The 57,485-nt window shown below is 68.5% G+C and carries 48 protein-coding genes and 1 pseudogene; 34 read left to right on the forward strand and 15 right to left on the reverse strand.

Going from position 1 to position 57,485, the window contains the following annotated elements:
- Nucleotides 1-195: 195 nt before the first annotated feature.
- Nucleotides 196-1,209 (reverse strand): YdcF family protein, encoded by a 1,014-nt coding sequence (locus ACZ6DT_RS19440; protein WP_465596740.1) that lies wholly within the window; start codon nucleotides 1,207-1,209, stop codon nucleotides 196-198.
- A gap of 102 nt (nucleotides 1,210-1,311) precedes the next feature.
- Entirely contained in the window at nucleotides 1,312-2,931 is a 1,620-nt protein-coding gene (locus tag ACZ6DT_RS19445; protein ID WP_465596743.1) for an ABC-F family ATP-binding cassette domain-containing protein, read from the reverse strand.
- Between ACZ6DT_RS19445 and ACZ6DT_RS19450 the strand changes: the two genes are divergently transcribed.
- The 3 genes from ACZ6DT_RS19450 (at nucleotide 2,908) to ACZ6DT_RS19460 (ending at nucleotide 4,833) form a co-directional block, all read left to right on the forward strand.
- Nucleotides 2,908-3,351 (forward strand): DUF6412 domain-containing protein, encoded by a 444-nt coding sequence (locus ACZ6DT_RS19450; RefSeq protein WP_465596746.1) that lies wholly within the window; start codon nucleotides 2,908-2,910, stop codon nucleotides 3,349-3,351. The two genes, ACZ6DT_RS19445 and ACZ6DT_RS19450, sit on opposite strands and share 24 nt — an antisense overlap.
- Nucleotides 3,352-3,420: 69 nt before the next feature.
- Nucleotides 3,421-4,221, forward strand: coding sequence for a membrane protein insertase YidC (gene yidC / locus ACZ6DT_RS19455; RefSeq protein WP_465596749.1), 801 nt, complete (start codon nucleotides 3,421-3,423; stop codon nucleotides 4,219-4,221).
- Between the two features lie 42 nt (nucleotides 4,222-4,263).
- The gene (locus ACZ6DT_RS19460; protein WP_465596752.1) at nucleotides 4,264-4,833 is read left to right on the forward strand and encodes a hypothetical protein; all 570 of its coding nucleotides are present in this window, start codon (nucleotides 4,264-4,266) and stop codon (nucleotides 4,831-4,833) included.
- 63 nt (nucleotides 4,834-4,896) lie between these two features.
- Here the strand turns inward: ACZ6DT_RS19460 and ACZ6DT_RS19465 are convergent, their stop codons facing one another.
- The gene (locus tag ACZ6DT_RS19465) at nucleotides 4,897-7,245 is read right to left on the reverse strand and encodes an excinuclease ABC subunit UvrA (protein ID WP_465596755.1); all 2,349 of its coding nucleotides are present in this window, start codon (nucleotides 7,243-7,245) and stop codon (nucleotides 4,897-4,899) included.
- 57 nt (nucleotides 7,246-7,302) lie between these two features.
- Between ACZ6DT_RS19465 and ACZ6DT_RS19470 the strand changes: the two genes are divergently transcribed.
- On the forward strand, nucleotides 7,303-8,286 hold the full coding sequence (locus ACZ6DT_RS19470; RefSeq protein WP_465596758.1) for a helix-turn-helix transcriptional regulator: 984 nt from the start codon (nucleotides 7,303-7,305) through the stop codon (nucleotides 8,284-8,286).
- A 232-nt stretch (nucleotides 8,287-8,518) separates the two neighbouring features.
- Here the strand turns inward: ACZ6DT_RS19470 and ACZ6DT_RS19475 are convergent, their stop codons facing one another.
- A complete protein-coding gene (locus ACZ6DT_RS19475; protein WP_465596761.1) occupies nucleotides 8,519-8,989 on the reverse strand; it encodes an Lrp/AsnC family transcriptional regulator in 471 nt (156 codons plus the stop codon).
- Between the two features lie 162 nt (nucleotides 8,990-9,151).
- Between ACZ6DT_RS19475 and ACZ6DT_RS19480 the strand changes: the two genes are divergently transcribed.
- From ACZ6DT_RS19480 to ACZ6DT_RS19500, 5 genes are all read left to right on the forward strand, one after another.
- Nucleotides 9,152-12,601, forward strand: coding sequence for an indolepyruvate ferredoxin oxidoreductase family protein (locus tag ACZ6DT_RS19480; RefSeq protein ID WP_465596764.1), 3,450 nt, complete (start codon nucleotides 9,152-9,154; stop codon nucleotides 12,599-12,601).
- A gap of 405 nt (nucleotides 12,602-13,006) precedes the next feature.
- Nucleotides 13,007-13,900, forward strand: a complete 894-nt coding sequence (locus ACZ6DT_RS19485) for an aminoglycoside phosphotransferase family protein (RefSeq protein WP_465597200.1) — start codon at nucleotides 13,007-13,009, stop codon at nucleotides 13,898-13,900.
- Between the two features lie 439 nt (nucleotides 13,901-14,339).
- Complete coding sequence (locus ACZ6DT_RS19490; RefSeq protein WP_465596767.1) at nucleotides 14,340-17,654, forward strand: fibronectin type III domain-containing protein; 3,315 nt, start codon at nucleotides 14,340-14,342, stop codon at nucleotides 17,652-17,654.
- Nucleotides 17,655-17,865: 211 nt separating this feature from the next.
- Entirely contained in the window at nucleotides 17,866-19,089 is a 1,224-nt protein-coding gene (locus ACZ6DT_RS19495; protein WP_465596770.1) for a hypothetical protein, read from the forward strand.
- Nucleotides 19,090-19,103: 14 nt separating this feature from the next.
- Complete coding sequence (locus ACZ6DT_RS19500) at nucleotides 19,104-19,520, forward strand: hypothetical protein (RefSeq protein ID WP_465596773.1); 417 nt, start codon at nucleotides 19,104-19,106, stop codon at nucleotides 19,518-19,520.
- 398 nt (nucleotides 19,521-19,918) lie between these two features.
- On the opposite strand, the gene ACZ6DT_RS19505 is transcribed toward ACZ6DT_RS19500, so the two are convergent.
- Nucleotides 19,919-20,890, reverse strand: coding sequence for an anti-sigma factor RsbA family regulatory protein (locus ACZ6DT_RS19505; protein WP_465596776.1), 972 nt, complete (start codon nucleotides 20,888-20,890; stop codon nucleotides 19,919-19,921).
- Nucleotides 20,891-21,226: 336 nt separating this feature from the next.
- Here ACZ6DT_RS19505 and ACZ6DT_RS19510 point away from each other — a divergent pair, with 336 nt between their 5' ends.
- The 5 genes from ACZ6DT_RS19510 to ACZ6DT_RS19530 all read left to right on the forward strand — a co-directional run bounded on the left by ACZ6DT_RS19510 (nucleotide 21,227) and on the right by ACZ6DT_RS19530 (nucleotide 29,724).
- Nucleotides 21,227-23,998, forward strand: coding sequence for a LuxR C-terminal-related transcriptional regulator (locus ACZ6DT_RS19510; RefSeq protein WP_465596779.1), 2,772 nt, complete (start codon nucleotides 21,227-21,229; stop codon nucleotides 23,996-23,998).
- A 217-nt stretch (nucleotides 23,999-24,215) separates the two neighbouring features.
- On the forward strand, nucleotides 24,216-25,772 hold the full coding sequence (locus tag ACZ6DT_RS19515; protein ID WP_465596782.1) for a S8 family peptidase: 1,557 nt from the start codon (nucleotides 24,216-24,218) through the stop codon (nucleotides 25,770-25,772).
- Between the two features lie 26 nt (nucleotides 25,773-25,798).
- Nucleotides 25,799-27,259 carry a trypsin-like serine protease gene (locus tag ACZ6DT_RS19520; protein WP_465596785.1) on the forward strand — a complete coding sequence of 487 codons (1,461 nt, stop codon included), beginning with the start codon at nucleotides 25,799-25,801 and terminating at the stop codon, nucleotides 27,257-27,259.
- A gap of 27 nt (nucleotides 27,260-27,286) precedes the next feature.
- A complete protein-coding gene (locus tag ACZ6DT_RS19525) occupies nucleotides 27,287-28,816 on the forward strand; it encodes a S8 family peptidase (RefSeq protein ID WP_465596787.1) in 1,530 nt (509 codons plus the stop codon).
- A 725-nt stretch (nucleotides 28,817-29,541) separates the two neighbouring features.
- Nucleotides 29,542-29,724: a CDGSH iron-sulfur domain-containing protein gene (locus tag ACZ6DT_RS19530; RefSeq protein ID WP_465596790.1), complete on the forward strand. Its 183-nt coding sequence runs from the start codon at nucleotides 29,542-29,544 to the stop codon at nucleotides 29,722-29,724.
- A 37-nt stretch (nucleotides 29,725-29,761) separates the two neighbouring features.
- On the opposite strand, the gene ACZ6DT_RS19535 is transcribed toward ACZ6DT_RS19530, so the two are convergent.
- The gene (locus ACZ6DT_RS19535) at nucleotides 29,762-30,043 is read right to left on the reverse strand and encodes a metal-sensitive transcriptional regulator (RefSeq protein ID WP_465596793.1); all 282 of its coding nucleotides are present in this window, start codon (nucleotides 30,041-30,043) and stop codon (nucleotides 29,762-29,764) included.
- Nucleotides 30,044-30,219: 176 nt separating this feature from the next.
- On the opposite strand from ACZ6DT_RS19535, the gene ACZ6DT_RS19540 reads away from it, so the two are divergent.
- Genes ACZ6DT_RS19540 through ACZ6DT_RS19555 form a run of 4 tightly spaced genes read left to right on the forward strand, consistent with a single transcriptional unit; the run spans nucleotide 30,220 to nucleotide 34,035 of the window.
- Complete coding sequence (locus ACZ6DT_RS19540; protein ID WP_465596796.1) at nucleotides 30,220-30,501, forward strand: metal-sensitive transcriptional regulator; 282 nt, start codon at nucleotides 30,220-30,222, stop codon at nucleotides 30,499-30,501.
- 31 nt (nucleotides 30,502-30,532) lie between these two features.
- Entirely contained in the window at nucleotides 30,533-30,739 is a 207-nt protein-coding gene (locus tag ACZ6DT_RS19545) for a heavy-metal-associated domain-containing protein (RefSeq protein WP_465596799.1), read from the forward strand.
- A gap of 51 nt (nucleotides 30,740-30,790) precedes the next feature.
- Complete coding sequence (locus ACZ6DT_RS19550; RefSeq protein ID WP_465596802.1) at nucleotides 30,791-31,753, forward strand: hypothetical protein; 963 nt, start codon at nucleotides 30,791-30,793, stop codon at nucleotides 31,751-31,753.
- 26 nt (nucleotides 31,754-31,779) lie between these two features.
- Nucleotides 31,780-34,035, forward strand: coding sequence for a heavy metal translocating P-type ATPase (locus ACZ6DT_RS19555; RefSeq protein WP_465596805.1), 2,256 nt, complete (start codon nucleotides 31,780-31,782; stop codon nucleotides 34,033-34,035).
- 120 nt (nucleotides 34,036-34,155) lie between these two features.
- Here ACZ6DT_RS19555 and ACZ6DT_RS19560 read toward each other — a convergent pair whose 3' ends face one another.
- From ACZ6DT_RS19560 to ACZ6DT_RS19580, 5 genes are all read right to left on the reverse strand, one after another.
- On the reverse strand, nucleotides 34,156-34,650 hold the full coding sequence (locus tag ACZ6DT_RS19560) for a DUF4396 domain-containing protein (RefSeq protein WP_465596808.1): 495 nt from the start codon (nucleotides 34,648-34,650) through the stop codon (nucleotides 34,156-34,158).
- Entirely contained in the window at nucleotides 34,640-35,197 is a 558-nt protein-coding gene (locus ACZ6DT_RS19565; protein WP_465596811.1) for a carboxymuconolactone decarboxylase family protein, read from the reverse strand. The genes ACZ6DT_RS19560 and ACZ6DT_RS19565 overlap by 11 nt, the downstream gene beginning before the upstream one ends.
- An 864-nt stretch (nucleotides 35,198-36,061) precedes the next feature.
- Entirely contained in the window at nucleotides 36,062-36,322 is a 261-nt protein-coding gene (locus ACZ6DT_RS19570) for a hypothetical protein (RefSeq protein WP_465596814.1), read from the reverse strand.
- A 134-nt stretch (nucleotides 36,323-36,456) separates the two neighbouring features.
- Nucleotides 36,457-37,179: a dienelactone hydrolase family protein gene (locus tag ACZ6DT_RS19575; RefSeq protein WP_465596817.1), complete on the reverse strand. Its 723-nt coding sequence runs from the start codon at nucleotides 37,177-37,179 to the stop codon at nucleotides 36,457-36,459.
- Nucleotides 37,180-37,189: 10 nt separating this feature from the next.
- A complete protein-coding gene (locus tag ACZ6DT_RS19580; RefSeq protein ID WP_465596820.1) occupies nucleotides 37,190-38,542 on the reverse strand; it encodes an MFS transporter in 1,353 nt (450 codons plus the stop codon).
- Between the two features lie 289 nt (nucleotides 38,543-38,831).
- Between ACZ6DT_RS19580 and ACZ6DT_RS19585 the strand changes: the two genes are divergently transcribed.
- The 9 genes from ACZ6DT_RS19585 (at nucleotide 38,832) to ACZ6DT_RS19625 (ending at nucleotide 46,738) form a co-directional block, all read left to right on the forward strand.
- Entirely contained in the window at nucleotides 38,832-39,752 is a 921-nt protein-coding gene (locus ACZ6DT_RS19585; RefSeq protein ID WP_465596823.1) for a phosphotransferase, read from the forward strand.
- Between the two features lie 82 nt (nucleotides 39,753-39,834).
- Entirely contained in the window at nucleotides 39,835-41,304 is a 1,470-nt protein-coding gene (locus ACZ6DT_RS19590; RefSeq protein ID WP_465596826.1) for a 2-hydroxymuconic semialdehyde dehydrogenase, read from the forward strand.
- On the forward strand, nucleotides 41,301-42,092 hold the full coding sequence (locus tag ACZ6DT_RS19595; protein WP_465596829.1) for a 2-keto-4-pentenoate hydratase: 792 nt from the start codon (nucleotides 41,301-41,303) through the stop codon (nucleotides 42,090-42,092). The genes ACZ6DT_RS19590 and ACZ6DT_RS19595 overlap by 4 nt, the downstream gene beginning before the upstream one ends.
- Nucleotides 42,089-43,021 carry an acetaldehyde dehydrogenase (acetylating) gene (locus ACZ6DT_RS19600; RefSeq protein WP_465596832.1) on the forward strand — a complete coding sequence of 311 codons (933 nt, stop codon included), beginning with the start codon at nucleotides 42,089-42,091 and terminating at the stop codon, nucleotides 43,019-43,021. Before ACZ6DT_RS19595 ends, ACZ6DT_RS19600 begins: the two co-directional genes overlap by 4 nt.
- Entirely contained in the window at nucleotides 43,018-44,025 is a 1,008-nt protein-coding gene (dmpG, locus tag ACZ6DT_RS19605) for a 4-hydroxy-2-oxovalerate aldolase (RefSeq protein ID WP_465596835.1), read from the forward strand. The genes ACZ6DT_RS19600 and dmpG overlap by 4 nt, the downstream gene beginning before the upstream one ends.
- On the forward strand, nucleotides 44,022-44,798 hold the full coding sequence (locus tag ACZ6DT_RS19610) for a 2-keto-4-pentenoate hydratase (RefSeq protein WP_465596838.1): 777 nt from the start codon (nucleotides 44,022-44,024) through the stop codon (nucleotides 44,796-44,798). Before dmpG ends, ACZ6DT_RS19610 begins: the two co-directional genes overlap by 4 nt.
- Nucleotides 44,795-45,223, forward strand: coding sequence for a RidA family protein (locus tag ACZ6DT_RS19615; RefSeq protein WP_465596841.1), 429 nt, complete (start codon nucleotides 44,795-44,797; stop codon nucleotides 45,221-45,223). Before ACZ6DT_RS19610 ends, ACZ6DT_RS19615 begins: the two co-directional genes overlap by 4 nt.
- Nucleotides 45,220-45,741, forward strand: a complete 522-nt coding sequence (locus ACZ6DT_RS19620) for a 3-hydroxyanthranilate 3,4-dioxygenase (RefSeq protein ID WP_465596844.1) — start codon at nucleotides 45,220-45,222, stop codon at nucleotides 45,739-45,741. The genes ACZ6DT_RS19615 and ACZ6DT_RS19620 overlap by 4 nt, the downstream gene beginning before the upstream one ends.
- 1 nt (nucleotide 45,742) lies before the next feature.
- Nucleotides 45,743-46,738, forward strand: coding sequence for an amidohydrolase family protein (locus ACZ6DT_RS19625; protein WP_465596847.1), 996 nt, complete (start codon nucleotides 45,743-45,745; stop codon nucleotides 46,736-46,738).
- Nucleotides 46,739-46,748: 10 nt separating this feature from the next.
- On the opposite strand, the gene ACZ6DT_RS19630 is transcribed toward ACZ6DT_RS19625, so the two are convergent.
- Nucleotides 46,749-47,672, reverse strand: coding sequence for a LysR substrate-binding domain-containing protein (locus ACZ6DT_RS19630; RefSeq protein WP_465596850.1), 924 nt, complete (start codon nucleotides 47,670-47,672; stop codon nucleotides 46,749-46,751).
- 26 nt (nucleotides 47,673-47,698) lie between these two features.
- Here ACZ6DT_RS19630 and ACZ6DT_RS19635 point away from each other — a divergent pair, with 26 nt between their 5' ends.
- On the forward strand, nucleotides 47,699-48,874 hold the full coding sequence (locus ACZ6DT_RS19635; protein WP_465596853.1) for a carboxylesterase family protein: 1,176 nt from the start codon (nucleotides 47,699-47,701) through the stop codon (nucleotides 48,872-48,874).
- A gap of 121 nt (nucleotides 48,875-48,995) precedes the next feature.
- Nucleotides 48,996-49,343 (forward strand): MerR family transcriptional regulator, encoded by a 348-nt coding sequence (locus ACZ6DT_RS19640; protein ID WP_465596856.1) that lies wholly within the window; start codon nucleotides 48,996-48,998, stop codon nucleotides 49,341-49,343.
- Nucleotides 49,344-49,404: 61 nt separating this feature from the next.
- Here ACZ6DT_RS19640 and ACZ6DT_RS19645 read toward each other — a convergent pair whose 3' ends face one another.
- The gene (locus ACZ6DT_RS19645) at nucleotides 49,405-51,018 is read right to left on the reverse strand and encodes a peptide chain release factor 3 (protein WP_465596859.1); all 1,614 of its coding nucleotides are present in this window, start codon (nucleotides 51,016-51,018) and stop codon (nucleotides 49,405-49,407) included.
- Nucleotides 51,019-51,209: 191 nt separating this feature from the next.
- Between ACZ6DT_RS19645 and ACZ6DT_RS19650 the strand changes: the two genes are divergently transcribed.
- Nucleotides 51,210-52,790 (forward strand): SulP family inorganic anion transporter, encoded by a 1,581-nt coding sequence (locus tag ACZ6DT_RS19650; protein ID WP_465596862.1) that lies wholly within the window; start codon nucleotides 51,210-51,212, stop codon nucleotides 52,788-52,790.
- Between the two features lie 33 nt (nucleotides 52,791-52,823).
- Here ACZ6DT_RS19650 and ACZ6DT_RS19655 read toward each other — a convergent pair whose 3' ends face one another.
- Nucleotides 52,824-53,234, reverse strand: a complete 411-nt coding sequence (locus ACZ6DT_RS19655; protein ID WP_465596864.1) for an ArsR/SmtB family transcription factor — start codon at nucleotides 53,232-53,234, stop codon at nucleotides 52,824-52,826.
- A 129-nt stretch (nucleotides 53,235-53,363) separates the two neighbouring features.
- Between ACZ6DT_RS19655 and ACZ6DT_RS19660 the strand changes: the two genes are divergently transcribed.
- From ACZ6DT_RS19660 to ACZ6DT_RS19670, 3 genes and pseudogenes are all read left to right on the forward strand, one after another.
- Nucleotides 53,364-53,768 carry an arsenate-mycothiol transferase ArsC gene (locus tag ACZ6DT_RS19660; RefSeq protein ID WP_465596867.1) on the forward strand — a complete coding sequence of 135 codons (405 nt, stop codon included), beginning with the start codon at nucleotides 53,364-53,366 and terminating at the stop codon, nucleotides 53,766-53,768.
- Between the two features lie 31 nt (nucleotides 53,769-53,799).
- The gene (gene arsB, locus ACZ6DT_RS19665; RefSeq protein ID WP_465596870.1) at nucleotides 53,800-54,867 is read left to right on the forward strand and encodes an ACR3 family arsenite efflux transporter; all 1,068 of its coding nucleotides are present in this window, start codon (nucleotides 53,800-53,802) and stop codon (nucleotides 54,865-54,867) included.
- Nucleotides 54,864-55,046, forward strand: a pseudogene (locus ACZ6DT_RS19670) (FAD-dependent oxidoreductase); the annotation flags it as partial. The gene arsB and the pseudogene ACZ6DT_RS19670, both read left to right, overlap by 4 nt.
- A 90-nt stretch (nucleotides 55,047-55,136) precedes the next feature.
- On the opposite strand, the gene ACZ6DT_RS19675 reads toward ACZ6DT_RS19670, so the two are convergent.
- Complete coding sequence (locus ACZ6DT_RS19675) at nucleotides 55,137-56,480, reverse strand: FAD-dependent oxidoreductase (RefSeq protein ID WP_465596873.1); 1,344 nt, start codon at nucleotides 56,478-56,480, stop codon at nucleotides 55,137-55,139.
- Between the two features lie 103 nt (nucleotides 56,481-56,583).
- On the opposite strand from ACZ6DT_RS19675, the gene ACZ6DT_RS19680 reads away from it, so the two are divergent.
- Nucleotides 56,584-57,429: a helix-turn-helix domain-containing GNAT family N-acetyltransferase gene (locus ACZ6DT_RS19680; RefSeq protein WP_465596876.1), complete on the forward strand. Its 846-nt coding sequence runs from the start codon at nucleotides 56,584-56,586 to the stop codon at nucleotides 57,427-57,429.
- The last annotated feature ends 56 nt before the right edge of the window (nucleotides 57,430-57,485 follow it).

Genomic DNA, 57,485 nt, shown 5'->3' on the forward strand with positions numbered 1-57,485 from the left:
GGGGGGGAGAGGGGGGGCGGGCGTGGGAGAGGGCACCCGCGCAAAGGGTTTCCCCCCCCGACACCGTCACCCCCCCCGGCCGCGAGTAAAACCCCACGACCCGACACCTTTCCGTCCCGCCGCCAGAACCCGACTCGCCCGCCAACCAGCGGCTATGCGACTTCGCCGGGAACCCTGGGCTTCACGTGCTCAACCTCAGAAGAAGGCGCGCGACACCTGTGAAAGAACGATGATCCCGCAGACGACCAGGTTCTTGTACTTGTGATCGATCAGGATGGCCACGAATTCGCGGATCGTGGCGCTCGGCCAGAAGTACCACGCCGTCGGTGACCCGATGACCTGGCCGTTCACCTTCGCGCGGCGGGCGAAGAGGGCGGCGCGGAGCACGTGGAAGTTGTTCGTGACCACCGTGCACCGGTAGTCCGGCTTGTGCTGCTTCATGATCTCGGCGCTGAAGGCGAGGTTCTCGAAGGTCGTCCGCGACCGGTCCTCCAGGAGGATCCGGTCCCTCGCCAGCCCGTTCTCGACCAGATGGTCGGCCATGGCGTGAGACTCGGGCAGGTCCTCGTCAGGCCCTTGCCCGCCCGAGGTGACCACCATCGGCTGCCTGCCGCGGCGGGCTTCCGCGGCGACGACGCGTTTCGCCCGGTTCAGGCGGCCGGCCAGCAGCGGCGGCACCTGGCGGCCGCCCAGCAGTCCCGAGCCCAGCACCACGACGAAGTCCACCCCTTTTTCGGTGCGGATGCGGCCGTAGACGATCGAATACAGGAGAAAACAGACGAAGAGGAACGAAACGTAGATGACGATTCCGTTGAGGCAGCCGCGAAGAATGTCGAGGGGCTCCCAGGCCAGTTGCGTGACCGTCACGTTGAACACGATCAGCGCGCAGATGCCGACCCCGGTCAACAGCGACAGCACGTTGGCCAGCCTGCGTCCCTCGCGGCGGAGCATGGTGATCCCGTTGCAGATCAGGAAGACCGTGAGCGCGAGGACCGTCGGGATGATCAGCAGGATCGCGCCGACCGCGACGAAGCCCGCCGCCTCCGGCGACACCGAGGCGAGCAGCGCGATGAAGGTCACCCCGAAGAACAGAAGTGCGAAGAAGAGGTAGAAGCCGTTCCGCAGCCGTCGTCGGTCGCGAAGGAAGCTCACCAGGAAAGCCGCGCAGCACAAGGCCGCGATGGCGAAGGGAATTGCGGCGGCCCTCAAGAGATCTCCAGCCTTCGGACGATGCGGCGGCATTGAACCATACGACGGGGACACCTGTGGCGCCGTCGGTGGGTGTGTCGCCTTTCCTTGCCCGACAGGGTATTACCGTGCCCGCTGCACCGGCCGCTCATCCCACACCGGTTCCGGCGTTTCCCGCACCTGCCCGTCCGAGCCGAATACGAGGAACCGATCGAAGGAACGCGCGAACCACCGGTCGTGCGTCACCGCGACAGTGGTGCCATCGTAGGCTTCCAGCGCCTGTTGCAGTGCTTCCGCCGAGGCGAGGTCGAGGTTGTCGGTCGGCTCGTCCAGCAGCAGGATGGTGGCACCGCCGATCTCCAGCAGCAGGATCTGGAACCGCGCCTGCTGCCCGCCGGACAGCTTCTCGAACCGCTGGTCGCCCTGGCCGTCGAGTTCGTAGCGGCGCAGGATGTTCATCGCGGGTCCGCGGCTTCGCGCGTAGCCGGTCCAGAGGATGTCGACGAGCGTGTGCCCGAGCAGTTCGGGATGGGCGTGTGTCTGTGCGAAATGGCCGGGGACGACGCGGGCGCCGAGCTTCCACAGTCCGTCGTGCGCGACGTCCTCGCCCGCCAGCAGCCGCAGGAAATGCGATTTGCCGGAGCCGTTCGAGCCGAGCACCGCGACCCGTTCGCCGTAGAAGACCTCCAGGTCGAAGGGTTTCATCAGGCCGCGGAGTTCGAGCCCCTCGCAGGTGACGGCGCGGACACCGGTCCGGCCGCCGCGCAGGCGCATGGTGATCTTCTGTTCACGCGGGGGAGCGGCCGGCGCTCCGGCCTCCTCGAACTTGCGCAACCGTGTCTGTGCGGCCTGGTAGCGCGAAGCCATTTCGTCGCTGCGCGCGGCGTACTGGCGCATGTCGGCGACGAGTTTCTTGAGCTGGGCGTGCTTTTCGTCCCACCGGCGGCGGAGTTCCTCAAAGCGTTCGAAGCGTTCCGCGCGTGCCTGGTGGTAGGTGTCGAACCCGCCGCCGTGCACCCAGACGTCGCCGCCGGCGGGCCCGGGTTCGACGCTGATGATCTTCTTCGCCGCCCGCGCGAGGAGTTCCCGGTCGTGCGAAATGAACAGCACGGTCTTCTGGGTCTCACGCAGGCGCTCTTCCAGCCACTGTTTGCCGGGGACGTCGAGGTAGTTGTCGGGTTCGTCGAGCAGGAGAACTCCGGAACCGCCGAGCAGCAACGCCTCCAGCACCAGCTGCTTCTGTTCGCCGCCGGACAGGGTGCGCACCTCGCGCCAGCGTGCCTTCTCGTACGGCAGGTTGAGCGCCGCCGTCGTGCACTTGTCCCACACGACTTCGGCTTCGTAGCCGCGAGCGTCGCCCCAGTCGCCGAGCGCCTGGGCGTACGCCATCTGGTTCGCTTCGTCGTCGCGTTCCATCAAGGCGAGTTCTGTCTCATCGACGGCGCGGGCGGCGGCGCGAAGGGCTTCCGGCGACACGGACACGAGCAGGTCCCGTACGGTCCGTTCGTCGCGCACCGATCCGACGAACTGCGGCATCACGCCGAGCCCGCCGCTGATGGTCACCGAGCCGGCGTCGGGGGAGAGTTCGCCCGAGATCAACCGCAGCAAGGTCGTCTTGCCCGCGCCGTTGGCACCCACGAGGGCGCAGACACTGCCTTCCCCGACCCGGAACGAGACGTCGTCGAGAAGCAGCCGCCCGTCGGGTAAGTGGTACTCGACGTGCGCGACTTCGACGTGACCCATCGCGACAGACTGCCCGCGACCGCGGGAATCACGCAACGCAATATCTCCGGTAAGGTCGGTGACGTGGAGCGAAGCTACTTCGGCGTGCGGCTCAAGCTGATGCTTGCGCTGTTCATACCCGAGTTGTTCGTCATGCTCCCGGTCGTCGGCGGGGTCAACCCGCTGAGCCTGGCCACCGCGCTGACGGCGTCGGTGGCGCTCGCCAACCCGCTCGGGCTGGCCGCAGCCCTGACCGCGTCCCTCGCCGTCGTCCTGCTGGCGCTCGCCGCGCACTTCCGCCTGGAACCGGCGGCCGCCGCGATGAAGGTGCGCGCCATCAGCCTGCGCGAACGCGCGCAGCTGTACCTGAGCCTGCGCGATCCCGACGCGCCTGGCCGCGTCCGGCCCCGGGCTCCGTCACCGGGCATCGTGGCTGCCTGATCTCTCCTCGTTCGAAGGTGAGGCAGTCACTTCTGCCCACGCACCTTCAACCGACGGAGTGATCCGGTCATGTTCGATGTTTTTCTGTACCCCGTTTCCGCCATTCTCTGGTTCTGGCACAAGGTTTTCGGCGCCGTTTCGAGTCCGGACTCTGGCGTGGCCTGGGTGCTGTCCATCGTGTTCCTCGTCTTCACCCTGCGCCTCCTGCTGGTCAAACCCGCTCTCAGCGCGCTGCGGGCGGGCCGCCGCATGCAGGCGCTCGCTCCGCAGATGCGGCAGCTCAAGGAGAAATACGGCAAGGATCGCCAGCGGATGGCGAAGGAGATCCAGAAACTGCACGCCGAAAGCGGTGTGAGCCCACTGGGTGGCTGTCTCCCGGCACTGATCCAGCTGCCGGTGTTCCTGTCCCTGTACTGGGTCCTGCGCGATTTCACGCCGGGAGCCGCGTCGAACCACGTCTTCGACCGGGCCGGGGTGGCGTCGTTCTTGAACGCCGACCTGTTCGGCGCGAAGCTCGGCAACTGGCTTTCGCAACCGGCGGCGGAGCTGGCCGCGTTCGGCACGGACCACGCCCACATGATCGCGGTCGGGGTGCCGCTGATGCTGATCGCGAGCCTGGCCACGTTCTTCTCGCTGCGCTCGGGACTCACCCGGCAGACCGCGACCGCCCCGGAGGCGGTGGGGATCACCAAGCTGATGATGTACCTGGCGCCGGTCGGCATGCTGGTCTCGGGAGCGTTCTTCCCGGTGCCGATCGGCGTGCTGCTGTACTTCCTGGCCACCAACGTGTGGACGCTGGGGCAGCAGCATTTCCTCACCAAGGTCGTCGACAGGGAAGAGGAGACCGGACGGCGGGCCGCGATCGAGTAGCGGTGGGGACCGGTCCCGCGGGACCGGTTTACCCTCGGCCGGATGAAGCTCCAGACGGCGACGCCCGTTCGAGTGGCCGTGGCGCTCGCCGCCGGCTGCCTGCTCGCGGGGTGCGGTGCGAACCCGCCGGAACAGGCGCCCGCACCGTCGACGGCGGCACCGTCCCCGACCGGTCCGGATCCCGCGCTCGTCTCCTGGGCGGGAGGGTACTGCGGCGCGGTCAAGGACATGCGATTGATCGTCTACAGCCTGGCCAAAGGGTACGAAATCAAGACCCGGGCGGATCTGCCGAAGGCGGCGGCTTCGCTGACCAAGCTGGACACCACGCTGGCGGCGGCGATCGGCGGGCTGGAGAAGCTGCCACCGGCCGCCCCGCCGGCGCAGGAGGCCAACACGCTTTCCGCCGGAGAGCTGGCCTTCTACCGGAAGCTGCGGACACAGGTCACCGAGTCGCTGGCTCTGCTTCCGAAGGGCGACGTCGAGTACGCCCAAGCGTCCCTCCACGTGATCGGGATCGACTTGGTGTCGCACAGGTCCGTCGTCGAGACCGGTGCGATTCCCGGCCTCGACGCGGCGATGAAGGCCGACAAAGCGTGCGAGCTTGTCGGCTAGGTCACGAAGAATCGGGCGAAGAACTGTTCGGTACCGGCGTGTCGGGCAAAGCCGGATCGGGAATCATCGCGCTCGCCCGGGAACTGTTCCCGGGCGGGTGGGTGTTCCCGGCGCCGTCCGGCGCCGGGAACGCGTTCGCAGATGACGGCCGGTGAGCGACGTGGAGTCCTCGGCCAGAGCCGACGGCGTGCCCTCGAACACGACCGTCCCGCCGTCGGCGCCCGCGCCCGGCCCGATGTCGATGACGTGGTCGGCGTGCGCGATCACCCGTTGGTCGTGTTCGACCAGGACGAACGTCGCGCCGCCGTCGACGAGCTCGTCGCAGAGGGTCAGCAGCCGGTCGACGTCGCTGCCGTGCAGTCCGGCGGTGGGTTCGTCGAGGATCAGGCGCAGTTCGTCCGCGGCGCCCGCGTCGGCGAGGTGACGGGCGAGCAGCAGCCGCTGCCGTTCGCCGCCCGACAAGGTGTCGAGGCCCTGCCCGATCGTCAGGTAGCCGAGCCCGACCCGCTCCAGCCAGCGCGACCGTCGCGCGATGGGGGACTCCTCGCCGAACAGGGCGGCGGCGTCCGCGGGGGTCATCGCCAGGACGTCGGCGATGGTCCGGCCGTTCAGGCGCGCGTCGAGCGCGGCCGGGTTGAACCGGGTGCCGCCGCAGGCGTCGCAAGCGGTCTGAACGTCTTCGAGGAACGCCAGATCGGTGATGATGACGCCCTTCCCCTTGCAGACCGGACAGGCTCCCTTGCCGTTGGCGCTGAACCACGACGGATGTTTCCCCGTCGCCTTGCCGAAGGCTTCGCGGACGGGTTCTGCGACACCGAGCACCGTGGCGGGGGTGGAGCGGATGCCACCACGCAGCGGAGCCTGTTCGACGACGAGGAAATCGGGATGCCGCCGGGGAAGTTCACCCGTGATCAGGGTGCTCTTTCCGGAGCCGGCGACACCCGAGACGACGGTCAGGACGCCGAGCGGAATGTCGACGGTGACGTCACGCAGGTTGTGGCTGCGGGCGCCGGAGATCGTCACGGCCCCTCGGGCGGTGCGGGGCCAATCGCGGAAGTGCAGTGGGGCAGCGAGAATCCGCCCGGTTTCGGTGCCGGCCGAGCTGAGTTCGCGGGGGGTGCCTTCGAACTGGACGCGTCCGCCGCCGTCGCCGCCGGACGGTCCGAGGTCGATGACGTGGTCGGCCGCCGCGATGACCGCGGGATGGTGTTCGACCACGAGGATCGTGTTGTGCGCGTCGCGGAGTTTGGCCAGCAGTGCGAGCAGCCGGTGCACGTCGTGCGGATGCAGGCCGGTGCTGGGCTCGTCGAACACGTAGCAGACGTCGCTGAGCGCGCTGCCGAGGTGGCGGACGATCTTGACGCGCTGGGCTTCGCCGCCGGAAAGCGTCCTCGATTCCCTGGAGAGGCTGAGATAGCCGAGGCCGACGGAGTCCAGCGCGTCGAGGCGTTCCCGGATCGCCTGCACCAGCGGCGCCACCGACGGATCGCGCACCGCCGCGACGACCTCACGCAGATCGCCGACCGGCATCGCGGACCAGTCCGCGATGGACTGCTCGTCGATCAGGCTGCCGCGCGCGGCTTCGGAGAGGCGGGTTCCCTCGCAATCCGGGCAGACGCCGCGGGTGACGACCCCGGCGAGTCCCTCCTGTTCCTCGGCGGTGAGGCGTGACGGCGTCTTGCGCAGATACGAGTCCCGCAGCCGCGGGACGATGCCGTCGAAGACGCCGTGCTCGGGATAGCCGGGGCCGGGATCGTCGAGGCGCAGTCCTTCGGCGTGCAGCAGGGTTTCGACCTTCGCCGCCGGTAGCCGTCCCACCGGGACATCAGGGTCGACGAGTCCGGAGTGGACGAGACGTTTCCACCGGTAGGTCCCGGGAGCGAAGGTCGGGAAGCGCACGGCACCCTCGCGCAGGCTCAGCGAACGGTCGAGCAGCCGGTCGAGGTCGATGTCGTCGACCACGCCGAGCCCTTCACAGCGCGGGCACATCCCGGCGGGATCGTTGAACGAGTAGGCGGGCGAGAACCCGGCGCTAGGCTTGCCGAGCCGGGAGAACAGCAGGCGCAGCAGTGGAGCGATGTCGCTCGCCGTGCCCACCGTGGACCGCGCGTTCCCGGTGAACCGCCGTTGATCGACGATCGTGGTGAAGACCAGCCCGTCGATCCGGTCGACGTCGGCGGGCGGATGCTGAGGGAGCCGGTTTCGGACGAAGGCGGGGTAGGTTCCGGTGACCAGGCGCTCGGCCTCGGCCGCGATCGTGTCGAACGCCAGCGACGATTTCCCGGATCCCGACACGCCGGTGAACACCGTCAGCCGGTGTTTCGGCACCCGCACCGACACGTCGCGGAGGTTGTTCGTCCGGGCTCCTTCCACCGTGATCCACCGGCCACGCTCATCTTGAACTTTCGCCATGAACCGAGGCTACGATGAGATGTGGCCGGTTTACGGCCACAATTATCGGGAGGCGTGATGACGGCACCAAGGGAACGGATGTTGCGGCTGTTGTCGCTCCTGCAGTCCGGCCGCCAGTGGCCCGCCGCCGAGCTCGCGACGGCCATGGAAGTCCCGCCCCGCACGCTTCGCCGCGACATCGACCACCTCCGCGGGCTGGGCTATCCCGTGGAGAGCAGCCGCGGCCCCGGCGGCAACTACCGTCTCGTCGCGGGCACCGCGCTGCCGCCGCTCATGCTCGAACACGACGAGGCCATCGCCACCGTGCTCGGGCTGCGGCTCGCCGCGGCCGGCGGAACCGGCGTCGACCTGACCGCCGAATCGGCGGACCGCGCCGCCGCGAAACTCCGGCGTGTCCTGCCCGCGGCGCTGCGAAAACGGACCGACGAAATGCTTGCCGCGGTCGAGTTCGGGACCGGTGAACCACCGCGGGTCACTCCGGCCGTTCTGAACGTCCTCGCCGCGGCGATCGCGGCTCGCCGGTGCCTCGAGTTCGCGTACACGGCGAAGGATGGCCCGTCGTCACGGACGGTCGAACCGATGCGCCTCGTCCAGCTCGGCAGGCGGTGGTACCTCTACGCGTGGGACCTCGGCAGACGGGACTGGCGGAGCTTCCGCCTCGACCGGATCACCGCCCCGAAGACGACCGAGGTGGCTTTCGAGCCCCGTGCCCTGCCCGTCGACGACGTCGCGGCGCATCTTCAAGAACGCTTCCACAGCCCGAAATCGCTCCGGATCACGCTGACCCTGGACGTCGGCGCGGAGGAGGCCGCGGCCCGTCTCCACCGGATCGACGGGAGTTTCGAAGCCCTCGGCGACCACAGCTGCCGCTATGTCGCGTACGTCGATTCCTTCGAGTGGCTGGCCGTCGTCCTCACGCTCACCGACATCGAGTTCACGGTGGAGGAACCCGCTGAGTTCGGCGAGTACCTCGCGCGGACCGGGGAGCGGCTGTTTCGGGGGGCAAGAGACCGGACTCACGGGCCTGAGCGCACGGCGTGACTCGCGTGTCCAGACGACGATCAAGCGTGATTGAAGGCGGAACTCACGTGATTGAAGGCGGAACTCACGTGATTGGAGGGCGAACACGCCGGGCCGGGTCCGCACCGTGAGATCCGGCCTCAGGCACGTGAGATCCGGCTTCAGGCACGCGAGATCCGGTGCCAGGCACGTGAGATCCGGTGCCAGGCACGCGAGATCCGGCGGGGGACACGTCACGGCGGGGCAGCACGGCTCAGGTGTCGCCAGGGTGAGGCCACTGCTGCCCGCGTGCCCAGGAGTCCAGGACCATCAAGGTCTTCGTGCCCGTCACCTGGTGATGCCGCCGGATCTCGTCGATGGTGTGCTGCAGGTGGCCCATGTCCCGCACCCGCAGCCAGACGAGCGCGTCGGGGTCGCCCGCGATGGTGAACACCGCCTGGGCTTCCGGCATCCGGGTGGTGGTGCGGACGATCTCACCGACCTTGGTGGTCCCGGTGAAGCGCAGTTCGGTGAACGCCTCGATAGCCCAGCCGAGTTTGGCGTGGTCGATCTGGACGGTGTAGCCGACGATGACGCCGGCCTCCTGCATGCGGTCGATGCGGCGTTTGACCGCCGCGGTCGAGAGCGTGACGCGGGCGCCGATGTCGCCGAGGGTGCGCCGGGCGTCCTCCCGCAGCAGTTCGAGGATTTCGCGATCGGTCTCGTCGATGAGCTGGTCCGCCATGAGCCAGGATGGTACGCAGACGCAACGGATATCGGCCACCGGTGGAGATGGGCCGGATTTTTTGCGTGCTGGGGGTCAATAGACTGCCGCTTGTTGCGACGGTCCGCGCGGTCGGGTCTCCTGTCGTGACGTCGCACGGGGGTGCCGAAGGAGGCAGGTCTGGTGGAGCAGTTCACGTTGGAGGACCGGTATCTGCGGGAGGACGGCACCGTTTATCTCAGCGGGGTCCAGGCCCTGGTCCGGATGCTGTTCGACCGGGTGCGCCACGACCGCGCCGCCGGGGCGTCCCCCGCGGTGTTCGTCTCCGGCTACGAGGGTTCCCCGCTGGCCGGATACGACCTCGAGCTCGGCCGCCGTTCCGTTCTGCTCGAGAAGCACGACGTCGTGCATCGCCCCGGCCTGAACGAGGAACTCGCCGCGACGGCGGTGATGGGCAGCCAGCTCACCGCTTCGGTCGGCTCGTCGCGCGGCGGGGTCACCGGGTTCTGGTACGGCAAGGCGCCCGGCCTCGACCGGGCGACCGACGCCCTGCGGCACGCCAATCTCGCGGGAACCGATCCGGCGGGCGGCGCGGTGGCACTGGTCGGCGACGACCCGAACGCCAAGTCCTCTTCGGTGCCCTGCGCCTCGGAGCTCGCGCTCGCCGACCTGGCCATGCCGGTGTTCTTCCCCGCCGACTCGCAGGACGTACTGGACTTCGGCCTGCACGCCGTCGAGCTGTCCAGGGCGAGCGGGCTGTGGTCGTCGATGAAACTCGTGGCGAACGTGGCCGACGCCGCGAGCACCGCGCACGTCCGGCCGCGGTGGACGGTGCCGGAGCTGGCTCTGCCCGCGTATCGGCACAAGCCCAGCTCCCGGCTGCTCGGCACCACGTTGATGGCGCTCGAACGCAGCCTGTACACCGAACGCCTGCCGCTGGCCGTCGAGTACGTACGCGCGAGCGGGGTCAACCGGATCGTCCACGAAGGACCAGCGGACCGCGTCGGCATCGTCACCGCCGGAAAGTCCTATTTGGACCTGATGCAGGCATTGCGGTTGCTCGGCCTGGACGCCGACGCGTTGTCCCGGCACGGGATCCGGATCCTCAAACTCGGCGTCATCCACCCGCTCGAACCGTCGATCGTCCGCCGGTTCGCCGACGGCCTGAGCGAGATCGTCGTGGTGGAGGAGAAGCGTTCCTTCGTCGAGTCGGCGATCAAGGAGGTGCTGTACGGCACCGCCGGAGCGCCCGCCGTATACGGCAAGACCGGCCCGGACGGCCGCACCCTGTGCACCGAACTCGGCGAACTCGACCCGGACGCCATCGCCAGGGTGCTGGCCGCGCGGCTGAGCGAGCACCACGAGATCCCGTCGGTGAACGCGTGGCGGCAGCTACGACGCCGCGAGCGCATCTCGGTGCCGTTGCTGACCAGGACGCCGTACTTCTGTTCCGGCTGCCCGCACAACTCCTCGACCAAGGTGCCCGAGGGCACGGTGGTGGGTGGCGGCATCGGGTGTCACGCCATGGCGTTGTTCATGGAGCCGGAACAGGTCGGAGACGTGGTCGGCCTGACCCAGATGGGCGGCGAAGGCGCGCAGTGGCTCGGGATGGAGCCGTTCGTCGACGCCTCGCATTTCGTGCAGAACATCGGCGACGGCACGTTCACCCATTCCGGCAGCCTCGCGGTGCGGGCCGCGGTGGCCGCCGGGGTGAACATCACCTACAAGATCCTCTACAACGCGACCGTCGCGATGACCGGCGGACAGGACGCCGTCGGCGGGCTGCCGGTGGAACGGCTCGCGTCGCTGCTCCTGGTCGAAGGTGTCGCCAAGGTGGTCATCACCAGTGACGAGCCGAAGCGGTTCCGCGGCGTCCGGCTGCCCGACGGCGTCGAGGTCCGGCACCGCGACGAACTGCTGAGCACCCAGGAGGAACTGGCCCGTGTCCCCGGCGTGACCGTGCTCATCCACGACCAGGAATGCGCCGCGGAAAAGCGCCGCAAACGCCGTCGCGGCAAGCTGGAGACCCCGGCCGCCAAGGTCGTGATCAACGAGCGCGTGTGCGAGGGGTGCGGCGACTGCGGCGAGAAGTCGAACTGCCTTTCCGTGCAACCGGTCAGCACCGAGTTCGGCCGCAAGACCGCGATCCACCAATCTTCGTGCAATGTGGACTATTCGTGCCTGGCGGGGGACTGCCCGTCGTTCATGACGGTGCTGCCCACCGGGCGCAAACACCGGGCGCGGCTCGCGGAGATCACCGCGGCCGAACTGCCGGCGCCCGAGACCACCGGTACCGACTTCACCGTGCGGATCACCGGCGTCGGCGGGACCGGCGTGGTCACCGTCGCGCAGATCCTCGCCACGGCCGCCGTGATCGAGGGCAGGCAGGTCCGGACCCTGGACCAGACGGGGCTCGCGCAGAAGGGCGGCGCCGTCGTCTCGGATCTGAAGATCACCGCCGAGCCGACGCCGCAGGCCCCGAAACTCGCGGCCGGGGAATGCGATCTCTACCTGTCCTGTGACGTCCTCGTCGGCGCGGACCCCGCGAATCTGACGGTGGCGGACCCCGGCCGGACCACCGCCGTGGTCTCCACGACCGAGGTGCCGACCGGCCGGATGGTCGTCGACACCACCGTGTCCTTCCCCGACGCGGCGGCCGTACGGGGCGCGATCTCGGAAGGCGCGGCGCGCACGGTGGCGCTCGACGCGCGGGCGCTGGCGGAAACCCTCTTCGACGACGACCAGTTCGCCAACATCCTCCAGCTCGGCGCGGCGCACCAGACCGGTGCCATCCCGCTGGACGCGGCGAGCCTGGAACGCGCGATCGAACTCAACGGTGTCGCCGTCGCGGGCAACCTCCAGGCGTTCCGCCGCGGCAGGCAGCTCGTCGCCGATCCCGACGGACTGCACGCCGCTGTCGCCCCTCCCGCCGTCGCCGCGACCCCGGCCCCGTCGGCGGCCGCCCTGCGTGCCCGCGCGCTCGTGCACGCGGCGCCGGGTTCGGAACTGGCGCGCCTGCTGGACATCCGCGTGCCCGAACTCGTCCGGTACCAGGACGCTCGCTACGCGCGCGAGTACGCCGAGTTCGTCGAGCGCGTCCGGGTGCTGGAAGGGGACTCGACCGTCGTCACCGAAGCGGTGGCGCGCAACCTGCACAAACTGATGGCCTACAAGGACGAGTACGAGGTCGCGCGGCTCTCGCTCGATCCCGCCGTGCTCGCCGGGATCGAGGCGGAGTTCGGGGTGGGCAGCCGCTACGCCTACCGTCTGCATCCGCCCGTGCTCCGCGCGCTGGGGATGAAGCGAAAGATCGCGCTGGGCCCGAAGTTCCGCCCGGTGTTCGTCGCGCTGCGTGCCGCGCGGAAACTGCGCGGCACGCGCTGGGACCCGTTCGGCAAGGCACACGTCCGGAAGGTGGAGCGGGAGCTCGTCGCGCAGTACCGGGAAACGATCCTCGCCGCGTTCGGCACCGAGGACGCCGATCGCGGCGGGCTGCTGGCGCTGGCCGAGCTGCCCGATCTCGTCCGCGGTTACGAGGACGTCAAACTGGCGAACGTCGAGGCCTACCGCCGGGAACAGTCCGCGCTCCTCGCCGAACTCGCGCCGGGGGACCGGCTCGGCGTGAGCGGGTGACGATTCAGGGAGGGCGATGTCCGCGCGTTCGGAGTCTTTGAGGGCGTAACGCAAGGTGTCGGGTCGCGGGGTTTCGCTCCCGGTCGTGGGTTGACGGTGTCGCGAAAGCCATTTTCGGGACGTCAGGCGTCGCGAAAGTGGCTTTCGCGACGCATCTCGACCCTGGGTTCAGCGGGGGCTACGGCATCGGCGTAGCGGGGGCCCTCTCTTCGCTACCCTTCCCAACCTGCCACCTGTGCCTTACCCCTCACTATCTCAACCCGCCTCGCCGCCCGGCTGTGATCTGGGATCCCGTCGGCGAGGTCGCCGTCCTGGCCGACGTACACTCGACTAACGTCTCGGCGACCGGTCAGGATCTCGTCGAGCAAGGATGTCGTGGTGAGCACTACGCCGGATCTCGGCCCGATGCCGCAGCGAGTCGCCGTCGACGTGGCGCAGGTGCGCGGATTGATCGCCGAGCAGTTCCCGCGGTGGGCCGGGCTTCCGGTCCGGGCCGTGGCCGAATCCGGTTGGGACAACGTCACTTTCCGGCTCGGCGAAGAACTGGTGGCGCGTCTGCCGAGCGCGGCCGAGTACGCACTGGCGGTGGACAAGGAACAGCACTGGCTTCCGGCGCTCGCGCCCCGGCTGCCGTTGCCCGTCCCGGTGCCGCTGGCGAAGGGACGGCCCGGCGCGGGCTATCCCTTTCCGTGGTCGGTCTACCGGTGGCTCGACGGCGAACCCGCCAGCGCGGACCGTGTTTCCGACCCTAAGCGGTTCGCGCTCGACCTGGCCGGTTTCCTGGCGGCGTTGCGGAAGATCGATGTCGCGGACGGCCCTCGGCCGGGTAAGCACAACTGGTTCCGGGGCGCCACCCTGCGTACCTATGACGCGCTCACCGAGCGCTCTCTCGCCGCGCTGGACGGCGACATCGACGTCGGCTTGGCCCGCGAGATCTGGCAGGCGGCTCTGGACGCTCGGTGGGACGGAGTGGACTTCTGGTTCCACGGCGACATCGCACCGGGGAACCTTCTGCTCGACGGCGGGGAGCTGGCGGCCGTCATCGACTTCGGGACCTGCGGTGTCGGCGATCCGTCCTGCGATACGGCCATCGCCTGGACGTTGCTGACCGCCGACGGCAGGCAGTCGTTCCGCGACCGGCTCTCGGTCGACGACGCGACGTGGGCGCGAGGGCGGGGCTGGGCCCTGTGGAAGACGCTGGTCACTTGCGCGCGGACAAGGGGCCGCGCCGACGAGGAAGCCGCGAACGCGCGGCGCGCTCTGAGCGAGATCTTCTCGGAGTACTCGACCGGCCGTTGAGGGACCGGGTCACTTCAGAAAGTGTCCTTTGTGGACAAAGATCAGGGGTCCGGGCGTGAGGTTCGATGCTGGACTCGACGCGTCGGCACCCTTCGGCTAGATCGCACTCCTGTTGGTGAGTAACCACCTTCGGTGACGGGATGGCGGACGTTCTGGTGGTGCGGTTGACAGATTCGTGGAGGATGAATCGATCGCGTGTGACAAAGACGTCGAATGGTCTCACGGTCTCCGTGATTTTGCTTGCCTGGCGTACCCGACGGGTGTGTTAATTCCCTGTGGCATAACCGTAAACGTGCATACGCGCCGCTGAAGAAGAACCCGCGGAAGCGGGTGTCATTCGTTTTCGGTGTTTTCCGGCGAGCGTGGTCTATGTGTTGGAGAGGGACCTGTGAAACACAGAAGACAGAGTCGAAGACTGGCCACTGGGGGCATCGCCGTCGTGAGTACGGCGGCCTTGGTGGCGTTGGGTCTCGCGATAGGCTCGGGCACCAGTGTCGCGGCTCCGGGTGAGCTCACCCAGAATTATTCGTGCCCATTCCCGTTGATCGGTGATCAGAAAGTTTCGGTCACCATCAAAACCACCCAGCCTTCGACGATCGAGACCGGGAAACTGACGCCCGCCATCGAGATCACCGCCGTGTCCAACGCGGGCAAGACGGCGACCGAGGGCCTTCGTCTCGTCGGCGCCGAAACCATCAAGGGCACCGCGAAGGCGACCTCGACCGTGACGATGCCCGGCAGTCAGGGCACGATGACGGTGAAGGTCGACTCCGACGTGCCGAACCAGCCCATTCCGCCGGTGGGCAACGACCTCGTCGTCAACGCCACGGGCAGTGCTCCCGCGCTGAGGTTCGACCAGCCGGGTACCGCGTCGCTCGCCGTGAACGGCCTCCAGCTGGTGATGACCCCGCTCAAGGCCGACGGAACCCCCACGGGTCTCGGCACCTTCACCTCGGACTGCGTCCTCGCCTCGGGGCAGCAGACCGTCTTGCAGACCTACACGGTGACGGGTTCGCCGGTCGCCCCGGAAGCCGTTGTCGGCACGGGTAATCGCCCGCCGCTACGGCAGATCTACAGCTGCCCGTTCCCGTTGATCGGCAACCAGGACGTCACGGTCGACATCAACGCCACGCTGCCCGACACGATCCCGGTGGGTCAGTTCACCCCGAAGATCGACATCACGGCCGTGTCCAACGCGGGCAAGACCGCGACCGAAGGGCTGCGGCTAGTCGGCGCCGAAACCCTCAAGGGCTCCGCGCTGGCCACATCGCTGGTCTCCAGTCCTCAGGGACATCTCGCGGTCGGCGTGCCGACGGCCATCCCGCGGCAGCCCATTCCGCCGGTGGGCAACGACCTGATCGTCAGCGCGAGCGGTTCCGCGCCGTCGTTGCGGTTCGACCAACCGGGAACGGCGACGCTTTCGGTGCACGATCTGGTGCTGACCATGACGCCGTTGACGGCGTCCGGTGGGGAGACCGGTCTCGGCACGTTCGTCGCGGACTGCACCCCCGCGAACGGTCAGGCCAACGTCCTGCACACCTTCACCGTCACTCCGGTCGGCGACACGACCCCGCCTTCGGCTCCCGGCGCGGTGACGGTCGGTGAAGTGACCCAGAACAGCGTCGCCTTGTCCTGGGGCGCCGCCACCGACGGCGTCGGCGTGACCGGTTACGACGTCTACGCGGGCGCCGATCTCGTCAAGTCCGTGACCGGCACTTCGGCCACGGTCGACGGCCTGACCCCGGACACGGAGTACGCCTTCACCGTCAAGGCCAAGGACGCCGCGGGCAACGTCTCACCCGCGACCGCGCCTGCCACCGCCAGGACCGCGAAGGCTCCTGACACGCAGGCACCGACGACACCCGCGAACGTGCACTCGACCGGAACGACTCAAACCAGCGTGACGCTGGCCTGGGACGCTTCGAGCGACAACGTCGGTGTCACCGGCTACGACGTGCTGAAGGGTGCCGAGGTCGTCAAGTCGGTCACGGAACCTCAGGCCACGATCGACGGTTTGACGGCCGATACCGAGTACAGCTTCACCGTGGTCGCGAAGGACGCCGCGGGCAACGCGTCGGCTTCCAGTGCGGCGGTCACGGCGAAAACGCAGGCCGCGCCCGACACGCAGGCACCCGGTGTGCCGGGCAACCTGCACGCGACCGGTACCTCGGCCACCAGCGTCGGCCTGGCGTGGGACGCGTCGAGTGACAACGTCGGCGTCGTCGGTTACGACGTCTACAACGGCACCACGTTGGTGAAGTCGGTGACGGAACCCAATGCCACGGTCGACGGTCTCACCGCCGACACCGAGTACAGCTTCACCGTCGTCGCCAAGGACGCGGCCGGTAACAGGTCGGAGCCCAGCGCGCCGGTGACCGCTCGGACCGCCACGGTCCCGGACACCGAAGCACCCGGTGTCCCGGCCGGTCTCGCCGCGGCCGACGTCACCCAGTCCAGCGTCGCGCTGTCCTGGAACGCGTCGAGCGACAACGTGGGTGTCGTCGGTTACGACGTCTACAACGGCACCACCTTGGTGAAGACGGTGACCGGGACTTCCGCGACCGTGGACGGTCTGGCGCCGGACACGGAGTATTCCTTCACCGTGGTCGCGAAGGACGCCGCGGGCAACGCGTCGGCTCCCAGTGCCGCGGTCACGGCGAAGACGCAGGCCGCGCCCGACACTCAGGCTCCTGTCGCGCCGGGCAACCCCCGGTCCACCGGGACCACGCAGACCAGCGTGAGCCTCGAGTGGAACGCGTCGAGCGACAACGTGGGCGTCGTCGGTTACGACGTCTACAACGGCGGCACCTTGGTGAAGTCCGTGACCGGGACGTCCGTGGCGGTGGACGGTCTCACCGTGGATACGGAGTATTCGTTCACCGTGGTCGCGAAGGACGCGGCAGGCAACATGTCGACCCCTAGCGCCGCCATCACCGTCCGGACGCAGACCGCGCCCGATACGGAGGCGCCCGGTGTTCCGGCCAACCCGCGTTCCACCGGGACCACGCAGACCAGCGTGAGTCTCGCGTGGGATGCCGCGACCGACAATGTCGGTGTCACCGGTTACGACGTCTACAACGGCAGCGCCTTGGTGAAGACGGTGACCACGACGTCCGCGACCGTGGACGGTCTCACCGCCGACACGGAGCACACCTTCACCGTGGTCGCGAAGGACGCCGCCGGGAACAAGTCGGCCGCGTCTTCGCCGGTCACGGCGAAGACCAAGCCGAACACGTCCCCGATCGTCAAATACAGCTACGACCTGACCGGCAAAACACAGCTGAAGAAGCTCGCCGGCCCGATCGACCTGCGTGGCGGTATCAACGCCGCGATCACGCTGGCGAACGGGACCTTCGACGCCGACCTCACGCTGAACCCGACGAGCGCGAAACTCACGCTCTGGGGCTTCGTCCCGGTCAACGCGAAGATCGAATTCGCATCGGCGGGCAAGACCACCGGCACGCTGGCGGCCGGGGTGCTCAAGTCGACCTCGGCGGTAACGGTCAAACTGCCGCGGATCAGTGTCTTCGGCTTCCCGGTCTCGGCGAGCCCGAATTGCCAGACGAAGACGCCCGCCCAGATCCCGCTCCAGTCGAAGGCCGGGTTCGACCCGCTGGCCGGTGGCAAGCTCACCGGTTCCTACACCCTGCCGCCGCTGCAGGGTTGCGGATTCCTCAACGGCATCGTCAGCGGTGTCGCCGCCGGCCCCGGCAACACGGTGGAGGTGAACCTCAAGCCGCGTCCGGTCGGTTGATCCCGCGGAAACCCTGATCCGGCCCCGTCGCACCTCGCGCGGGGCCGGATCCATGACCGGCTACCTCGTGCTTGGTCAGAGTCGCTCGAGGAAGGCTTGTCAGCCGTTGATCGCCGCTCCGCGTACTCCATTCCAGTGATGTGACATTTCGCGGCAACCTGTCTAACTTCGGCGACGTCGAAGGGGTACTTCCGGAGCAACAGGGGGACGAATGGGGCAGGGGTTCTCTGTCGAGCCGGCCGCGGTGCGCGCTCTCGGCGACCTGGTCCTGCGGGCGGGCGCGGGCGTCGACACCTATCGCCAGTGGTTCGACCGCTTGGTCGGTGCCAGAGCCGGGATCGACACCGAACGCGGCGAGGGTTTCTTCGCCGCCGCCTGGCCGAAACTGGACGAGTGGCAGCGCACGGCGCTGAGTCAGACACGGTTCGCGGCCGATCTCGCCGCGGGCGGCGGACACGAACTGCGCTGCGTGGCGCACTGGTACGGCGTGGTGGACGCGCGGGCGGCGGAATTGCTGGACCGGCTCAATCCGGAACCGGACGCCGCCCGGGTCCCGGTGGACGAGGTGCGTGACCCGGCCGGTGCCGCGTCGTTCCGCGACGCCGTCCCGGTGGGTTACGGCGGGCCTGATCCGGCGGCCATCACCGACCCGGCCTGGTGGCCGGTGAAGGCCGAGGCGGAGCGCGAGAAGCTGCTCGATCTCGGCGGATCCCTCGGCGACGTCGCCGAGGTGATCAAGATGCTCACCGGTTCCGACAAGGACTTCATCACCATGATCGCCGACCTGCTCGTCGGTGACTGGACCGTGCTGCAGCGGCAGGCGGTGCTCTACAACGACGCCGCGCTGGGCCTGGAGAACACCGCGGTCAACATCGACCAGGGCCGGTTCGGGATCCAGGGGGCGTGGGAGGGGGAGGGCGCCGATCGGGCGAAGAACTGGTTGGTCACCTATCGTGCCAGTCTGCTGCAGCTGGCCAGGTACTTCCGTGGCGCGAGCCTGGCGATCCAGGCGCTGGCGAAACTCGCCTACCACCTGATGCAGGAGATCCGGCACGGCTACAGCTCGGCGATCGACATCGCGTTGCTGATCCTCACCAAAGGCAAGAAACTCGGGCTGGAAAAAGGGATGCGGGTCGCGGAGGTGATCAGCGAGGCGCTGTCGGGGCTCGGCCGTCGCGGCAAGCTCATCGACATCGTGAAGGAAGGCGAGATGCTGGACATCATCCACCTCGTGCTGTCCTTCAACGAGATCGTCGGGATCATCCAGACGCTGATCAGCGCCGCGCTCGGACTGGCCCATATGTTCGCGGGGGAAAAGGCCCTCGACGAGGTGCTGGAAACGACGATCGCGATGGGTGATCCGCCGCAGTGGCCGGAAGGCTACGAGCACCGGGACGCCGAGTGCCCGGCCAAGCGCAAGCGGGTGCTGCTGTGACGGGAGAACACACGATGCACGATCCGTTCGACTCCGCTCAAGGGGAGCGGGCACGGCAGACGGTCATGCGGTTGCTGGCGGCGACCGGCGGCGCCGCCGGGGATTTCGCGGGCGAGGTGGTCGCCGGACGACGGCAACCGTACGAACTGCTGGCGCACGGCCCGGTCCTGGACGAGTTCGTCCAGGAGGCGCGAGGCTGGTGGCAGGTCATCGACGCGCTGCCCGCCGAGGATCGGCGACGGCTGGCCGCGGAAGCCTGGTCGTCCTTGGAACGGCAGGTCGGCGAACTGGCGACGATGGACGTCGATGCCGCCGTCGCCGAACTGGAGGAGCTTTCCGCGGTGGCACAGGATCCGCCCGCGCCGAGCCGGCCGCCTCGCGACGACGAGGACGACGATTGGTCCGACAGGTCTTATCTGGAGCCACTCTGAAGCGACCCGCTTGAACTCAAGGGTTCTATTGCGAGGTAGGGCAAACGTGGCTGGGTCGGTACCGGGGGCGTGAGTGGCGATTCGTGCTCTGGTGGACTTGTATCCGCCTACCCACGGGAATCTGGCCTTGTCTCGCTGCCGCTTGGGTTCGTGCTGGGTGGCGTGAGCCGAGACCGGAACGCCCTCTTGACGATGGAGGAATCGGGACACTGAACGTCCCGATTCCTCCATCGTCGACACCCGGCATGCGCCGTGCGCGCGAGACCGGCCTGGTCAGGCGTAGGTAAGCGAATACCGGTCCGTTCTAACCCGAATCGCCACTCACGAACCTTGTCCCCTCGGACAGCCGACGACGTCCAGTTCGAGTCACGCCCGAGCCGCGGCGGGCCCTGTCGGGGTCAGTGACGCTTGGTGGTGAAGCAGACGCGGATCGTGGTGCCTTGCGGGTCGGTGTGGACGCGCACGAGGTCGGCCAGGTGGTTGACCAGCAGGAGCCCCCGGCCGCGTAGCTGACCGGGGGAGGCGGGCCGACGGCCGGCCAGCGGGTCGGTCAGGCGGCCGGTGTCGCGGACCTCGCAGACCAGCCCGCCTGCCTCGGACCAGATGCTGAGCCGTCCTTGCCCGCCGCCGTGGTCCACGCTGTTGGCCAGGAGTTCGGCGGCCACGAGCTGGACGTCCGCCACCTGGTCGTCGGTGAGGCCGGCCCGCCGCGCCTGGTCACGGGCCACGGCGCGGGCCTGGGCCAGGGAAGCCGCCTCGCCGGTGACGGCGTCGAGGATGCTGTACGCGGCCGGTTCGGTCGGGGACGGTTCGGGCAGCGGGGTGTTGTAACCGGTGATGATGCGGTCGGGGTCGTAGCCGGTGCTGGCGCGCTCTCCGGTGGAGTCGATCAGGATCGGGTGGGTGACTTCGGCGTCGGACAGGGCGCGGGCGTCCAGGCGGGTCACGTCGTAGGGGCAGAGAATGGTGACCTCGCGGCCGGTGAACGCGTGGTTGATCAGTGCCTCGTGCTGGGCACACGCCGGGTATTCCAGCTCGGACCGTTCGGCCCAGATGGGTTCACCGATGATGCGGACCCGCCCGGTGGTGTGGTCGTCGGCGAAGGCCCGGAGGACACCGGGGATGATCCGGCCGGGGTTGCGGCCTTCCTCGTTCATGTTCAGCAGCAGTACCCGCTCCGCGTCCGGGCCCAAGGCGGTCCGCAGCAGTTCCAGGTTGGGGCCGGGCACCGAGACCGCGACCGGTTCACCGCTCTCCAGGCCCCGCAGGATGAACGGAACAGTGCCCGCCAGGTAGTCGTCCGGTCCCCGGTAGAACAGCGCCGGGTGGACGAACGGGTCGGTACCCGCCGCTGTCGTGGTCGCCTTCACCGTGACCGGGTACCCCCGTTCGGGAGGTTGTACCCCGGGGTTCGGAAGGGGCTCGGCGCGCTCATCCCGTCACCGGCCTCACCAGTATGTCCAAACCCTGCTCCCCTAGTGACCGGGTCGATCTCCCGTGTCCCGGCCGTACCGCCGACTTGTCCGTACCCCAGTCTAGTGGTAGCGGCGCCGGGGCACGTCCGCCCTCGGTCCGCATTCACTACGTGCCCTGACTTATTGCGCACAGGCTGGTCACCGCTGTGGTCCGGGGTGATGCTGTAGCAGCCGAGGTGCTGTCGGACGCTCCTGCCGAGCCGGGTCGTTCACGCTGAAGTAAGGGGCGCCGTGGTGGAGCTGTCCTGGGTGGAACGGGAGATCGCCAAGCCGTTCGCCTTCGTCGTGATCGAAGGCGAACCCGGTTCCGGGAAAACGGACCTCCTCCGCCGGGTGGCGCGTTCCGCGGGCCGGGAGCGGACCGTGATCGAGCTCCGCTGCGTGCGAGAGCCCGATCCGGCGCCGCTCGCACCGCTGCTCGACGCGCTGGGAGCCGCCGCGGACAGGTTGGCGGGGTTGGCCGGTCGGCTGTCGCCGCTCGCCGGGGTGCTGCACCCCTTGCTCCCCGAATTCAGCACCGTACTGCCGGCGCCGCTCGGCTCCGATCGTCACCTGGTCCACCGTGCGCTCCGTGAGCTGCTCACCTTGCCGGAGCGTACGGTCCTGATCGTCGACGACGCCGACGAGGCCGACGGAGAAACCCAGGACTTCCTCCGCCTGCTGGCGGCCCGTCCGTCCGAACGGCTGGCCGTCGTGACCAGTTCCGCGCTCCGGCTGCAGCAACGGACCCTTCGCGATGCCTGGTGGCCTCCCCGTTCCGGGGTGACGGCGCGATGCACCCTGAAGCCGCTTCAGATCGCGGACGTCGTGGCGAAGACCGGTTCGCGCGAGCTCGCCGAGCGGGTCCATCGGCGAACCGGCGGGGTGGCCGCCGCGGTCACCGCGGTCGTGGAAGCGATCTCCGGGCTCGACGCGCGGGCCGCCATGAAACTCTCGGAGAAGGTCGTCCCCGCTGCTTGGGCGGCAGAACTCGCCGCGAGGTTCGCGGTGCTGGAGCAGGGCGCCACGGCGGTCGTCTCGGCCGCGGTGACCTTCGGCAGGCCGGCGGGCGGAAAGGCGCTCGCCGCCGTGGCAGGCTCGGACAGCGCCGGAATCGTCGATGACCTGCTTCAGGCGATGGCCGCGGGATTCCTGCGGGATCTGGGGAATGATCGTTACGCGGTACGCAGTCCGCTGGTCGCCGACGCGGTCCGCGCCGCCATCCCGGGGCCGCGGCGGTCTCAATTGCACTCCGGCGCCGCGCGGCTGCTCGCCGGTTCGGACGAGCCGGAACCGAGGAGGGTCGCGTACCACCACCGGGAGGCCGGTGAGCTCGACGAGTGGGCGCGGTACGTCTCGGAATCCGTGGACCAGGCGGCGGCCGAGGGCCAGCCGGACGAAGCCGTGCGGCTGCTCGAGGCCGCGCTCGGGGACTCCGCGCTCCCGCGGGCGCGCAGGGAGGACTTCGCCGTCCGCCTCAGCAGGCAGACCGCGTACGGACTGATCGGCGAATCCACGCTGCGGCTGCTGCGCACGGCGGCGCATGAATGGCCGTTGAGCAAGGCCGCTCGCGGCGAGATCCGGATCAACCTCGGTCGGGTCCTGATCAACCAGGTCGGGCAGGTCGACGCGGGCCGTTCCGAGATCGAGCTGGCCATCGCGGATCTCGACGGTCGGCGTGCGCTCCTTGCCCGTGGACTGATCACCTTGGCGCTCCCGCACGTCGGGCCGGTACCGGTCGAGGAGAACCTGCGCTGGCTGGACCAGGCCGAACGGGCCAGCAAGGGCACCCGCGACGTCGAACTGATCGCCGCGGTGACCGCGAACCGGATGTCCGGACGGATGCAGGTGGCCGATCCGGGGGTTTGGCAGGACGTCGGCACGCTCCCGGCCTCACCCCGGTCCGCCGAGGTTCGCAGGCAGGTCAGCCGGACCTACGTCAATCTCGCCGACGCGGCCGCGTGGAACGGCTACTACCCGGTGGCTAGGACGTATCTCGCCACCGCACGGCGGCTGGTCCACGATGAGGAACAGCCCTACCTGGAGGCGCTCGCGGCCGGGACGGATCTCCGGCTCGACGTGGCGATGGGCATCTGGCCCGAGGTGGAGAGCGAAGTCCTCGGACTGGTGGGCCGCGTCGGCCAGGACAGTTCACTCGCCGCGGAACCCTTGCTCGCGCTGGCGTGGTACCAGCTGGGCAACGGACGTCGTAAAGAGGCGTCACGGAACTTCGACACCGCCTTCGCGCTCGCGGCCGGGAACGTGCCACAGCGGGCGTCGGCGTTCGCGGGGCGGGTGGCCGTCCTCCTCGCGGCCAAGGAACTTTCCACCGCCGCGCGGCTCGTGGAGAGCGGACTCGAGAGTGTGCGCCGGAAGAACAACTGGGTCTGGGCGGCCGAACTCCTTCCGCCCGCCGTCCGGGTTCTCGTCGCCAGAAGGGAGACCGACGCGGCCGAACGGCTGGTGGCCGAGTACCAGGAGGGGATAGCCGGACGAGACGCACCGCTCGCCCATGCGGCGGCTCTCTTCTGCCGGGGTCTGCTCGCCCGGGCCCGGCCCGCCGACGCGGTCGAATCGTTCAGCCAGGCGGCCTTGTCCTATCAGGCGTTGCCGAGGCCTTACGCCGCCGCCGGTGCGAGCGAACTCGCCGGTGAATGTTACGCCGAACTCGGCGACCACCGGAGACTGCTTGGCGCATTGACCTCGGCCGAAACCATTTACCGTTCCCTGAAATCAATCGCCGACGCGCAGCGATGTCGTCGGATCCTGGCGCGCCACGATCCCACCACTCCGTCGCGTGGTCGCCGCGGTTACGGCCAGGCCTTGTCGCCGCGCGAACTCGAAGTGGCACGCTTGGCCGCCCAGAATCTCAGCAACCGCGAGATCGCGGAACGGCTTTTTTTGTCCGCACGAACGGTCGAGGTCCATATCAGCCGAGCGTTGAACAAGCTCGATCTGCCTTCGCGCGCGGTGCTCGGCGAATATTTGTCGGGCGAGCTCGACGTCGCGCCGCGCAAGACTTAGCGCTCCCGACCTGACGAACTGGAGCCGATTCGCATCGTCACGCTTTAGTTCTTTGATGAGGTCACTTATTCAATGGGCTCACGGCACTGATTATTGAGACGCGGGCATTTAATTGAGTAGTCCGCCGAGCGTGATACTTATTGTTCTTGTCTCCCTCAGAACTCACTGTTGTCACAACGTCTCCCGGTGTTGTTTCCCCACTTTCAGGAGTGACTCGATGCGTGAAAGTCTCCGCCGAGGAAGGGCTGTGGTCGTTGCCGGCCTGGCACTCGCCCTCGGCTTGCCGGCACTACCCGCCATTGCCTCGCCTGCCGGGCCTCTTGTCCAGGCGTGGATGCCAAACGCGATTCCAGGTTCCTACCTCGTCACGTTGAAGGCCGGGCCGTCGCCCGCCGCGGAGGCTCGGTCGCTGGCGGCGGAATACGGTGGTCAGGTCACGCGCACCTATGATTCGGTGCTGCGTGGCTTCGCCGGCCGGATGACCGAAGCTCAGGCTCGGCGGCTGGCCGCGGATCCGGCCGTCGCCTCGGTCGAACCGGACAGTCTCGCGCACGCGACCGACACCCAGAACGATCCCACCTGGGGCCTGGACCGGGTCGATCAGAAGGATCTGCCGCTCGACAAGAAGTACAACTACGCCAACAAAGGCGACGGTGCCACGGTCTACGTGCTCGACACCGGGACGGACCACCGGCAGAGCGAGTTCGGCGGGCGCGCGAGCAGCGGCTACGACTTCGTCGACAACGACAGCGACGCCGCGGACTGCCACGGCCACGGCACACATGTCGCCGGCACCGTCGGCAGCACGACCTACGGTGTCGCGAAAGGCGTGAAGATCGTCACCGTCCGCGTGCTCGGCTGCAATTCCAGCGCGCCGTGGTCGACGATCGTGTCCGGTATCGACTGGGTCACCAAGAACGCCGTGAAGCCCGCGGTGCTCACGATGAGCATCGGCGGCGGTGCGACGTCCACTGTGGACCAGGCGGTGCGGGGCGCGGTCCAGGCCGGGATCACCGTCACGGTCGCGGCGGGCAACGAGGGACAGGACGCCTGCAACGTCTCGCCCGCCAGGACGCCGGAGGCGATCACGGTCGCCGCGAGCGATATCCAGGACAAGCGGTCGATCTTCAATTCCTCGCAGTCGTCGAACTACGGGACCTGCACCGATCTGTTCGGACCGGGCAGCAACATCACCTCGACCCGCAACGGTGGCGGCACGCAGCAGATGAGTGGCACCTCGATGGCCACCCCGCACGTCGCCGGCGTGGCCGCGCTCTACCTGACCGCGAACCCGTCGGCCACGCCGGAGCAGGTCACCAAGGCGCTGCTCGACAATGCCACCCCCGGCAAGATCACCGACGCCAAGGGATCGCCGAACAAGCTGCTGTACACCGGTTTCCTCGGTGAAGGCACGCCGAACCCGCCGTCCTGCGCGGGCGGCACCAGCACCGACGACGTCGCCGTCCCGGACGCCGGTGAAGCCGTGGTCAGCACCGTGACCATCGGTTCCTGCGACGCGAAGGGAACCTCCGGCACGTCGGTGGCCGTTGCGATCAAGCACCCGTACACGGGCGATCTCAAGATCGACCTCGTCACGCCGAGCGGAAAGGTCGTGAACCTCGAGCAAGCGGGCGGTGAGAGCACCGTCGACCTCTCCAAGGCCTACACCGTCGACACCTCGGGCGAGAACCGTTCCGGCGACTGGAAGCTGCGAGTCCAGGACGTCTACCGCTTCGACACCGGCGTGCTCGACAGCTTCGGCCTGACCTTCTGATTTCCTCCCTGCTGAAAGGAAATACCGTGAAAAGGAAAAGAGTCCTCGGCCTGCTGGCACTGGGTGTGGCGGCACTGTCGATCCCCGTGGCGGGCGGAACCGCCGGGGCGGCACCTCAGCCGACCGCGTCGGCGATCGCTCCCACCGGTGACGTCCGGGTCCCCGAGGGCGCCCATGCTCAGGGCATCGGCGGCGTGCCCGCTTCGGTGAAGGACCACCCCTTCGCCATCGCGGCCTTGCGTGAGGGCGGCTCGCGGCCCAAGGGGCAGAGCTGCAGCGGTTCCGTCGTGGCGCCCCGCAAGGTGATGGTCGCGGCACACTGCAAGGAACTGGCCGGGGAGAAGTCCGTCCTTTATGGACTGGATGATCTGGTGAGCACCGGCGGCACTCAGCTGAAGGCAGTCGACTACCAGCTGCACCCGAAGTTCACCCAACCCTGGAACGGCTACGACGTCGCGATCATCACCACCGACGCCGACATCCCCGTCCCCGCCGGTGGTTACGCGAAGGTCGCCACCTCCGCCGATACCGGCCTCGAGACACCGGGCAAGGACGGTTTCAGTCTGGGCTACGGCAAGAAGAGCTACAACGACAGCCCCGTGGACGTCACTTTGCAGAAGCTGACGCTGCCGATCGTCAACCCGAACCAGTGCACGGGGGTGGAGAACGGCGTCGACCCGGCGACGATGATCTGCGCCGGGTACTCCGACGGCCGCAAGACCGTCCTTCCCGGTGACAGCGGTGGCCCGTTCGTCGTCAACGGTGTCGTCGTCGGCATCACGTCGTGGAGCCGGAGCGACTTCAAGTGGTACAGCGTCTACAGCCGCCTGAACAACGAGATGGGCGACTGGGTCAAACAGCAGATCGGCGAGGTGCCCAGCACCGACAAGTTCACCCTCGCGGCCTCCCCTGGTTCCGTGAAGGTCGACCCCGGCAAGTACGTTTCGGCGTCGATCACGAGCAAGGCCGGAAAGAACGGCAGCGAAAACGTCGCGTTGACCGCGTCCGGGCTGCCCGACGGCGCCAAGGCGACCTTCCAGCCGTCGTCCATCATGTCCGGTGACACCGCGAAGCTCACGATCGAGACCGCGGCGGGCACGCCCGAGCGGGACTACCCGATCACCGTATCCGGCAAGGGAACGACCGACACCGCGACCACCACGCTGACGCTGACCGTCGGCAAGGGCGGCACCGAACCGGGCGATCTCAAGGTGACGATTACCCCCGCCTCGGGCACCGCGCGCGCCGGTTCGATGGTCAGCGCGACGGTCTCCGCGACCGGCGGCAGTGGCTCCATCACCCTGTCGGCCTCCGGTTCGGGCCTGCCGATCGCTCCGTTCTTCAACCCGCAGAGCATCTCCAGCGGGGGCAGCTCGACGATGCAGATCTTCGCGCCGTTCCAGGCGGGGACCTATCCGATCACCGTGACGGCGAAGGACGGCTCCGGCAAGACCTCGACCGCCACGTACACGCTCACCGTCCAGTGACCGTACTCATCTCCGAGGTGACGATCCATGCGTAAATTACTGTTGACCCTAGGCGCGTTGACCCCCTTATTGGCGCTGGGCATCGGAAACGCCGTCGCGGCCGAAGCCGAAGGCGTCGTGGTTCAAGCGAAACAGCACTACGGCGATCAGTACATCGTGGTGCTGAAGGACGGCGTCGCGACCGCGCAGGCGTCGGCGTCGTCGCTGACCGGACGCTTCGGCGGCGAGGTGCGGTCCACCTGGTCCGCGGCGCTGAACGGCTTCTCGGTCAAGAAGATGACCGAGAAGCAGGCTCGGCGGCTCGCGGCGGACCCGTCGGTCAAGGCCGTCTACGAGGACGGCACCGCCCGCGGCGCCGACACGCAAACGAACCCGACGTGGGGTCTGGACCGCGTCGACCAGAAGGCCTTGCCGCTGGACAAGAAGTACACCTACAACAACAGCGGTGAGGGCGTCACGGCGTACGACCTCGACAGCGGTATCAACCCTGACAACCCGGAGTACGAAGGCCGGGCCAGTCTCGGCAAGGACTTCATGGGCGGTGACGGCAAGGACTGCAACGGCCACGGCAGTCACACGGCCGGTACCATCGCCAGCAAGACCTACGGTGTCGCCAAGAAGGTCAAGATCGTCGGGCTGAAGGTGCTGGGCTGCAACAACTCCGGCCCCGATTCGGGCATCATCGACGCCGTCGACTGGGTGACGGCCAACGCGAAGAAGCCGGCCGTGGCGAATATGAGCCTCACCATGGACGCTCCCGGTGTGGGTGATGACGCGCTCAAGAAGTCGATCGCGTCGGGCGTCGTCTACGGCGTCGCGTCCGGCAACGCGTCGACCGACGCCTGCAGCACCAGTCCCGCCAGGGTTCCGGAAGCCATCACGGTGAACGCCACGGACTCCATCGACAATCGGTCGTCGTTCTCGAACTACGGTTCGTGCACGGACATCTTCGCGCCGGGCTCCAACATCACCTCGCTGAGCCCGAGCAACGGCGGGACGGCGGTCATGAACGGCACCTCCATGGCGACGCCGCACGTCGTCGGCGCGGCCGCGCTCTACCTGGCGGCCAACCCGTCCGCGACGCCGAAGCAGGTGCGTGACGCCTTGGTCGACAACGCGTCCGACGGCGTCGTCAAGAATCCCGGCAGTGGTTCGCTGAACAAACTGCTGAACGTGTCGTTCATCGGTGGCGGCGGCCCGACACCGACGTGCGGCGTGAAGTCGAACACCACCCCGGTGGCGATTCCGGACGCCGGTGCCGCGGTGACGAGCTCGATCACAGAGGGAGGGTGTGACGGGAGGGCGTCCTCGACGCTGCCGGTCAAGGTGGACATCAGCCACACTTACTCTGCCGATCTGGCACTGGACCTGATCGGTCCCAGCGGCAAGGCCTACCGCCTCAAGAACTCAGGCGGCACTGGCAGCGCTTCGGGAGTGCACGAGACCTACACGGTCGACGCCTCCGGCGAGAACGCCAACGGGACCTGGAAGCTGAGCGCCCAGGACGTCTACAAGTTCGACACCGGTTCGATCGACGGCTTCACCGTCACGTTCTGACCAGGTGGGGTCGGTCTTATGGCCGGCCCCACCTCGTCGCGTGCACCTGCCGCGGATTTTGCTGAGGGGCTTCTACGGCTGTGGCCGCATTGAGGACACTGGTGCGCTGGCCGGGACGCCGATCGCCTCAGGGGTGGGATAAGCCTTTCGCAACGTAATCGACTGGTCGGCCGTGAGTGGTGATTCGGGCTGAGCCCTGCACCTCGCGCGTCCGGAACTGCCAGGCTCACCAAGATCCACATCGGAGGGTAGTGAAGGCCTCGTCCGCTACCCTGAGGGTCAGGGTTCCGGCAAAGTCGCATAGCCGCTGATCGATGGCGCTTTCGGTGATTCGAACTGGACTTCCGACGGGGGCGGATGACAGGGTGTCTTGAGCGTCAAATATCCACAAAGGACACCATTGGACCGCTGAATGTCCATTTGATGCGTTTATGTACGTTTTCGACTGGGGTCGTGAGTGAGGGTTAGAACCCTCTTTTTCACTCACGACCCGGTCGAAAGACGCCCAAAAATCGGGCACTATCGACCCGGCTGCGTCCGATGTGGACAGTCGAGAAAGATGTCAGGCGACTGTGACGAGCCCGCCTCTGTCACCGCAACACCCCCTTGACCAGCGGCTACGCGACTTTGCCGGGCCCTGACCCTCAGGGTAGGCAAGGAAGCCTTCATAGACCCCTCCAGCGCATGACCCCCGGGGGTAACGCTCAGGTGTCGTCATCAAGGTCGTGAACAACGGGCCGTATCAGGTGAAAGGGCCCGTCCGGCTGGTCGACCACGACAACAACGAATACGAGATCAACGGGCGTACTCGACTACTGTGCCGTTGCGGACATTCGGCGAAGAAGCCGTTCTGCGACGGCGCGCGCGCCCGGATCGGGTTCGAGCGCGATCAGCGAGCGGGCGGGTGACAGGAACGTCACCCGCCCGCTCGCTGCGTCGGCCAAGTCAAGAGCGAACCAGGCGCGCGATCGCTTCGGAGGCTTCCCGGATCTTCCTGTCCGCCTCGGCGCCGCCCTTCGCCGCGGCGTCGACAACGCAGCTTGCCATGTGCTGCTCGAGGAGTTCGAGGGAGAACGACTTCAGTGCCCGGGTCGCCGCGGAGACCTGGGTGAGGACATCGATGCAGTACTTGTCCTCTTCGACCATCTTCTGCAGTCCGCGGATCTGCCCCTCGATGCGCCGAAGGCGCTTGAGCTGGCTTTCCGTGCCGGCGCCGTGACCAACCACGCTCACTCCTCGAGTCCGGAATCCGTCGACGCCTCAATCATGCCCGCTGAGGGGTGGCCCGCGCTGCCGGGTGAGCGGGTGAGGGCGTCCGAAGAAGGTTATGACATACGCCACGGGGGTATGCCTGTTGCCCTACCCCCCTAGGGTATGTAGAGTCGGTCCAAGGAGGACGAGAGATGCACGGATACGCGCAAGGCAAAGACGAATACCTGACCCGGCTGCGGCGAATCGAAGGACAGATCCGGGGCCTGCAGCGGATGGTCGAAGAGGACAAGTACTGCATCGACATCCTCACGCAGGTGTCCGCGGCCAGCAAGGCGTTGCAGTCGGTGTCGCTGGGGCTGATGGACGAACACCTCAAGCACTGCGTGTCCGATGCCATCGCCAAGGGCGGCGCCGAAGCCGACGAGAAGATCCAGGAGGCGAGCGACGTCATCGCCCGCCTCGTCCGTTCCTGAAGCAACGGGACGAATCCGGAGGAGAACCACGATGAGCGAGACCACCTACACCGTCACCGGCATGACCTGCGGCCACTGCGTCGGCTCGGTCACCGAGGAGGTCGGGAAGATCAGCGGCGTCACGGATGTCCGTGTCGACCTGCCGACCGGCGCGGTGACCGTCGTCAGCGCGGAGGAACCCGCGGTCGCGGATGTACGCGCGGCCGTCGAAGAAGCCGGATACGAGCTGACCGCCTGATTCGCGGGACGGCTCCTTGACCGCGGGCACGGCCCGCACAAGGGACTCGAAATGAACACAGTTGCGAAGCTCTCCGCCTACGGTGTGGCGCTTGCCCTGGTCGCCGGTGGCGCCTGGGCCGCAGGCACCGCTGTCGGTCCTTTCGCCGGCGCTGCCGGCCTGTCCGGCGGCGAGGACGCCGGGCAGGGGGACGCTCACAGCGGCACCGTCGCGGAGGCGGCGCCGACCGACGAGCCCGGCGGGCTCGCGTCGTCCAGGGGCGGCTACACCCTCACGCCCACCACCACGACGCTCACCGCGGGCACGACTCAACCCTTCTCCTTTAAGGTTCTCGGACCCGACGGCGCGCCGGTCACCGGCTACGACGTCGAGCACGAAAAGCGGATGCATCTCATCGTCGTCCGCCGCGACACGGCCGGTTTCCAGCACATCCACCCCGAACTGGGGCCGGACGGCCTCTGGACGGTGCCGCTCGCGCTGCCGCAGGCGGGCTCGTACCGCGTCTTCGCGGACTTCAAGCCGACCGGCGGAAGCGCCACGACCTTGGGTGTCGACGTCGCCGCGGCGGGGGAGTTCAAGCCCGTCGAGCACCGGCTGTCGCGCGTCGCGAACGTCGACGGTTACCAGGTCCGCCTGGACGGGGACCTGACGCCGGGCCGGTCGTCGAAAGTCACCCTGACGGTGACCAAGGACGGCCGCGAGGTGACCGATCTGGAGCCGTACCTCGGCGCTTACGGACACCTGGTGGCGCTGCGCGGCGGCGACCTCGCGTACCTGCACGTCCATCCGGACGGCGAACCCGGTGACGGCCGCACGAAACCCGGCCCCGCGGTGACCTTCTTCGCCGAAGTCCCGTCGAACGGCACTTACCGCCTGTTCCTGGACTTCCAGCACCAGGGCGAGGTCCGCACGGCCGAGTTCACCGTCGCCACGGCGGGTGCCCCCGCACCTTCGGGCACCCAGAACCGAACCCCATCCCCGGCGGCCGATGACGGTCACGGCGGACACGGCTGACCGCGAGCCGGAAAGGAGTGACCACGATGACTTCCGATCTGGACCAGGCCACCACAGCCGAGGTCGAACTCGCGATCACCGGGATGACCTGCGCGTCGTGCGCGATGCGCATCGAGAAGAAGCTGAACAAGCTCGACGGCGTCACCGCCACGGTCAATTACGCCACGGAGAAGGCCAAGGTCACCTACAGCGGGGACGTCGAACCCCAGCGGTTGATCGAGCAGGTGGAGGCGGCCGGATACGCGGCCGCCGTGCCCGCACCGGAGAAGACGACCGGCCCGGATGAGCCTGGTGAGGAGGCCGATCCGATCGCGCCGTTGCGGCAGCGGTTGATCGGTTCCGCGGTGCTGTCGGTGCCGGTGATCCTGCTGGCGATGGTGCCCGCGTTCCAGTTCACCTATTGGCAGTGGATCTCACTGACGCTCGCGGCCCCGGTGCTGGTGTGGGCGGCGTGGCCGTTCCACAAAGCGGCGTGGGCGAATCTTCGCCACGGCGCGGCGACCATGGACACGCTGATCTCGATGGGCACGCTGGCGGCGTTCCTGTGGTCGTTGTACGCACTGCTGTTCGGCACTGCGGGAACGCCGGGGATGAGGCACGCCTTCGAGCTGACCGTGGAGCGGATGGCCGGTGACGGCAACATCTATCTCGAGGTGGCCGCCGGGGTGACGACGTTCATCCTCGCCGGGCGGTACTTCGAGGCGCGGTCCAAGCGCCGGGCCGGTGCCGCGCTGCGGGCGTTGCTGGAGCTGGGAGCGAAGGACGTCGCCGTCCTCCGGAACGGCAAGGAGGAGCGAATCCCGGTCGACCGGCTGGCCGTCGGCGATCTGTTCGTCGTACGGCCGGGGGAGAAGATCGCCACCGACGGCGTGATCACCGAAGGCAGTTCCGCGGTGGACGCGAGCATGCTGACCGGGGAAAGCGTGCCGGTGGAAGTCGCGCCGGGTGACGCGGTGGTCGGCGCGACGGTCAACGCGGGCGGCAGACTCGTCGTGCGGGCGACCCGTGTCGGCGCCGACACGCAACTGGCGCAGATGGCCAAACTGGTGGAGGACGCGCAGACCGGAAAGGCGCAGGTCCAACGGCTGGCGGACCGCGTGTCGGCGGTCTTCGTGCCGATCGTGATCGTGCTCGCCGCCGGCACGCTGGCCTTCTGGCTCGGGGCCGGTGGTTCGGTCGCGGCGGCGTTCACCGCGGCGGTGGCCGTGCTGATCATCGCCTGCCCATGCGCCCTCGGCCTGGCCACTCCGACCGCGTTGCTGGTCGGCACCGGGCGGGGCGCGCAGCTCGGGATCCTGATCAAGGGCCCGGAAGTGCTCGAGTCCACGCGATCGGTCGACACGGTCGTCCTCGACAAGACCGGCACTGTGACCACCGGGCAGATGTCGCTGGTGGCGGTTCACGTCGCCGAAGGTGTCGACGAAGAGACGACGCTCCGCCTGGCCGGGGCGCTGGAGAACGCGTCGGAGCACCCGATCGCACAGGCCATCGCCCGCGCGGCACGCGATCGGGTAGGCGAGCTGCCCGCCGTCGAGGACTTCACGAACGTCGAAGGCCTCGGTGTGCAAGGGATCGTCGACGGCAAGGCGGTGCTGGCCGGGCGCAGTTCGCTGCTGGAGGATTGGGCGCATCACCTGCCGGCGGATCTCGCCGAGGCGAAGGCCGCCGAAGAGAAGGCGGGCCGGACCGCGATCGTCGTCGGTTGGGACGGCGCGGCCCGCGCGGTCCTGGTGGTGGCGGACACCGTGAAGCCGACTTCCGCCGAAGCCATCACGCAGCTGCGGGCGCTCGGGCTGACCCCGGTCCTGCTCACCGGCGACAACGAGGCCGTGGCCCGTGCGGTGGCGGCGGAGGTCGGGATCACCGAGGTGATCGCGGAGGTCTTGCCCAAGGACAAGGTCGACGTGGTCAAGCGGCTCCAGGCCGAGGGCAAGGTGGTCGCGATGGCGGGCGACGGGGTCAACGACGCGGCCGCGCTGGCGCAGGCCGACCTGGGGCTGGCCATGGGCACCGGCACGGACGTCGCCATCGAGGCGTCGGATCTCACCCTCGTCCGCGGTGACCTGCGGGCGGCGGTGGACGCGATCCGGCTCTCCCGGCGGACCCTGCGCACCATCAAGGGCAACCTGTTCTGGGCTTTCGCTTACAACGTCGCGGCGCTGCCACTGGCCGCGGCGGGGTTGCTCAACCCGATGATCGCCGGCGCCGCGATGGCATTCAGCTCGGTCTTCGTGGTCACGAACAGCCTGCGGCTCAAGGGATTCCGCAGCACAGCCGGCTGACGTCCGGTTCGAGGCGCTCGTGCGGCACTTTCGGTGCCGCGCGAGCGCCGCAGTGCTGTGCCGGGGTTGACGACAGAGACCGCGTAGGGCTCGTGGTACCGATGGTCTCCATCGGGCCTTTTAGTGGTGGTAGGCGTGGACCACCGCGTGCCCGGAACCGCGGCCGATGAGCCACTTGTTGACCGGCGTGGTGAGCACGAACGCCACGGCGAGCGCGAACGCGAGGGCGCCCCAGAACAGCCAGCTCGCGAGTCCGGCTTCCATCGCGCCGGGGACGACGACCATCACCGCGTTGTCGATGATCTCCATGACGAGGATCGACACGGTGTCCGCCGCGAGCGCGACCTTGAGGGCCTGCTTGAATCCGACACCCGCGCGGAGCACGCCGCGCATCGTCAGGGCGTAACCGAAGACGAATGCCAGCGCGACGGCGAGCACGATCGTCGCGACGTTGCCCCAGCCCAGCGCGGTGCCGATCACCATGCCGAGCACCTCACCGATGGCGCAGCCGGTGAGGCAGTGCAGGGTGGCCGACGCCGCCATTCCCCACGACGCCTTGGCCGCGTGGTGCTGCTCGTGGTGTTCGTGGCCGTGGTGTTCGTGCTCAGTGGACATGAGCGGTTTCCTCCTTTGTGGACTGCTCGGCAGGCGCGGGTTCGAGTCCTGCGACGAGATTGAACGAACCGGTCAGCAGGTTGAGTGCCACCAGTCCCACCGTGTCGGCGATGATCCGATCGCTCCAGCCGTGCTCGCGCAACTCGGCGACGTCCTCGTCGCGGATCGAAACCGGTTCGGCGAGCACGCGGACGGCGTACGCCATCAACGCGGCCTCACGCTGATCGGTCGACGTGCCTTGCCGGGCCAAAGCGACGTCGGTCTCGCTGAGCCCGGCTTCCAGTGCGGCCTTGGTGTGCGCGTCGAGGCACAGCGCGCAACCGATCCACTCCTGCAAGGTGAGCGAAACCTTTTCGCTCAGCACCCGGGCGAGCTTGACCCGCTTCATGGCCCTCGAGAAATCGAGGTATCCCTGAAGGAGTGCGGGGGAGTGGGCCATCGCGGTCACCATCGGGCCTGCCGAACCGCGCCGTCCGATGATTTCGTCGAGCAACTCGGCCGACTTGGCAGGCGCGTCCGCCGGCTCGAGCGAGTGAAGACGCTGCACGGCTCCTCCTGATGCTGTCGATCGCTAGAAACAGTATACGGGTAGGGGGTACTAATCGAGAAGTGATGGTCCCGGTGCGAATTTTTCGCGATGACTCGTTGTCGTGCAACGGATTGTGGCGAGGTGTCACTGTGGTGAGCCCGACACGGGTACCGCCTAGGGGGACCGGGGATCTGGCCGGATCTACTGCTCGCCGAGGTAGGTGGGGCGCCCGACGGCAGGCTCCGAGCGCGGCACTCCCGCTAACCGGGCCGGTAGGAAGGGTGAGAGTGCGTTCTGCGCGGTGTCGGTGACGATCGCCGCCGCAGTCAGCCGGGCGAGGATCGGAGTGAGGGTGATTCCGCTGTGGGTCACGAGGAAGTAGATCCGTGAGCTCTCCGGTCGGTATCCGGCGATGTGTGCCCATCGGCGGGCATGGAGCGGACCGCCCCCTCCGCAAGTCGATATCCGGGGCCTGGCGACCGGCCAGGACCATGAACCGCGCGGCCACGGCGGCGCTGATATCAGCGCCGACTTCGCGTTCGCAGGGTCGACGGAGGGACCGCATCGGCGGGTAGTGAAGGCCTCCTTCACTGCCTTCAGGGTAGGGCTCCGGCAAAGTCGCATAGCCGCGGTCGGTGGCGCTTTTAGTGATTCGAACTGGGCTTCCGAAGGGGCGGATGTCAGGGTGTCTTGAGCGTGGAGTGTCCACAAAGGACAATACTCGGTCGCTGGATGTCCATTTGATGCGTTTATGTACGTTTTCTCGACTGGGGTCGTGAGTGGAAAAGGGCTAGAACCCTCCTTCACTCACGACCCGGCCGGAAAACGCCCAAATCGGGCGCTGTGGCCCTGGAGCATCCTTTGTAGACAGACGAGAAGGTGTCAGGCGACTTCGGCACAGGCGGCCGAGCCATGAAACAGGGACGTGCCGCTCGTCACGATCACCTCGTCCTTGATGCTGGTGCCGTTGACGTGGGAGTACGGCCCGATCAATATCGCGTCGCCGAATACTGCGGAATGCCGGGCTCGGCCGCGGACCGGCGCGTGCTCCATGATCACGACGTCCGACCCGGTGCGTATCTCCCCGTGTTCCGCGGTGAGCACGGCACCGTGCAGCACTCGGGCCCGCTCGCCGAGCACCACCGGGCGACCTCAAGAGTCTCGTCCCCGTGATCCGGATGAGCGAGACACCACCGCACTGGGCATCGGCCACCCCTCGGCTCTGCAGTTCCCCCGCGGAATGGCTCGAGATAAGGAAAAAGACACCGGTTCGACGATCACTCGGTCACGGGCAGGCATTCGGCGAGCAGGTCGACGACGTCGTGCCAGGCTCGCTGTGCGTGACGCGCGTGGTAGCCGACGCCGGGGCGCACGGTGTGGTCGACGGTGGGGTGGTGGAAGGCGTGCAGGGCGCCGCCGTAGACCACGAGCCGCCAGTCGACGCCCGCCTCCTGCATTTCGGCGGTGAACGCTTCTCGTTGCGCGGGCGGCATGATCGGGTCTTCCGATCCGACCCCGGCCCAGACCGGGCAGCGGATACGCGCCGCTTCGCCCGGCCGGCCCGTGGTCAGTGCGTTCACCGTTCCGATCGCACGCAGGTCGACGCCGTCCCGCCCGAGTTCCAGCGCGATCGCGCCTCCGGTGCCGTAGCCGATCGCGGCGATCCGGTCCGGGTCCGTCCGCGGCTCGGCGCGCAGCACGTCGAGGGCCGCGTGGCCGATCTCCCGCATCCGGCCGGGATCGGCGAGCAGGGGCATCACGTGCGCCAGCATCTCGTCGGGGTCGGCGAACCAGCGCCCGCCGTTGATGTCGAAGGCCAGCGCCACGTACCCCAACTCGGCCAGAGCGTCGGCCCGGCGGCGCTGGAAGTCGTTCAGCCCCGGCCCCTCGGGCCCGATCAGGACCGCGGGCCGTCGGTCGGCACCGGGCGGGAGCGCGAGGTGCCCGATCATCGTCAGTCCGTCGGCGGGGTACTCGACCGTGCGTGTGGTGACCGGCATGAAGCGGACTCTAATGATCGTCGAGCCCGGCCGGGCGGGTGTTCACGGACAGCGGAACCGCGTCGTGGCCGCGAGGTTCGTCCATTGTGGATTCCGCGGCACGGGACGGGACCAGGCGGAACAGGAACATCGCGCTGATCATGCTGACGCCGCAGATCGCCGCCAGGTACCAGGTGATGCCGATGGTCGAGCCGGTGGCGTTGAGCACCGCGGTGGCGATCATCGGAGCGAGCCCGCCGCCGAGGATCGCGCCGCCCTGCAGCAGCAGCGACATGCCGGAGAACCGGACGTTGACCGGGAAGGTGTCCGCGATGATCGCGCCCTGCACGCAGTGGGTGATCGGGACGACCAGACCCATCCCCGCCAGCGCGAGCATCGCGAGCCCGGTGTCGCCGGTGTTCAGCAACGGGAAGAACGCGAGGCACCACAACAGGAGCGCGGCCGACCCGGCGACGAACATGGTGCGCCTGCCGTGGCGGTCGGCGATCCGCGTCCAGATCGGGATGGTGGCGAACCACAGCACGGCCGATCCGGTCACCGACAGGATCAGGAACTGCCGGTCGTAGTGCAGGTTCTGGGTCCCATAGGAGAGGGTGAAGACCATGAACACGTAGGCGACCGCCGAGTTCGCCACGCCGACCAGCAGTGTCAGCGCGAGCCTGCCGAAGCCGACCTTGAGCGCCGCGCCGAGCGGGAACCGGACCACCTTGTCGTCCTGAGCGGCCCGGGTGAACGACGGTGATTCGGTGATCCGCAGCCGGATCATCAGGCCGATCGCGACCAGCACGAAGCTCAGGAGGAACGGGATCCGCCAGCCCCACGTGGCGAACGCGCTCGCGGGCATCACCGCACTGCTGCCGAGGAACAGCAGATTCGCCAGCAGCAGTCCGGCCGGGGTGCCCATCTGCGGGAATCCGGCGTACCGGTTCCGTTGATCGGCGGGCGCGTGTTCCATCGACATCAGGGTCGCTCCCGCGCCTTCGCCGCCGAGCCCGATGCCCTGCACGATCCGCATCGCGACCAGCAGGATCGGCGCCCAGATGCCGATCGCCTCGTAGTTCGGGATCAACCCGATCAACGTGGAGCCGATGCCCATCAGCATCAGGGAGACCACCAGCGTGGACTTGCGGCCGATCCGGTCGCCGAAGTGGCCGAACACCAGACCGCCGAGCGGGCGGGCGATGAAGCCGACGGCGAAGGTGCTGAACGCGGCAAGGGTGCCGACCGTGGGGCTCAGCGAGGGGAAGAACTGCTTGTTGAAGATCAGCGCGGACGCGGTGCCGTAGAGGAAGAAGTCGTACCACTCCAGGGTGGTTCCGGCGAGCGTGGCGGCGGCGATCTTGCGGGGCGCGGGTGTGTTCATCTGCGAAAACCCAATCGACTCGGGCGACAGCCGATCGCGGCTGCGGGCGATTGGGCAGAAGCCTGACACCGTGAGGCATAGGCCACAAATGCCGAATTGCCGGTCTGCTATACCCAAACGGGTATGTCTCTGGAGGTAGTGAAGCCGACGCCGCGAGGTCGACCTTGTGCCGAATTGGCGGTTTCGCGTGACTGGATGGACGGCACCTGTGATCCGATGGACGACACACGTGACTGGACGGACAGCACGCGCGCGCCGGCGGGTTTGACGCGGCTGGGACAGTTTCCTTGTGACGTTGGAGGGTCTGCCGGGCTGGCTGCCGGTCTGGTGTGCGGAGCACTTGGGAGCCGAGCCGGTCGGCGTCCGGTTCGAGTTGCGGTCGATGTCGATGGTGTTCGGTCTGCGGCTGGCAGGCGGGCGGGACGTCGTGGTGAAGGCGCGCGAGGACGACTGCCGGGCCGCGTCGTGTCTCGCCGCGCAGACCTGGTTGGCGGATAAAGGGTTTCCTTGTCCGCGGCCGCTCACGCCCGCGGTCGGCGTCGGTGTGCTGACCGTCCACGCCGAGGAGTTCCGGCCCGGCGGTGAGCCGCTGCCGGGTGACTCGCCGGACGTCGCCGTGCGCTACGCGGCGGTGTTCGCCCGGCTGACGGGCGGACTGGCCGACCTGGTCGTCCCGCCGCCGCTGCCGAATCCGCGCTGGTCGCGTTGGGATCACCAGGATCCCGGGGTGTGGCCGTCGATCGGGTTCCTCGACGAACTGGATCAGAGTGCCGTACCCGCGTGTGTCGTCGACACGGCGGGCCGGGTGCGCGAGCGGCTGCTGGCCGCCGACCTGCCATGCGTACTGGGCCACGCCGACTTCGAGGCGCAGAACCTCCGCTGGCACGGCACGGAGGTGTGGTCGGTGCACGACTGGGACAGTCTGGGATGGCAACCGGAGGCGGCGCTGGTGGGGGCGGCGAGTGGCGTGTTCCCCAAGACCGGGCCGGCCAGGCTGCCGCCGATCGAAAGTTCCGCCGCGTTCCTGGCGGCCTACCAGGATGTCCGTGGGCGCCGGTTCACCGAGGAGGAGCAGGAGGTCGCGTGGGCGGGCAGCCTGTGGACGGCGATGCACGACCTCCGCTGGGAAGCCCTGCATGGCAAGGCTCCGAAAGCCGGTGACGCTGTCCTCGCGCAGGCGGCCGAACGTCTTCGCCTGGCGAACGCCTAATTCCCCGGTATGTGAGTTCAGGTATAGCTAACGCGAAGAAACGCATTTGTTCCGCATGGCGCGGCCGGTCAGAGTGAACGGCATGACGCAGTCAGTGCGGTGGATCCGCAACTTCGTGGACGGTGAGTTCGCCGAACCGGACGGGCCGGGGTTCCCGGCGGTCGATCCGGCGACCGGCGCGGAGTTCGCCCGGGTGCACGAGGCCGACCGGGAGCTGGTGCACCGCGCGGTCACCGGTGCGCGCGCGGCGTTGCACAACGGCTGGGCGGACACTCCGGTGCGGGAGCGGACCGCGTTGCTGCGCCGGGCGGCCGACCGGATCGAGGCCCGGTTCGAGGAGTTCGTCGCGGCCGAGGTCGCGGACACCGGAAAACCGGTCACCCGGGCCCGCGAGCTGGACGTGGCCCGCGCGGTGGCGAACTTCCGCACGTTCGCCGACGTGATCGCGGCCGCCGGTCAGGAATCGTTCGTCACCGACCTGCCCGGTGGGGCGCAGGCGCTGAACTACGCGGTGCGCAAGCCGCTCGGCGTGGTCGCGGTGATCGTGCCGTGGAACCTGCCGCTGCTGTTGCTGACCTGGAAGGTCGCGCCAGCGCTCGGCTGCGGCAACGCGGTCGTGGTCAAGCCGAGCGACCAGACCCCGTCCACCGCGACCCTGTTGGCCGAGGTGCTGGCCGAGGTCGGATTGCCCGCGGGCGCCTACAACGTGGTGCACGGGTTCGGCGGCGACTCGGCGGGGCAGTTTCTGACCGAGCATCCCGGCATCGACGGGGTGACCTTCACCGGCTCGTCGGCCACGGGAACCCAGGTGATGCGCACGGTCGCGCCCCGGGTCCGGCCGGTGTCGTTCGAACTGGGCGGGAAGAACGCCGCCATCGTGTTCGAGGACGCCGATCTCGACGAGACGCTCGCCGGGCTGACCCGGTCGGTGTTCGCGAACACCGGGCAGGTGTGCCTGTGCACCGAACGGGTGTACGTGCAGCGCTCGGTGTTCGAGGACGTGGCGGCCGGATTGGTGGAGCGGGCGCGCGGGCTGCGGCTCGGCGACCCGTCGGCGGAGCGGACCACCACCGGCCCGCTGATCTCGCCGGAGCATCGGCGCAAGGTGCTGGACTACCTCGCGCTTGCCGAGCAATCCGGCGCCAAAACCCTGACGGGCGGTGGGATTCCCGAGCTCGGGCCGGAACTCGACGGCGGCTCGTGGCTGGAACCGACCCTGTGGACCGGTCTGACCAACAAGGACCGGCCGGTGCGGGAGGAGATCTTCGGCCCGGTGGCCGCGCTGATCCCGTTCGACACCGAGGACGAGGCGATCGCGTTGGCCAACGACACCGAATACGGGCTCGCGTCCTCGGTGTGGACCCAAGACCTGCGCCGAGGGCACCGGGTCGCGCAGGCCATGCACGTCGGCATGTCCTGGGTGAACACCTGGTTCCTGCGCGACCTGCGCTCGCCGTTCGGCGGGATGGGGCTTTCCGGGATCGGCAGGGAGGGCGGCGCGTCTTCGCTGCACTTCTACACCGAGCCGACGAATGTGTGCGTGCGGCTGTGACCGCGCCGATCGAGGCGGCCGCCGCCCGGCTCACGACCGCGGCGAGCACCGCGACCCCGTGCCCCCCGGTGCGGGAATTCCTTGGCGCGCAGGATGTCGACGCGGCTTATGCGGTGCAACGCAGGCTGCGTGACGAGCGGGTCGCGGCGGGCGCCAGGGTGGCCGGGGCGAAGATCGGGCTGACCGCGGCCTCGGTGCAGCGGCAGTTCGGCGTTTACCGGCCGGACTTCGGTGTGCTGTTCGACGACATGCTGTACGCACACACCGAACCCGTGCCGTACCGGCGGTTCCTGCAACCCCGTGCGGAGGGTGAGATCGTGTTCGTACTCGGCCGCGATCTGGACGTGCCTGGTGCTTCGGTCGCGGACGTGCTGCGGGCGACCGAGTTCGTGCTGCCCGCGATCGAGATCGTGGACTCCCGGATCGCCGCCTGGGACCTGTCCATTGTGGACACGGTGGCGGACAACGCGTCCAGTGGCGCGGTGGTGCTCGGGTGCAGCCCGTTCTCGTTGACCGGCCGGGATCTCGCCGCGACGGGGATGACTTTGGAGGTGGACGGCGAACCGGTGTCGTTCGGCGCGGGCCACGCCTGCCTGGGCTCGCCGGTGGTCGCGGTCGCCTGGCTGGCCCGCGAACTGGCCGCTCGCGAGCAGCCGTTGCGCGCGGGCGACGTGGTGATGTCCGGGGCGCTCGGCCCCATGGTGCCGGTCACGGGCGCGGGCCGGTTCCGGCTGCGGCTGGACGGACTCGGGGAGGTCGACGCGGTGATCGAGGAGGAGACTCAGTGACAGCAACGGTTCCGGTCGCCGTCATCGGCTCCGGCAACATCGGCACCGATCTGATGATCAAGGTGCTGCGGTTGTCGAAGACGCTGCGGATGGCCGCGATGGCGGGCATCGACCCGGCCTCGGACGGGCTGGCCAGGGCCGCCAGGCTCAAGGTGGCCACCACCCACGACGGTATCGACGGCCTCGCCGCGCTGCCGGAGTTCGCCGGCGTGCGGGTGCTCTTCGACGCCACCTCGGCCGGTGCGCACCGGCGGCACGCCGAGGTGGCCGAGGCGCACGGCAAGCTGATGATCGACCTGACCCCGGCCGCGCTCGGCCCGTTCGTGGTGCCGCCGGTGAACCTGCACGAGCACCTCGCCGCGCCGAACGTGAACATGGTGACCTGCGGCGGACAGGCCACGATCCCGATCGTGGCCGCGGTGTCCTCGGTCGCGCCCGTCGCGTACGCGGAGATCGTCGCGTCGATTTCATCCCGCTCGGCCGGGCCGGGAACCAGGGCGAACATCGACGAGTTCACCGAAACCACCGCGGCCGCGATCGGTGAGGTCGGCGGCGCCGCGATGGGCAAGGCGATCATCGTGCTGAACCCGGCCGACCCGCCGATCGTCATGCGGGACACGGTGTACTGCCTGGTCGAGGGGGAGCCGGACCGGGAGAAGATCGCGGCGTCGGTCCGGCTGATGGCCGAGCGGGTGCGCGAGTACGTGCCCGGTTACACACTGAAACAGGAAGTGCAGTTCGACCCGGTGTCCCGCCAGTGGGTGCCCGAGCTCGGCCGGGAGATCTCCGGGCTCAAGGTCTCGGTGTTCCTCGAAGTGCTCGGCGCGGCCCACTATCTGCCGGACTACGCGGGAAATCTCGACATCATGACCTCGGCGGCACTGCGCACGGCCGAGCGGATCGCCGAACTGAGGGGGTGGCTCCGATGAAGGTCTACCTCCAGGACGTGACCTTGCGCGACGGTATGCACGCGATGGGGCACGCGTACACCGTGGACCAGGTCCGGCGGATCGTGTCCGCTGTGGACAAGGCGGGCGTGGCGGCGATCGAGGTCGCGCACGGCGACGGGATCGGTGGGTCCAGCGCGACGTACGGATTCGGCGCGCACACCGACGAGGAGTGGATCACCGCGGCCGCCGAGGTGATCGAGAACGCCACGCTGACCACGTTGCTGCTGCCCGGTATCGGCACCATCGGACAGCTGCGCCGCGTCCACGACCTCGGGGTGCGCAGCGTGCGGATCGCCACCCACTGCACCGAGGCCGACGTGGCCGCGCAGCACATCGCCTGGGCTCGCGAGCAGGGCATGGACGTGTCCGGCTTCCTGATGATGAGCCACCTTTCCACGCCGTCGGCGCTCGCCGAACAGGCCAAACTGATGGAGTCCTACGGCGCGCAGTGCGTGTACGTCACCGATTCCGGTGGGCGGTTGACGATGAACGGGGTCGCCGAGCGGATCGACGCGTACCGGCAGGTGCTCGGCGCGCATACCGAGATCGGCATCCACGCGCACGAGAACCTCTCCCTTTCGGTGGCGAACAGCGTCACCGCGGTCGAGCACGGCGCCTACCGGGTGGACATCGCGCTGGCCGGGCAGGGCGCGGGGGCGGGCAACTGCCCGGCCGAGCCGTTCGTCGCGGTCGCCGATCTGCTCGGCTGGGAGCACGGAGCGGACCTGTTCGCGTTGCAGGACGCGGCGGACGACCTGATCCGCCCGCTGCGGGAGCGGCCGGTCCAGGTTGACCGCGAGACGCTGACCCTCGGTTACGCCGGGGTGTACTCGAGCTTCCTGCTGCACGCCGAGCGCGCGGCCGCCCGCTACGGACTGGACACCCGGCGGATTCTCACCGAGGTCGGCAGGCGGAAGCTGGTCGGCGGGCAGGAGGACATGATCGTGGACATCGCACTCGACCTGGTACGGAGCACCACATGACGGCCGCCGAGGAGATCTCGGCGCTCGCCGATCGGCTGGACGCCGCGCAGACCACGTGCGCGGACACCCCGAGCCTCGCCGATGATCACGAGTTCGACATCGCCGACGCGTACGCGATCCAGGCCGCGCTGGTCGCCCGCCGGGAGGCACGTGGTGAGCGGGTGCTCGGAGTCAAGCTAGGGCTGACCAGCAAGGCGAAGATGGCGCAGATGGGCGTGTCCGAGGTGATCGCCGGCAGGCTCACCGACGCGATGCGCGTCGCCGACGGCGGCGAAGTCTCGCTGGCGGGCTTCATCCATCCGAAGGTGGAGCCGGAGGTCGCGTACCGGCTGGCTCGCGACATCGACCTCACAGATCTTGCCGATCCCGCGTTCGACGTGGAGTCCGCTGTGGACGCGATGGCACCGGCGATCGAGATCATCGACTCCCGGTACCGGGACTTCCGGTTCACCCATACCGATGTGGTCGCGGACAACACCTCGGCCGCCGGGTTCGTGCTCGGCCCGTGGCGCGCGTTCGGCGAGGTGGCGAACCGGGCGGTGCGGCTGCGGTCCGGGGACCGCGAGGTGATCGGCTCGACGGCGGCGATCCTCGGCGATCCGGTGCGCGCACTGCACGCGCTGGTCGAGCTGTGCCGGAAGCGGGAGATCCCGTTGCGGGCCGGGCAGGTGGTGCTGGCCGGGGCGGCGACCGAAGCGGTGCCCTTCGCGCCCGGCGTCGCCGAAGCGGACATCGCCGGACTCGGCCGGGTTTCGGTGCGGGGGCTGGCATGAGCGGGCGGGTGATTTCCGGGCTGGCCGAGCCGAGAGGCCGCTTCCCGCATGTGAAGGTCGCGGGAGACCTGATCTTCGTGTCCGGCACCAGCTCCCGACGCCCGGACAACACGTTCGCCGGCGTCGAGGTGGACGAACTCGGCACCACGAACCTGGACATCCGGGCGCAGACCCGCGCGGTGATCGAGAACATCCGCGGCATCCTGCACGAGGTCGGCGCCGACCTCGCCGACCTCACCCAGATCACCACCTTCTTGGTTTCGATGAACGATTTCGGCGGCTACAACGAGATCTACGGCGAATACTTCGACGAAACGGGCCCTGCCCGCACCACGGTCGCCGTGCATCAGCTGCCGCATCCGCATCTGCTGATCGAAATCCAGGCGATCGCTCATCTACCGAAAGACACGGAGGTCCCGCGATGACCCGCATTCCCGACGTCGTCAATTTCCAGGCCTGGATCGCCGAGCACGAGCATCTGCTCAAGCCGCCGGTGAACAACCGGACCATGGCGCTCGGCAGCGACTTCATCGTGCAGGTCGTCGGCGGGCCGAACCAGCGCACCGATTTCCACGTCGACCCCTACGAGGAATGGTTCTACCAGCTCAAGGGCAACATGCACGTGAACATCATGACCGACGAAGGCCAGAAGACCATCCGCATCTCCGAAGGCGACACCTGGCTCCTGCCGGGTGATATCCCGCACTCGCCGCAGCGTCCGGAGGCCGACTCGATCGGCCTGGTCATCGAACGCGTCCGCGAGGAGGGCACGCTGGAGAAGTTCCAGTGGTACTGCCTCGAATGCGCCGCGCTCGTGCACGAGGTGGAACTCCAGGTGCGTGACATCGTCGAGGATCTGCCACCGGTCTTCACCGCGTTCTACGGCGACGAGCAGGCCCGCACTTGCGGCGGCTGCGGTGCCCTCCACCCCGGAAAGGGCTGAGATGACCGGCCTGATCGACATCCACACGCATTACGTGCCGAACGGCTGGCCGGATCTGCGCGCGGACGCCGGGCCGGACGCGCCGTGGCTGCGCGCGGAAACCGAGTCCGAGGCGATGATCATGATGGGGGACAAGGAGTTCCGCCGGATCGGCGCGGACTGCTGGAACGCGGAGACCCGGCTGCTGGACATGGACGCCGACGGCGTGCGCACCCAGGTGGTCTCCCCGACGCCCGCGTTCTTCAACTACGGCCGGACCGGCGAGCAGGCGGGCCGGATCGCCCGCATCTTCAACGACCTGGCGCTGGAGATCGTCGCACCGGCGCCGGACCGGCTGATCCCGTTCTGCCAGGTTCCGTTGCAGGACCCTGACGCCGCGTGCCGTGAACTGGAACGCTGCCTGGCCGCGGGGCATCGCGGAGTGGAGATCGGCAACCACGTCGGCGACCAGGATCTCGACAGCGCCGGAGTGGAAACCTTCCTGCAGCACTGCGCTTCGCTCGGGGTTCCGGTGTTCGTGCACCCGTGGGACATGGCCGATTCGCCCCGGCTGGACCGGTGGATGGCGCGCTGGCTGACCGCGATGCCCGCCGAAACGCATCTGTCGATTCTGGCACTGGTGCTCGGCGGGGTCTTCGACCGGATCGACGCGAGCCTGAAGATCTGCTTCGCCCACGGCGGCGGTTCGTTCGCGTTCTGGCTCGGCCGGATGGAGAACGCCTGGCATCGGCGGAACGACGTGATCGGCACCTCGGAGTTCCCGCCATCGCACTACCTCGACCGATTCCACGTCGACTCGGTGGTCTTCGACGAGCGAGCGCTGCGGCTGCTCGTGGACACGCTCGGCGCCGAGCGGGTGATGGTCGGCAGCGACTACCCGTACCCGCTCGGTGAACGTCCGGTCGGCGAGGTGGTGCGCAAGAGCGGGTTCCTGAGCGAGACCGAGCGGCGGCTGATCGCCAGCGGGAACGCCGAACGCTTTCTTTCCCTGTCGTGATCGGACAGTCCTAATGCGACATGCCGGTGGCGACGTCGGTGAGGCTGCGGATCAGCGCGTCCACCGACGGGCTGAGCGTGCGCTGGGCGGGCAGGGTGAGTCCGACGCTGTGCCCGATGGGTTCCAGCGCCAGCGCGACCCTGGTGATCCTCGGATCGTCCTTGGTGATCAGGCTGGGCAGGGCGGCGATCACGTCGGTCTCCAGCAGCAGCTGCCGCACGGTGAGGAACGAGGTGGTCTCCACCCGGTTCGCGGGCAGCGGGAAACCGTTACGGGTGAACAACTGTTCCAGCTCGCGGCGAAGCGCGGTCTCCGCGCCGGGCAGGATCCACGGGTACTCCGCGAGGTCGGCCAGCTCGACGACGGTCGCGCCGGCCAGCGGATGCGCGGTGCGCACCACCAGATCCACCGACTCGTCGTACAGCTTGCGCCGTTCGATCCGCTCGTCCGAAGGCGCTGTCAGCCTGCCGATGATCAGATCGACCCGGCCCGCCTCCAACTCCACCAGCAGTGCTTCCGGAGAACCCTCCCGGACCACGATGGTGAGGTACGGTCGCTCGGTCTTGATCGCCGCGATGGCGCGCGGCAGCAGCATGTTCGAGCCGGCGAGATGGGTGCCGACCACCACCGTGCCGCGCTCGGCGTCGGCCAGCTCGGCGACGTGCCGCCCGGCCTGCTCGAGCTGGGCGAGCACCGCCCTGGCATGCCCGGTGAACGCCTCGCCGAATACGGTCGGGGTGATGCCGCGCGGGCCGCGTTCGAACAACCGCACGTCGAGGATCTCCTCGAGTTCGTGCAGACTTCGGGTCGCCACCGGCTGCGTCACGTGCAACTCGGCGGCGGCTCCGACCACGGTGCCCTGCCTGGCCAGCGCGTCGAGCAGGACGAGATGGCGGAATTTCAGTCGGCCGTCCAGCAGGCGAGGCAAGATCACCAGCCGATCCTACCCGCGAGGTGCGTATGACCACGATTGTCCGAACCGGACCGATTCGCTATGCCACAGCGGCGCGGTTCGCGCCGCCGGTCGCCGTTTCTGAGCAGGCGCCGTCCAGCGGAGAGATCAGCCCGCAACCGCCGTCCCGGCTGGACCGCGTGATGGGACCACCGCGCGATCGCCTCCCGCAGGGCGAGGACTGTCTCAACCTGACGATCAGCACCCCGGGCCTGGACGCCGGAGGCAGGCCGGTGCTGGTCTGGCTGCACGGTGGCGGATTCTCCAGCGGTGGCGGGTTGCTGGACTGGTACGACGGCGGCGCGCTGGCGGCCGAAGGCGACCTGGTGGTGGTCGGCGTCAACTACCGGCTCGGCGCGCTCGGCTACCTGTACCTGGACGGGGTCAGCCCCGGCAACCTCGGGCTGGCCGACCAGCTCGAGGCGCTGCGCTGGGTGCGGGCCAACATCGCGGCCTACGGCGGTGACCCGGACAACGTGACGGTCGCCGGACAATCGGCGGGCGGCATCTCCATCCGGCTGCTGATGGACCTTCCCGAGGCACGCGACCTGTTCCGGCGGGCGATCCTGCAGAGCGCGCCGCTCGGCCTCGGCTCCCGTTCGCCCGAGCGGGCGGAGAAACTCGGCCAGGTGTTCGCCGACGCGCTCGGCACCGACCCGCGCACTGCCGGAATCGCAGAAATCCTTGCCGCGCAAAGGGAAACCGCGTTGACCAACCTGCGGCTCACCGGCGACCCGATGGAACCCGCGTTCATTCCGGTGGATACGCCGGACAAGGAGTCCTTCGCGGACAACGTGTGCGACCTCGAGGTGCTGTACGGCTGGAACGCCGACGACATGACCGCGTTCCCGGGCGCCGCCGGTACCGACGAGATCTACGTCGAACCGCTGGCCGCTTTCGGCGACCGGCTGCGCGAGGCCGGAGCCGACGTTTGGTCGTATCGTCTGGACTGGCGGCCCGAGGGGTCCGAGTTCGGCGCCACCCACTGCGTCGAACTGCCGCTGCTGCTCGGCACCCAGGGGGCGTGGCAGGACAGCCCGATGCTCGGCGAGGTCCCGTGGCCCGAGGTCGACGCCTTCGGCACCGCGCTGCGCGCCGTCTGGGCGAGGTTCGCCCGCACCGGCACCCTTGACCCCACTCCGCTCGCGGGCCGCCCCGTCCGGTTCGGCCCCGAAGTTCCGTGAAGGCCTCCTTGAGGGACCCAGTGTCTCTCAAGGAGGCCTTCACGGTCGCGCAGTCGCCGGGCCGAAGGGTGCATTGCCGTAGGCAGCCTGATCGAGGAAAGGAACCGGCGTTGGCGAGCGGATGCAGATCGGCGAGGTGGCCGAGCGCACCGGGCTGTCCCTGCGCACGATCCGGTATTACGAAGAAGTCGGGCTCGTCATCCCCAGCGCGCGCAGCCAGGGCGGATTCCGGCTCTACACCGAGCCGGACATCGAGCGGCTACAGCTGATCAAGCGGATGAAGCCGCTGGGTTTCCAGTTGGAAGAGATGCGCGATCTGCCGGCCATTCTGGACCCGGCGGCCCGGAGCTCGAAGACCCCGAAGCCCGGCTCGCCGAGTTCGGTGAAATCGCCGAGAAGGCGTGCGAGGAGCTGTGCGCGAAACTCGCCATCGCCGAGGAGTTCGCCTCGCTCCTGCGTGCGCATGTGACCGCTGCCCGGCAGAATCCCGCGGCGGCGGGAAAATCGCGGCGTTGACCACGCTCCGTTGGTCAGCCGCCCTCGGCCACCAAGGACTCCAGCGCCAGTTCGGGATTTCCTCGCACCATGAGCCGCAGGGCCAGATCGTCGGCGAAGAGGGCGAGGTCGGTGCCGTCGAGGCGGGTGAGGACCTCGCTGTTGCGGCCCTTGTCCACGACCGAACGCTGGCTGGGGTCGGCGAGGCGCCGGGCCACCTGATACGACAGTTGCTCCAGCCGGATCGGTGAGCCGAACTCGGCGTCCATGCGGTGGGCGGCGACCTCGAACTGCATCGGCCCGACAGCGGCGAACACCGGCGCGGCGTCACCGCGCAGGTCCGAGCGCAGCACCTGGACCACGCCCTCCGCCCCGAGTTGCTCGACACCCTTGCGGAACTGCTTGGCGCGGCCGAGGTCGGTGGGCCGGGCGACGGCGAAGTGAGCGGGGGCGAAGCTGGGCAGGCCGGGGAACCGCACGGCGGGCTTGCCGGAGTGCAGCGTGTCGCCGACCCGCAGCGCGGTGGCGTTGACCAGCCCGATGACGTCCCCGGGATAGGCGGTGTCCACTGTGGAGCGTTGCTGGCCGAACACCTGCTGCACGTATTTGGTGGCGAAGGGTTTACCGGTGGTGGCGTTGGTGACGACCATCCCGCGTTCGAACAACCCGGAGCACACGCGGGCGAACGCCACCTGGTCCCGGTGCGCGGGGTCCATTCCGGTCTGCACCTTGAACACGAACGCCGAGAACGGTGCGTCCAAGGCGCGAATCCGGCTGTCGGCGTCCGTGCGCGGTGCGGGCCGGGGCGCGAGTTCGACCAGCAGGTCCAGCAGATGGCGGACGCCGAAGTTGCGGACGGCCGCGCCGAACAGGACCGGGGTCGCGGTGGCGGCGGAGAAGCGGGAAGCGTCGAACTCGCCGTCGGCGGCGCGCAGGAGTTCCGATTCCTCCTGAGCCTGTGTCCAGTCGGCGCCGAGGTCCGCCTCCGCCTCCCGGGCGCCGAGACGCTCGTCCGGTGCGATGGTCGTCCCGTGCGCGGTGGGCAGGTAGCGGACGAAATCCCCGCTCGGGACGTCGAGGACGCCGCGCAGGTGTCCGGCCGTCCCGACCGGCCAGGTCAGCGGCATCGGTTGCAGCCCGATCCGGTCGGTGAGTTCGTCGCACAACTGCAGGGCTTCCCGGCCGGGCCGGTCCCACTTGTTGATGAAGGTGATCACCGGGATCCCGCGGTAGCGGCAGACGTCGAACAGTTTCAGCGTCTGCGGCTCCAGGCCCTTGGCGGCGTCGAGCAGCATGACGGCGGAGTCGACGGCCGAGAGGACCCGGTAGGTGTCTTCGGAGAAGTCCGCGTGCCCCGGCGTGTCCAGCAGGTTGATCACCGTGTCGCCGTAGACGAACTGCAGCGCGGCGGAGGTGATGGAGATCCCGCGTGCGCGCTCCATCTCCATCCAGTCGGAGGTCACCCCGCGTCGTCCGGCCTTGCCGTGCACCGCGCCCGCCTGCGAGATCACCTGGGCGTGGAGCGCCAGTGCCTCGGTCAGCGTCGACTTGCCGGCGTCGGGGTGGCTGATGACGGCGAACGTCCGGCGACGGCTCGCCTCGGCGATCACCTCGGACCGTTCGGCCTGGACTGCGTTGCCTGCCGTCACACTCGACTCCTCCGGGGTGCGATCTTGAGCGTCTGCCGCTGGGTTCAGTTCACCTCACCGGCTTTTCTCGGCCGATACCGGGGTTGTCCGGCCGTCGACGTGATCACGACCTCATTCGGCCGGGGAGGTTCGGTGACGCGACGATCTCTCATCTAACGTCAGGTGAGAGTTGCCGACGTTATCAAGCGCTCATGAAGTCTTTAAGCACGCCATGGCGGCATGAGAGTGACCGCGCCGCGCGGCACCCGAGAAAGTCAGGTTGTCGGTCTGTGTCGAGTCTTGTGACCCAGGTGTCCACGCGTCTGCGCGGCACGCGCCCGTCGTGGTTGTCACCCAAGGTCGCCCGCACCGAAATTCTCGCCGGTCTGGTGGTCGCGCTCGCGTTGATCCCGGAGGCGATCTCCTTCTCGATCATCGCCGGGGTGGACCCGAGCGTGGGATTGTTCGCGTCGTTCACCATGGCGGTGGTGATCTCGATCGTGGGCGGTCGTTCGGCGATGATCTCCGCCGCGACCGGTGCGATCGCGCTCGTGGTCGCACCCCTGGCGCGTGAGCACGGGCTGAGCCACCTGATCGCCACGGTGATCCTGGGCGGTCTGTTCCAGATCGTGCTCGGCTCGCTGGGCGTGGCCAGGCTGATGCGGTTCGTCCCGCGCAGCGTGATGGTCGGGTTCGTCAACGCGCTGGCGATCTTGATCTTCATGGCGCAGGTGCCGGAGCTGATCGACGTGCCGTGGCCGGTGTACCCGCTGTTCGCCGGTGGGCTCGTGCTCATGGTGCTGTTCCCGAAGCTGACCAAGGTGGTTCCGGCGCCGCTGGTGTCCATCGTGGCGTTGACCGCGCTGACGATCGCCGCGGGGATCGCGGTCCCGACGGTGGGGGACAAGGGTGTCCTGCCCTCCTCGCTGCCGTCGCTCGGCGTTCCGGAGGTGCCGTTCACCTTCGACACGCTCGCGTTGCTCGCGCCGTATGCGCTGGCGTTCGCGCTGGTGGGGCTGATGGAGTCGTTGATGACAGCGAAGCTGGTCGACGACATCACCGACACGCATTCCAACAAGACGCGTGAGGCGATCGGACAGGGTGTCGCGAACATCGTCACGGGCTTCTTCGGCGGGATGGGCGGCTGCGCGATGATCGGTCAGACCATGATCAACGTGAAGACCGCCGGAGCCAGGACCCGCTTGTCGACGTTCCTGGCCGGGACGTTCCTGATGATCCTGTGCATCGTTTTCGGTCCGCTGGTCTCACGGATCCCGATGGCGGCACTGGTGGCGGTGATGGTGCTGGTCGCGTTCGGCACCTTCGACTGGCACAGCGTCTCCCCGGCCACGCTCAAGCGGATGCCGTGGGGCGAGATCATCGTCATGGTCGTCACCGTGGCCGTCGTGGTGGCCACCGACAACCTCGCCATCGGCGTGGTGGCCGGCTCGATCACCGCGATGGTGATCTTCGCGCGCCGGGTCGCGCACCTGGTCGACGTCACCGCCGTGGCCGACCCGGACGGAACCAAGGTCGTGTACGCCGTTACCGGCGAGCTGTTCTTCGCCTCCAGCAACGACCTGGTCTACCAGTTCGACTACGCGAACGGCCCGGACAAGGTCGTCATCGATCTCACCGACGCCCATATCTGGGACGCCTCCACCGTCGCCGCACTCGACGCGATCACCACCAAATACGAGTCGCGGGGCAAGACCGTCGAGATCGTGGGGCTGAACAAGCACAGTGCCCGCATGCACGGGAAGCTCTCCGGCGAACTCACGGGCAGCCACTGACGCGGCCTGATGTCACGAAGACGCGCCGTCCGGTCAGCACCTCGTGTCGCGCTCCGCTTCGGTGAGGCGGGCCGGCCGATCGGCGAGCGGACCACCTGGGCGAAGCAGATTCTCGAGGGTTTCGAGCGGTTCGGGGACGACGGTGTACCAGCTCCAGGTGCCGCGCCGCTCCCGGTCGAGGATGCCGGCGGAGACCAGTACGCGCAGGTGATGGCTGAGCGACGGCTGAGGCATGTCGAACTCTTCGGCCAGATCACAGAAGCACGCCTCGCCGCCGGGGGAGTACCGCACCAGCGACAGTAGACGGATTCGCACCGGGTCCGACAGCGCCTTGAAGAGCTTCGCCGCCGCCTCGGCGTCGCCGGAGTCGACGACCGCGGCGGGTTCGGCCATCAGCAGGGTCACCGCGATCGGTTTCCGGGTACGGCCGTTCTCGCTCGCCACGGGCCCTCCTTCGCTGCCGACGTCCGTCGAGGCTCACCATACCCGCTGAATTGACAAAGCTCGATCCAAGCTCTTGAATTGCATCGGCATACTTCGATGCAGTCAGTGAACCGGCGGAAGGAAATGGGTATGACCCGCACGCCCGAGGTGTTGTTCGTCTGCGTGCACAACGCCGGCCGGTCGCAAATGGCCGCCGCGTTGTTGCAGCACTACTCCCTCGGCCGCATCGCCGTCCGGTCCGCGGGTTCCGAACCCGGGGAGAGGGTGAACCCGGCCGCCGCCGCGGCGCTCGCGGAGTGGGGATTGGACACCACCGCCGAGGTGCCGAACAAGCTGTCCACGGAGGACGTCGAAGCCTCCGACGTCGTGATCACCATGGGTTGCGGCGACACCTGCCCCGTGTTCCCCGGCAAGCGGTACCTCGACTGGCCGCTGGAGGATCCCGCGGGTCAAGGCGTTGAGGCTGTTCGTCCGATCCGTGACGAGATCGACCGACGGGTCCGTGGCCTGGTCGCCGAAATCCTCGACGCCTGATCCCCACCGCCGACTTCTGGAGACCAGCCCTGTGACTCGAACCGCCGACAAGGCCGACGCCGACGTCCTGCACAAACTGTCCTTTCTGGACCGGTTCCTCCCGATCTGGATCATCGTCGCGATGGGCGCCGGGCTGCTGCTGGGCAGTGTGATCCCCGGTCTGCAGGGTGTACTGGACGCGGTGAAGATCGGGCAGGTCTCCTTGCCGATCGCGCTCGGTCTGTTGCTGATGATGTACCCGGTGCTGGCGAAGGTCCGCTACGACAAGCTCGACACCGTGACCAAGGACAAGCGCACCATGGTGCTTTCCTTGGTGCTGAACTGGGTTCTCGGCCCGGCGCTGATGTTCGCGCTCGCCTGGCTGATGCTGCCCGATCTGCCGGAGTACCGGACCGGGCTGATCATCGTCGGTCTCGCGCGCTGCATCGCGATGGTGATCATCTGGAACGACCTCGCCTGCGGTGACCGGGAGGCCGCGGCGGTGCTGGTCGCGCTGAACTCGGTCTTCCAGGTGATCATGTTCGGCGTGCTCGGCTGGTTCTACCTCGATCTCCTGCCGGGATGGCTCGGTCTCGACACCACCAGCCTCGACTTCTCGCCGTGGGAGATCGCGCTCAGCGTCGTCATCTTCCTCGGTATCCCGCTCGCCGCCGGATACCTCTCGCGCCGCATCGGGGAGCGGAGCAAGGGGCGCGACTGGTACGAGGGCGAGTTCCTGCCCAAGATCGGCCCGATCGCGCTCTACGGCCTGCTGTTCACCATCGTGATCCTGTTCGCCCTGCAAGGTGAGAACATCACCGCCCGCCCGCTCGACGTCGCCCGGATCGCGCTGCCGCTGCTGGTGTACTTCGCGATCATGTGGATCGGCGGCTATCTGCTGGGCAAGGCGTCCGGGCTGTCGTACGAGCGCACCACGACACTGGCGTTCACGGCGGCGGGCAACAACTTCGAGCTCGCGATCGCCGTCGCCATCGGTGTCTTCGGTGTGACGTCGGGGCAGGCGCTCGCCGGGGTCGTCGGCCCGCTGATCGAAGTACCGGTGCTGGTCGCGCTGGTCTACGTCAGCCTCTGGCTGCGGAAACGCTGGACCGCGGAATGACCGGAGCCGCGCGGGTGGTCGTCATCGGCGGAGGCCAGGCCGGCCTCGCCGCGGGCTACTACCTTCGCCGCGCGGGCCTGGACTTCGTCATCCTCGACGCCCAAACCCAGCCGGGCGGCGCCTGGAACCACGGCTGGAACGTGCTGCGCCTGTTCTCCCAGGCGAGGCACAGTTCCTTGCTGGACAACGACGGCGGACGCGGCGCCACCCGGACGCGGTAAGTGCAGGTGGCGCCGGTCGTGACCGGCACAGCCGTCAGCGCACAGCCGTCAGCGCACCGCGGCAGACGGCGCGGACAACGTCAGGACCTCCGGCTCCGGTGCGGCGCAGCAGCCACCCGCGGCCGGTGCGTCGTCCGGCTCGTCGAACAGGCCGGCACCGCCGCAGACTCCGGTCTCGGCCATCCGCAGTTCGACCCGTGCGGCCGCCTCATGGTCCCCGGCCAGCTGGGCGGCGATGCTGCGGACCTGCTCGTAACCGGTCATCGCCAGGAAGGTCGGCGCCCGGCCGTAACTCTTCATCCCGGCAAGGTAGAAGTCCTTCTCCGGATGCGCGAGTTCCTTGGCGCCGTGGGGGTACACGGTTCCGCACGAGTGGACGTTCGGATCGATCAGCGGCGCGAGCGCGACCGGTGCCTGCAGTGTCGGGTCCAGTTCAAGCCGGATCTCCGAAAGCCACGTCAGGTCGGGCCGGAAACCGGACAGGGTCACGACCTGGTCGACCTGCCCGATCCGTTGCCCGCTGGAGGAAATCAAGGTCAGCCGCCCGTCGGTGTCGCGTTCGATGACCTCGGTGCGGAACCCGGTCACCACCGTGATCAGCCCGGCCTCCACCGCCACCCGCGCCCGCATCCCGAGCGCACCCCGTGCCGGGAGCTGGTCGGCGTCGCCGCCGCCGAAGGTGTCGCCGACCGCGCCGCGGCGCAGCACCCAGCTGATCCGCGTGCCCGGCGAGTCCTTCGCGAGGCCGGACAACGCGACCAGCGCGGTCAACGCCGAATGCCCGCTGCCCGCGACCACCACATGCTTGCCCGCATACCGTGCTCGCACGGTCTCGTCGCCCAGATCCGGGACCCGGTAGCCGATCAGGTCCGCCGCGGACCGTTCGCCGACGGCGGGAAGCCCTTCCCCGCCAAGGGGATTCGGTGTCGACCAGGTCCCGGAGGCGTCGACCACGGCCCGGGCGGTGACGCGCTCCTCCGAGCCGTCGGCGGCGCGAACGTGGACGTTGAACGGTTCTTCGTCCCGGCCGCTGTCCACGACCCGGTCCCGCCCCCGGCGTGCCACCCCGATCACCTCCGCGTCGAAGCGCACCCGGTCGCCAAGAGTCGCGGCGAGCGGGCGCAAGTACCGTCCGGCCCACTCCGAACCTGTCGGATAAGTCTCGCCGTCGGGCCGGGTCCAGCCGGTTTGCTCCAGCAGTCGCCCGGCCGCGGGGGCGACGAGTTCGGTCCAAGGCGAGAACAACCGCACGTGGTTCCACTCGGCCACATCGGCTCCGGCCCGCGCGCCACGTTCCAGCACCAGCGGCTCGAAACCCCGCTCCACCAGCTCGGCGGCGGCCGCCAGCCCCACCGGTCCCGCTCCGATCACCACGACAGGCAGCTCGTTCATCCCCACGCACCTTTCATCGACCTGGCTCGATTGAACCGAGGTGGCGAATGTATCGACCGGCGTCGATTGACGCAACCATCGATTCTGGTCGATACTGGGTCGCATGACGACGGTCGTACCCGTTCCCCTCGCCGGTCTCCTGCCCGAGCGCGAAGCCGCGACCTATGCCGGGTGGTTCGCCTGCCTGGCCGAACCGACGCGGGTCAAACTCCTGCACGCCGTCGCGACCTCGCCCCGCGGCCTGACCGTCGGCGCGCTCACCGAGATCCTCGGGACCAGCCAGTCCACCTGCTCCCACCACGTGCGGAAACTGGCCGAGGTCGGCTTCCTGCATCTGCGGAAAGAGGGCACGGCCACGGTCGTGACGATCAACCAGGCGTGCTGCAGTGGCCTTCCGCACGCGGCCGACGCGGTGATGGGCCTGCTCGCGCCGCGGCCGTGCTGCCCGGACAACGTGCCCGAAGACATCACCATCCGTGCCGTTCGTGACGACGACTGGGACGCGGTCCGCCGGATCTATGGTGAAGGCATCGAGACCGGGCTCGCCCCCTTCGAAACCGAGGTTCCCGGTCGCAAGGCGCTCGAAGCGAACTGGCTGCCTGGACACCGCTGGGTCGCCGAGATCGACGGGCGGGTCGCCGGCTGGACGGCGGCCACCCCGGTCTCGGCGCGCGGGTGCTACCAAGGGGTCGCCGAGACATCGGTCTACGTCGGAGAAAGCCATCGCGGCCGCGGCGTCGGGAAGGCCTTGCTCTTCAAGCAGGTCACCGAAGCCGACGCCGCCGGGCTCTGGACCTTGCAGACCTCGATCTTCACCGACAACCGCGCCGGCATCGCCCTGCACCACAGCGCCGGTTACCGCACCGTCGGCATCCGCGAACGCATCGCCCGACGCGATGGCGTCTGGCACGACACGGTCTTTCTCGAACGACGGAGTTCCGTCAACTAGCCGGCACTGGACAGTGCGGAGCACTGAGCGCACCGCACTGCCCAGATTTCAGGTGA

Source organism: Amycolatopsis sp. NPDC041971, from assembly GCF_055588925.1.

Bases quoted from the DNA above. Each gene is read 5' to 3' on its own strand.
- ACZ6DT_RS19445 (WP_465596743.1), bottom strand. From the start codon at position 2,931: ATGGGTCACGTCGAAGTCGCGCACGTCGAGTACCACTTACCCGACGGG.
- yidC (WP_465596749.1), top strand. From the start codon at position 3,421: ATGTTCGATGTTTTTCTGTACCCCGTTTCCGCCATTCTCTGGTTCTGG.
- ACZ6DT_RS19460 (WP_465596752.1), top strand. From the start codon at position 4,264: ATGAAGCTCCAGACGGCGACGCCCGTTCGAGTGGCCGTGGCGCTCGCC.
- ACZ6DT_RS19465 (WP_465596755.1), bottom strand. From the start codon at position 7,245: ATGGCGAAAGTTCAAGATGAGCGTGGCCGGTGGATCACGGTGGAAGGA.
- ACZ6DT_RS19470 (WP_465596758.1), top strand. From the start codon at position 7,303: ATGACGGCACCAAGGGAACGGATGTTGCGGCTGTTGTCGCTCCTGCAG.
- ACZ6DT_RS19475 (WP_465596761.1), bottom strand. From the start codon at position 8,989: ATGGCGGACCAGCTCATCGACGAGACCGATCGCGAAATCCTCGAACTG.
- ACZ6DT_RS19485 (WP_465597200.1), top strand. From the start codon at position 13,007: ATGCCGCAGCGAGTCGCCGTCGACGTGGCGCAGGTGCGCGGATTGATC.
- ACZ6DT_RS19495 (WP_465596770.1), top strand. From the start codon at position 17,866: ATGGGGCAGGGGTTCTCTGTCGAGCCGGCCGCGGTGCGCGCTCTCGGC.
- ACZ6DT_RS19500 (WP_465596773.1), top strand. From the start codon at position 19,104: ATGCACGATCCGTTCGACTCCGCTCAAGGGGAGCGGGCACGGCAGACG.
- ACZ6DT_RS19515 (WP_465596782.1), top strand. From the start codon at position 24,216: ATGCGTGAAAGTCTCCGCCGAGGAAGGGCTGTGGTCGTTGCCGGCCTG.
- ACZ6DT_RS19525 (WP_465596787.1), top strand. From the start codon at position 27,287: ATGCGTAAATTACTGTTGACCCTAGGCGCGTTGACCCCCTTATTGGCG.
- ACZ6DT_RS19540 (WP_465596796.1), top strand. From the start codon at position 30,220: ATGCACGGATACGCGCAAGGCAAAGACGAATACCTGACCCGGCTGCGG.
- ACZ6DT_RS19545 (WP_465596799.1), top strand. From the start codon at position 30,533: ATGAGCGAGACCACCTACACCGTCACCGGCATGACCTGCGGCCACTGC.
- ACZ6DT_RS19550 (WP_465596802.1), top strand. From the start codon at position 30,791: ATGAACACAGTTGCGAAGCTCTCCGCCTACGGTGTGGCGCTTGCCCTG.
- ACZ6DT_RS19555 (WP_465596805.1), top strand. From the start codon at position 31,780: ATGACTTCCGATCTGGACCAGGCCACCACAGCCGAGGTCGAACTCGCG.
- ACZ6DT_RS19560 (WP_465596808.1), bottom strand. From the start codon at position 34,650: ATGTCCACTGAGCACGAACACCACGGCCACGAACACCACGAGCAGCAC.
- ACZ6DT_RS19575 (WP_465596817.1), bottom strand. From the start codon at position 37,179: ATGCCGGTCACCACACGCACGGTCGAGTACCCCGCCGACGGACTGACG.
- ACZ6DT_RS19580 (WP_465596820.1), bottom strand. From the start codon at position 38,542: ATGAACACACCCGCGCCCCGCAAGATCGCCGCCGCCACGCTCGCCGGA.
- ACZ6DT_RS19590 (WP_465596826.1), top strand. From the start codon at position 39,835: ATGACGCAGTCAGTGCGGTGGATCCGCAACTTCGTGGACGGTGAGTTC.
- dmpG (WP_465596835.1), top strand. From the start codon at position 43,018: ATGAAGGTCTACCTCCAGGACGTGACCTTGCGCGACGGTATGCACGCG.
- ACZ6DT_RS19610 (WP_465596838.1), top strand. From the start codon at position 44,022: ATGACGGCCGCCGAGGAGATCTCGGCGCTCGCCGATCGGCTGGACGCC.
- ACZ6DT_RS19615 (WP_465596841.1), top strand. From the start codon at position 44,795: ATGAGCGGGCGGGTGATTTCCGGGCTGGCCGAGCCGAGAGGCCGCTTC.
- ACZ6DT_RS19620 (WP_465596844.1), top strand. From the start codon at position 45,220: ATGACCCGCATTCCCGACGTCGTCAATTTCCAGGCCTGGATCGCCGAG.
- ACZ6DT_RS19625 (WP_465596847.1), top strand. From the start codon at position 45,743: ATGACCGGCCTGATCGACATCCACACGCATTACGTGCCGAACGGCTGG.
- ACZ6DT_RS19635 (WP_465596853.1), top strand. From the start codon at position 47,699: ATGACCACGATTGTCCGAACCGGACCGATTCGCTATGCCACAGCGGCG.
- ACZ6DT_RS19640 (WP_465596856.1), top strand. From the start codon at position 48,996: ATGCAGATCGGCGAGGTGGCCGAGCGCACCGGGCTGTCCCTGCGCACG.
- ACZ6DT_RS19650 (WP_465596862.1), top strand. From the start codon at position 51,210: ATGAAGTCTTTAAGCACGCCATGGCGGCATGAGAGTGACCGCGCCGCG.
- ACZ6DT_RS19660 (WP_465596867.1), top strand. From the start codon at position 53,364: ATGACCCGCACGCCCGAGGTGTTGTTCGTCTGCGTGCACAACGCCGGC.
- ACZ6DT_RS19675 (WP_465596873.1), bottom strand. From the start codon at position 56,480: ATGAACGAGCTGCCTGTCGTGGTGATCGGAGCGGGACCGGTGGGGCTG.
- ACZ6DT_RS19680 (WP_465596876.1), top strand. From the start codon at position 56,584: ATGACGACGGTCGTACCCGTTCCCCTCGCCGGTCTCCTGCCCGAGCGC.